We start from the raw sequence: 57,671 nt of genomic DNA, 5'->3' as shown, positions 1-57,671 counted from the left end.
GCGAGGTCGATCTCGCCGAGCAGCAGGACGAAGACGATGCCGACGGCCATGATGCCGGGGCCGACCGCGTACAGCGTGATCTGGTCGAGGTTGTACGAGGTGATGAAGTTGCCGGTGAGGGCCTGGAAGACGATGCCGATGACGATCAGGCCGACGACGACGGGCAGCGAGCCGATCTCACCCGAGCGGATCTTGCGCTTGAACTCGTCGACGTAGCCCTTGAAGCCCTGCTCGCGGACGAGGAGGCGGGGGTCGACGGCGGGGACCGCGGCGGCGGCCGGCGCCTCCGTGCGGGGCTCGGGCACGGTGTCCTCGGAGGTACGGGGGGTGGTGCTCACTTCGCTACCTCCGCGTTGCGGGCCTGCCGGCGGGTCACGGCGTTGTCCGTGGCACCGGTGATCGCGGCGATGATCTCTTCGTGCGTGGTGGTGGCCACCGGGAAGGTGCCGTTGTTGCGGCCCAGGCGGAGCACGGCCACGGTGTCGGCGACGGCCTTCACATCGGCCATGTTGTGGCTGATGAGGATGACGCCGAGGCCCTGCTCGCGCAGCCGCTCGACCAGGTCGAGGACCTGCGCGGTCTGCTCGACGCCGAGCGCGGCGGTGGGCTCGTCCAGGATCACGATCTTGGGGTTGCCGACCAGGGCGCGGGCGATGGCGACGACCTGCCGCTGGCCGCCGGAGAGGGCGGCGACGGGGATGCGGACGCTGGGGATGCGGATGGAGAGGGTGGAGAGCAGGTCCTTGGCCCGCTTCTCCATGGCGACCTCGTCGAGGACGCCGCCCTTCTTGATCTCGCGGCCGAGGAACAGGTTGGCGACGACGTCGAGGTTGTCGCAGAGCGCGAGGTCCTGGTAGACGGTCGCGACACCGAGGTTCTGGGAGTCGTGCGGCCGCTGGATCTCGACCCGCTCGCCCTCCCACTCGATGACGCCCTCGTCGATGGGGTGCACGCCGGCGATCGTCTTGACCAGCGTGGACTTTCCCGCTCCGTTGTCGCCGACGAGCGCGACGACCTCTCCTGCGTGGACTTCGAGATCGACACCGGAGAGGACCTGGACCGCTCCGAACCGCTTGAAGATCCCGCGCAACGCCAGCACGGGCGTCTGGGACACGTGAACCAACTCCTTCGCCGCCCGAGGGGGGCGACGGCATGTCGCGCCGTCGTGCGGCGCCGAAGTTTCGAGGGGGGCTGGGCTCGTCCGGCCCCCGGAGCGACAGCGGGGTCTGGGTCGGCCGGGGGCCGGACGGGCTTGAGGGGGGATCCGGTCGTCGTGCGCCGGCCTTGTTACCAGGGGTCTTCACCCTCTGTACGCGAGGCGGCGGCACCCGCTTCGGGGGTGCTCAGGAACGGATCCGTGCCGCCGGGCCCTCGTGGAGCCCGGCGGGATCGGGCGGGGTTACTTGATGCCCAGCTCGGTGCACTTGGCGGCGAGGTCCGCCGTGCAGAGGTCGGCGGCCTTGTAGATGCCGTCCTTGACGACCGTGGTCTGGATGTTGGTCTTGTCGACCACGACCGGGGTGAAGAGCGTGGAGGGCACGCCGTCGGTCGCGCCCTGGGCGCCGAGGTCCTTGCCCTTGAGCAGGTTCACCGCGAACTTGGCGGCCTCGGGGGCCAGCTGGAGCGGCGACTTGTAGATGGTGAAGGTCTGGGTGCCGGCGATGATGCGCTGGATGCCCGCGACCTCGGCGTCCTGGCCGCCCACCGGGATGCCCTTGACGCCGGCGTTCTCGAGGGAGGTGATGATGCCGCCGGCCATGCCGTCGTTGGCGGAGTAGACGGCGCCGATCTTGTCCTTGCCGACCGAGGAGATCGCGGCGGACATCTTCTCGCCCGCGACCTTCGGGTCCCACTCGCCGGAGGCCTCGTAGGCGATCTTGCCGACCTTGCCGTCGAGGGCGCTGTGGGCGCCCTTCTTGAACAGGCCCGCGTTCGGGTCCTTCTCGTCGCCGTTGATCATCACGACGTTGGCGGTGGCGGCCTTCGCGCCGAGCGCGGCGAGGAGGGCCTGGCCCTGGAGCTCGCCGACCTTGTTGTTGTCGTGGCTGACGTAGGCGTCGGCGCCCTGGACGGCACGGTCGTACGCGACGACCTTGACGCCCTTGGCCTTCGCGTCCTTGACCCAGCCCGCGGCCTTGGCGGCGTCCACCGGGTCGAGGGCGATGACCTTGACGCCGTCGGCGATCAGCTGGTCGAACTGCTGCTTCTGCTTGACGACGTCGGAGACCGCGTTGTTGTAGACGATCTCGCAGTCGCCGCAGGCGGCCTTGACGGCCTTCTCGAACTGGGGCTTGTCCAGGGCCTCGTAGCGCGAGGTCTTGTTCTCCGGCAGGAGCAGACCGATCTTGGTCGAGCTGCCCTTGTCGCCGCTGTCGCCGCCGCCGGCCTGGCCGCAGGCGGCGAGCGAGAGGGCCATCGAGACCGCGGCCGTGGCTATGACGGCACGACGCGTCACTGCGTTCATGTGGGGTTGCCTCCCTGACGAGGCCGCGACGTTGCGGCCGAGGTGGCACGAAGTCAACTCGGCTGCAACGCTGTCGTCAAGAAGTAAATTATTAACGAGATGACAACGACGGTGTTCGTTATCTAAGTGAAGGCAAGGCGGGATGCCGGAGCGGCCGCGGGCAGCGCACTCCCCAACAGGGGCGAATCGCCCATTTCGCTCAGCACGAGGGCCAGGGCGCCCAGCACCTCGGCGCGCCCGCCCAGGGCCCCCTGGGCCAGCGACAGCTGCCGGGCGGCGCTGGGGATCGCGTACCGCGAGACGGAGTCCCTGATGGGCGCCAGGACGAGCTCGCCTGCCTCGGCGATGTCGCCGCCGAGCACCACGCGGCTGGGGTTGAGGAGGTTGCAGAGGTTGGCGATGCCGCTGCCGATGTGCCGTCCGACGTCGGCGATCACCCGGCGGCAGCCGGGGTCGCCCTCCCGGGCCAGCTGGACGACCCGCTCCATGGTCAGATCGGGGCCGTGGCTCGGCTGGAGCAGCGGCAGGACGTAGCGGGCGGCGGTGAAGGTCTCCAGGCAGCCGCGGTTGCCACAGCGGCAGACCGGTCCCGACTCGTCCAGGGTGATGTGCCCGATCTCGCCGGCGGTGCCGCCCGGCCCCCGGTAGACCCGTCCGTCTATGACGAGTCCGGCGCCGACGCCGCTGGCCACCTTGATGTAGGCCAGGTCCTTGACGCCCCGGCCGCTCCCCCAGACCAGCTCGCCGAGGGCGCCGAGGTTGGCGTCGTTGTCGACGTGCACGGGGACGCCGAGCCGGCCCGAGAGCTCCTCGGCCGGGTTGATGCCGCTCCAGCCCGGCAGGATCGAGGTCGAGCCGAGCGTCCCGGAGGAGACGTCGATCGGGCCCGGCACACCGAGGCCGACGCCGATCACCTTGTCGTAGCCGATGCCGGTGGCCCTGACCAGCCGCTTGACCAGCTGTTCCGCCCGGTCGAAGCCCTCGGCGGCGGAGGCGTCCACGTCCAGCGGCTCGGCCTCCTCGGCGAGCACCTGGTGGGCGAGGTTGCCGACGGCGACCCGGAGGTGGGTGTGGCCGAAGTCTACGCCGATCACGATGCCGGCGTCGCCGGAGAGCGAGACGCTGCGGGCCCGTCGGCCTCCCGCGGAGGTGGGCGTGACCTCGACGGTGCCGCCGTCCTTCAGCTCCCGCACGATGTTGGAGACCGTGGCGGCGGAGAGGCCCGTCGACCGGGCGATCTCCGCCTGGGTGAGCGAGCCGGCCATCCGCACCGCCCGGACGACCCGTTCGAGATTGGCCCTGTGCAGAGACGTCTGCGACCCCGGAGTCTCCATCGACTCACTCACTCCCACCGTTTTCTCCAACATGTGAACTCTAAGGGGACTCTTTCGGCTCGGTCCCCGTCAAGAGCTTGAGTCTCGGACGGCGCGGGTCACACGACGCACGGGGCCCCCGGCGCGGGTGCGCCGGGGGCCCTGGAAAGCTGCGACGGCGGGGTTACTTCACGGCGCCGGCGGTCAGACCGGCCACCACCTGCCGCTGGAAGATGATGTACGCCGCGAGGACCGGGAGCATCGCCATCACGAGGCCGGCGAAGAGGCCGGACCAGTCGCCCTTGTAGCCCTGGCTGACGGCCAGCTGGACGAGGCCCTGCGAGAGCACCTTGTTCTCCGGCTCGGTGTTGAGCACGGTCGGCAGCAGGTACTGGTTCCACTGACCGAGGAAGTTGAAGATGCCGACGCTGATCAGGCCCGGCCTGGCCATCGGCAGCATCACCTGGAAGAACGTCCGGGTGTGCGAGGCGCCGTCCACGAAGGCCGCTTCCGCCACCGAGGTCGGCAGGGTGCGGAAGAAGGCCGTGAGGAAGAAGACGGTGAACGGCAGCGAGTACGCGATGTAGACCAGGATCAGGCCGTGCAGCGTGTTGAGCAGGGCCATGTTCTGCATCACGTAGAAGAGCGGCACGAGCGCCAGGATGATCGGGAAGCTCATCCCTCCGATGAAGAGGAAGTAGATGAAGCGGTTGCCCGGGAACTCGAAGCGGGCCAGGACGTAGGCCGCCATCGAGCCGAAGAGGAGCGTGCCGACGAGTGAGCCGCCGACCACCAGGAGGGTGTTCAGGAAGTAGTCGCTCATGTGCGCCTCGGTCCAGGCGCGCGACCAGTTCTCGAAGTGCAGCCTGTCGGGCAGCGCCCACGGCGAGGTGAAGATCGACTTGTCGTCCTTGAAGGAGGTCATGACCGCCCAGAGCAGCGGCATGACGACCATGATCGCCCAGATGATCAGGACGCCGTGCGAGAAGACGTTCAGGGTCGCGCCCTCGGCCTTGGCGGTCCTGCGCGGCGCGGGCGCCGCCGTCCTGGTGACCGCGGGCCCGGGGCCGGCCGGGGAGCCGGGGGTCCCGACGCCGGTGGTGGCAGTGTCGGTCGTCTTCATCAGAACTCCAGCCGCTCGCGCCGGCCCAGCTTCATCACGACGGCCGCGAAGGCGAGCGTGACGATGAGGAGCGCGACACCGATGGTCGTTGCGTAGGCGGCCTGACCGTCCCGGAACGCCTTCTGGTACACGTACAGCGGAAGGACGATGGTGGAGAAGTCGGGCCCGCCGCCGTTGGGGCCGACGGTCATGATCTGCACGACGGCGAAGGACTCCGCGCCGAGCGCGAGGATGCCCATGTAGATCCAGCCCGACTGCACGGTGTCCCAGAGCAGCGGCAGGGTGATCTTGAAGAAGGTGGTGAAGCGGTTGGCGCCGTCGAGCAGGGCCGCCTCGTAGAAGTCCCTCGGAATGGACGCCATGCCGGCCGAGAAGAGGACGACGAAGAATCCGACCGTGGACCAGACGAGGACCACCATCACGCAGATGAGGGCGAGGTCCGGATCGCCGAGCCAGTCCGGCTGGATGCTGCCGAGACCGACGCCCTTCAGTACGGAATTGATGGCTCCGCTGTTCGGGTTGTACGCGAACTGGAAGAGCAGCGCGACGATCGCGATCGACAGCACCTGCGGGAAGAAATAGACGATCTTGTAGAACGAGGAACCGCGCACACCCGCGATCGCCGCTCCCCTGCGGCGCCGGCCGCCGACATTGAGCATGAAGGCGAAGAAGAGCGCGAGCCCCACGGTCACCAGCGGCAGCACCACCGCGAAGGTCAGACTGTGCTGGAGCGATTTCCAGAAGATCTCGTCGTCCAGCATTCTGCTGTAGTTGTCGAATCCGACCATCCCGAATTCGGGACTCAGTCCGGTCCAGTCCGTGAACGAGTAGTAGATGGACTGGATGAACGGCCAGATGACGAACAGCGTATAGAGCGCGAGGGGCACCGCCAGGAACCCCACGATGAAACGGTACTTGCCGTGTTGCATTCCTACCGACCCCGATCTTCCCGCGGAGACGCCCCGCTGGTGCCACGCGCTGCTGGTGCCGCGCGCCAAGGGGCCGGGGCCCGCTCCCGGTCGGCGGGAAGGGGCCCCGGCACTGCGTGTCTCAGTGCTTGTAGTGCTTGATGCTCGAGTCCTTGGCCGCTTCATCGGCGAACTTCTGGATCTTCTTGATCGTCTCGGCCGGGGTCGCGCGGCCGGCCATCATCTCGCCGAGGCCGGCGACACCGATCTTCTCCTTCTGGAGGGCGACGTACCAGTCCTGGAGGCGCGGGTTGACGACGTTCTGGCCGGCCTTCTCCAGGGCGGCGACACCGGACTTGAGGCCCGGGGTCAGGTCGATGCCGTCGGTGCCGCCGTTGAAGGCGGTCAGGGACTTCACGGACTTGGTGAAGTTCTTGGAGGAGTCCTCGCTGAGCATGATGCGCAGCTGCTCCAGACCGCCCTCCAGGTTCTTCGCCTTCGCCGGGACGATGAAGGGCTCGCCGCCGGACGCCCAGATGGTGCCGAAGGGCATCTTGTCGGAGGAGTCGATGCCGGTCGGGGCCGAGACGGCCAGGTTGAAGTCGGCCGGCATGGTCTTCGCGGCCTCGTTCTCGACCCAGGAGCCGTTCGGGATGAACAGCGCCTTGCCCTCGGTCCAGGCGGTCTGCGACTGGATGTGGTCGAGGCCGGGGGTGCCCTTGAGGATGTAGCCCTTCTTGACGAGCTCGTAGTACGCCTCGAAACAGGCCTTGACCGCGGGGTGCTCCCAGGCCTTCGGCTCCAGGTTGTCGATGGCGTCGAGGACCTCGCGGCCGCCGACCTTGCCGATCATCGGGTACAGCGAGAACGGGACGTAGTACGGGTACTTTCCGGCGTACGTCCAGCCGGCGATGCCCTTCTTCTTGGCCTTCTCGCAGACGGCCAGCATCTCGTCCCAGGTCTCGGGGTACTTCGCGTCGAGGGAGTCGAGCAGCTTCTGCGAGTACCAGACGCCGTAGACCGTGTACGCGTAGTACATGATCCACACCGGGTCGCCGTCGAACTGGCCCATCTCGACGATGCCCGGCCGCAGGGTGTCGCGGACCTTCTTGCTCGGGTCGTCGATGGACGGCGCGTCCAGGAGCGGGGTGAGGTCCGCCAGCTGCTTCTGGCCGACGAGGACGCCCATGTCCATCTGCTCGGCGCCGGAGTTGTCGATGAGGTCCGGCGGGGTGCCGCCGTTGAAGCGCGGCTGCAGCGTGGTGGTGATCTTCTGGGTCGGGGTGAACTTGACCTTCGCCTTGGGGTAATTGGTCTCATAGACCTTGATCGCGTCCTTGGCGTACTGCTGTCCGAAACCGCCGTCGAAGAGGACGAACTCCAGCCCCGCCGACTCGTTCACCCCGAGCGGGTTCTTTTCGGACTTCGTGCCCTTCTCGACCTTTTCGTTGCCACCGTCACCGCTGCTCGCGCAGGCGGACAGGAAGCCCATCGTCGGTACGGAGATCAGACCGACAGCGGCGGAACGCTTGATCAGATCGCGACGGCCGAGGCCCTCACCGTTGTGTGCGGAGGTGGATCCCATGCTCAAGTCCTCGCCTTCATTCAGGACTCAGGCGGTGTACCGGTCGCCCGTTTCTCACTCGCCACAGGCGAAGGGCCCCGCCACCGCGGTCAATTGCAGCCGGGTCGTGCACGCGTCGGGCCGTCGGCGGATTGCTCCGACTGGCTGGACGCCGACAGGTATAGTCCACTTCCCTTCACGGGAGCAAGATCGAAACCAGCTTTCCACGGCCATCTTTCCCGAGTTGAGACCTCCGGGATAAGCACGCTGGATCTGCGGCGTTTCGTCCAAGCATTCATCGCACAACACCCTTGACACGGCATCAGGGTCACCCCATCCCCCGGGCCCGCGCCGGAGATGCGCGGCGGCGCGCGGGAGGGAAGGGGCGAAAAGGGACATACGTTCAGCATTGAAACAGCTGTGTCACAAACCAGTTGCCCGGTGAAGATCCCGTGAGAAGGATCCTGGATCATAGAGGTCCCCGCCGCGCCCTGCCCTCCGGCACGGGCGCGCGGTGGAACCTGCCTTGTTCCATACGGATCTGGAGATCTACGTGGCCAACTCTTCTGGCCTGAACCGCGCGGGCCTCGTGTCCCGTGTCACGGTCGCGGCGATAACCGCCGCCCTGGTCGGCACCACGACGGCCGCCTACGCCGCCGACGCGCCGGCCACCCCCAGCGCTGTGAAGCCCTCCTCCACCGCTTCGGCCACCGCCGACGCCGGTGCCGCGGCCGCCTCGGCCGACGCCGAGCTCCGCTTCCTGAACGGCGTCTCCGGCGACACCCTCTGGTGGTACGAGCCGAACGGCTCCGGCGGCTTCGAAGCGCGCAACTACGCCACCAACACCTGGGGCAGCGTCAAGAACGCCCAGCAGGCCGACAACGACGGCGACGGCATCGCCGACGACACCTGGATCTGGTACACCTCCGGCACCATGGCCTACGGCGCCGGCGAGTCGACCTCCTCCTCGTTCACCACCGTCGGCAGCGGCTGGAACATCTACAACAAGATCGTCTCGCCGGGTCAGCTCGGCGGCGGCGCGGCCGCGGACATCATCGCCCGCGACTCGTCCGGCACCCTGTGGCTGTACCTCGGCTACGGCAACGGCAAGCTCACCAGCCGTTACAAGGTCGGCACCGGCTGGAACGCCTACAACCAGATCGCCGGCGCCGGCGACCTGAGCGGTGACGGCAAGGCCGACATCGTCGCCCGCGACAGCGGCGGCGTCCTGTGGCTGTACAAGGGCACGGGCGACTACAAGGCCCCATTCACCGGTCGCACCAAGATCGGCAGCGGCTGGGGCGGGTACAACACCCTGCTCGGCATCGGCGACCTCGACTGGGACGGCCACAGCGACCTGCTCGCCCGTGACACGTCCGGCCGGCTGTACCGCTACAGCGGCACCGGTGTGGCGAGCGCGCCGTTCAAGCCGCGCGTCCTCATCGGCTCCAGCGGCTGGAACACCTACCGCCTCATGTTCTGATCCTCGCTCCCGTCGTGAGACGGGGCGTGCGTGACGAACGAAAGGCCCCGCTCCTCTTCCGAGGAGCGGGGCCTTTGCCGTCACCCGATGCGTCAGCCGCGGATCAGGTTGCGGAGCACGTACTGCATGATGCCGCCGTTGCGGTAGTAGTCCGCCTCACCGGGGGTGTCGATGCGGACGACCGCGTCGAACTCGACACCGGTGTCGGTGGTGACCTTGACCGTGCTCGGCGTGGTGCCCTCGTTCAGCTCCGTGACGCCGGTGATGGAGAAGGTCTCCTCGCCGGTCAGGCCGAGCGAGTCGGCCGACTGGCCGGCCGGGAACTGCAGCGGGAGGACGCCCATGCCGATGAGGTTCGAGCGGTGGATGCGCTCGTACGACTCGGTGATGACGGCCTTGACGCCGAGGAGCGCGGTGCCCTTGGCGGCCCAGTCGCGGGACGAGCCGGAGCCGTACTCCTTGCCGCCCAGGATGACCAGCGGGGTGCCGGCGGCCTGGTAGTTCTGCGAGGCGTCGTAGATGAACGACACCGGGCCGTCGGCCTGGGTGAAGTCGCGGGTGTAGCCGCCCTCGGTGCCCGGCGCGATCTGGTTGCGCAGGCGGATGTTGGCGAAGGTGCCGCGGATCATGACCTCGTGGTTGCCTCGGCGCGAGCCGTAGGAGTTGAAGTCACGACGCTCCACACCGTGCTCGGTGAGGTACTTGCCGGCCGGGGTGTCGGCCTTGATGGCGCCGGCCGGGGAGATGTGGTCGGTGGTGACCGAGTCGCCCAGCTTGGCCAGGACGCGGGCGCCGGTGATGTCGGTGACCGGGGTGGTCTCCATCGTCATGCCCTCGAAGTACGGGGGCTTCCGGACGTAGGTGGACTCGGCGTCCCACTCGAAGGTGGAGCCGGTCGGGATCGACAGGGCCTGCCACTGGGCGTCGCCTGCGAAGACGTCCTCGTACGACTTCGAGAACATGTCCTCGCCGATGGCGTTGGCGACGACGTCGTTGACCTCGGCCTCCGACGGCCAGATGTCGGCCAGGTAGACGGGCTTGCCGTCCTGGTCGACGCCGAGGGCGTCCTTGGTGATGTCCACCTTCATGGAGCCCGCGATGGCGTACGCGACGACCAGCGGCGGGGAGGCCAGGTAGTTCATCTTGACGTCGGGGTTGATGCGACCCTCGAAGTTGCGGTTGCCCGAGAGCACCGAGGTCACGGCCAGGTCGTGCTCGTTGACGGCCTTGGAGACCTCCTCCGGCAGCGGGCCGGAGTTGCCGATGCAGGTGGTGCAGCCGTAGCCGACGAGGTTGAAGCCGACCTTGTCGAGGTACGGGGTGAGGCCCGCCTTGTCGAAGTAGTCGGTGACGACCTTCGAGCCCGGGGCGAGGGTGGTCTTGACCCACGGCTTGCGGGTCAGGCCCTTCTCGACGGCCTTCTTCGCGACGAGCGCGGCGGCGACCATCACGTACGGGTTCGAGGTGTTGGTGCAGGAGGTGATCGCGGCGACGGTGACGGCGCCGTGGTCGATCGTGTAGGTGGTGCCGTCGGGGGCGGTCACCTGGACCGGGTTCGACGGGACGCCACCGTTCGGGTGGTTGGCCGGGGCGTCGGAGGCCGGGAAGGACTCCAGCTCGGCCTCGTCGGCGGTGTCGACGTAGTTGAGGACGTCGCGCTTGAACTGCTCGGCGGCGTTCGCGAGGACGATGCGGTCCTGCGGGCGCTTCGGGCCGGCGATGGACGGGACGACCGTGGAGAGGTCGAGCTCCAGCTTCTCGGAGAAGTCGGGCTCGGCGGCCGGGTCGAGCCAGAGGCCCTGCTCCTTGGCGTACGCCTCGACGAGCGCGACCTGCTGCTCGGAGCGGCCGGTGAGCTTGAGGTAGTTCAGGGTCTCGCCGTCGATCGGGAAGACCGCGGCGGTGGAGCCGAACTCCGGCGACATGTTGCCGATGGTGGCGCGGTTCGCGAGGGAGGTGGCGGCGACGCCCTCACCGTAGAACTCGACGAACTTGCCGACGACGCCGTGCTTGCGCAGCATCTCGGTGATGGTCAGCACCAGGTCGGTGGCGGTGGTGCCGGTGGGCAGCTCGCCGGTCAGCTTGAAGCCGACGACGCGCGGGATGAGCATGGAGACCGGCTGGCCGAGCATCGCGGCCTCGGCCTCGATGCCGCCGACGCCCCAGCCGAGCACACCGAGGCCGTTGACCATGGTGGTGTGCGAGTCGGTGCCGACGAGGGTGTCGGGGTACGCCTGGCCGTTGCGGACCATGACCGTGCGGGCCAGGTGCTCGATGTTCACCTGGTGGACGATGCCGGTGCCCGGCGGGACGACCTTGAAGTCGTCGAACGCGGTCTGGCCCCAGCGCAGGAACTGGTAGCGCTCCTTGTTGCGGCCGTACTCCAGCTCGACGTTCTGCGCGAAGGCGTCGTTGGTGCCGAACTTGTCGGCGATGACGGAGTGGTCGATGACCATCTCGGCCGGGGACAGCGGGTTGATCTTCGCCGGGTCGCCGCCGAGGGCCGCGACGGCCTCACGCATGGTGGCGAGGTCGACGACGCAGGGCACACCGGTGAAGTCCTGCATGATCACGCGGGCGGGCGTGAACTGGATCTCCTGGCTCGGCTGAGCCTGCGAGTCCCAGTTGCCGAGGGCCCGGATGTGGTCGGCGGTGATGTTCGCGCCGTCCTCGGTGCGGAGCAGGTTCTCCAGGAGCACCTTCAGGCTGTAAGGGAGGCGCGCGGAGCCCTCGACCTTGTCCAGCTTGAAGATCTCGTACGACTCGTCGCCCACGCGCAGCGTGCTGCGGGCGTCGAAGCTGTTCGCCGACACGACAGTCTCCTTCATCAATGTGCGCGTACTACCGTCATGCTGCCGCCACGACCCCTCGCCGATCCGCTAAGGTAAGGCTAAGTTAGGTAACCCTTACTGGGCGGGCGGCGCAGTGCGCCGTAAGCAGTTATCTCGATGTCGAGATAACTCTAGTGCATCCCGCCCTTTCGGTCATGCTCGGGCGCCCGTCGATCGCCGTCAGCCGAAGACGGAGATCCGGGCGCGATGATGGCGAGGGGCGGCGATCTCGTCGAGGAGGGCCACCGCGAGGTCCACACAGGAGAGTCCGGCCGTCGCGGAGTCGGGGCGCACGGCGTCTCCGCCGCCGGGCGTGTCGAGGTTCGCGAAGAGGCCCACCACCAGGAGCCGGGATACCCGGGCCACCGCGAGGCCGCACAGGAGGGCGTCGGCGGCCTTCACGAAGAAGGCGGGGCGAGGTCCGCGAAACCCCGCTCCGGACCGCTGAACGGACTCACCGCGCGCACCGCCGCGACATGTCCGCGCGCCGCGGCGGCGACGCACTCCGGGTCCCGCACGTCGCCCCGGACCAGCCGCACCCCGTCGGCCGCCAGACGGCCGTGCTTCGCGGGGTGCCGGACCACTGCGGCGGCGCCGTACCCCCGCGACCACGCCTCGGCGGTGACCGCGCCGCCGCCCGGGCGTGGGGCGCCGAGCACCTGCCGGCACTCCTCGCGGCACGCGAGGCCCACGAGGCCCGTACCGCGTCAGGAACATAAGGGACTTACTCGTACGGATGCGCAGAAATGGCCACTCCTGCCCCAAACGTCGAGGATCGAACCATGTTCAGCGGCGCGCACGTGGTTCTGTACACCCGGGACGCGGAGGCCGATCGGGCCTTCCTCAAGGACGTCGTCGGCTTCGAGCACGTGGACGCCGGGGGCGGCTGGCTCATCTTCAGGCTGCCGCCCGCCGAGATCGCGGTGCATCCCACGACGGACGAGCCGAAGCACGAGCTCTACCTCATGTGCGAGGACCTCACCGACACCCTGACGACCCTGGAGGACCGGGGCGCGGAGATCTCACGGGCCATCACCGACCAGGGCTGGGGCCTGCTCGCCGCCGTCCGGCTGCCGAGCGGCACCGAACTCCCCCTGTACGAACCGCGTCACCCGACCGTACACACCGGTTCACCCTGATGGCCCACCCGATGTCGATCACCATCTCATATCTGAGATAACGTGACGCCATGGCAGACGACTACCTCGTACGCATCGGCAAGCTCATCCGTGACGCCCGGCAGCACCGCGGCTGGACGCAGACGCAGCTCGCCGAAGCGCTGGCCACGAGCCAGAGCGCCGTCAACCGGATCGAGCGCGGCAACCAGAACATCAGCCTTGAGATGATCGCCCGGATCGGCGAAGCCCTCGACAGCGAGATCGTGTCCCTGGGCTACGCGGGCCCCATGCACCTCCGGGTCGTCGGCCGCCGCCGCCTCTCCGGCGCCATCGACGTCAAGACGAGCAAGAACGCCTGCGTCGCGCTGCTCTGCGCCTCCCTCCTCAACAAGGGCCGCACCGTCCTGCGTCGCGTCGCCCGCATCGAGGAGGTCTTCCGGCTCCTGGAGGTCCTCAACTCCATCGGCGTCCGCACCCGCTGGGTCAACGACGGCGTGGACCTGGAGATCGTGCCGCCGGCCGAGCTCGACATGGAGTCCATCGACGCCGAGGCCGCGATCCGCACCCGCTCGATCATCATGTTCCTCGGCCCGCTGCTGCACCGCATGGACCGCTTCAAGCTGCCGTACGCCGGCGGCTGCGACCTCGGTACGCGCACGATCGAGCCGCACATGATCGCGCTGCGCCGCTTCGGCCTGGAGGTCACGGCGACCGACAACCTGTACCACGCGCAGGTCGAGCGCTCCGTCTCCCCCGGCCGCCCGATCGTCCTGACCGAGCGCGGCGACACGGTGACCGAGAACGCCCTCCTGGCGGCCGCCCGCCACGACGGCGTGACCGTCATCCGCAACGCCTCCTCCAACTACATGGTCCAGGACCTGTGCTTCTTCCTGGAGGCCCTCGGCGTCCGGGTCGACGGCATCGGCACCACGACCCTGACCGTGCACGGCGTGCCGCAGATCGACGTGGACGTCGACTACTCCCCCTCCGAGGACCCGGTCGAGGCGATGAGCCTGGTCGCCGCGGCGGTGGTGACGGAGTCCGAACTGACCATCCGCCGGGTCCCGATCGAGTTCATGGAGATCGAGCTCGCGGTCCTGGAGGAGATGGGCCTCGACCACGACCGCTCGGCGGAGTACGCGGCGGACAACGGCCGCACCCGCCTCGTCGACCTGACGGTCCGCCCCTCCAAGCTGGAGGCGCCGATCGACAAGATCCACCCGATGCCGTTCCCGGGCCTGAACATCGACAACGTCCCCTTCTTCGCGGCGATCGCGGCGACGGCCCAGGGCAAGACCCTCATCCACGACTGGGTCTACGACAACCGCGCCATCTACCTCACCGACCTCAACCGCCTCGGCGGCCGCCTCCAGCTCCTCGACCCCCACCGCGTCCTGGTGGAGGGCCCGACCCGCTGGCGCGCCGCCGAGATGATGTGCCCGCCGGCCCTGCGCCCGGCCGTGGTCGTCCTCCTCGCGATGATGGCGGCGGAGGGCACGTCGGTCCTGCGCAACGTGTACGTCATCAACCGGGGTTACGAGGACCTCGCGGAGCGCCTCAACTCGATCGGCGCCCAGATCAAGATCTTCCGGGACATCTAGGACGTCCCGTACGGCGAATCCGGGCACGACGGGGCGGTGGCGTCCGGGGCGTGGCTACGATCCCGGCGTGGATCCCAACGCCGCCGTCCCGCCGCCGTCCCCACTGCCGCCCCGGCCGGTTTCGCGGCCGTGGTGGCGGCATCCCGTACTCGTCGTGGTCGTGGTGCTCGCGGGTCTCTTGTTCGTGCTGTCCCGCTTCGGAGACGGGGGCGGAGACAGAGGCGGAGGCGGAGGCGGCTCGTCGGAGCAGAAGGCGGTGCCGCCCAAGGCGAGCGTCACCGTCTCCGCGTCCGCCCGCCCCAAGCCTTCCGGACCCCCCTCGCTCGTGGGGAAGCGGCTCAAGGACGCGAAGGAACAGGCCTCCGCCGCCGGCTTCGACGTCGTGTCGCACGATGCCTCCGACCAGGACGCCCGGCAGTGGGACGTCGGTGGCTGGAAGGTGTGTTTTCAGGGTTCGGCGGGGCAGCGGAATGGTGGGCGGCCCGTGCTCGATCTCGGGGTGGTGCGTACCGAGGCGCCTTGCCCCGCCGCCGACGGCGAGAAGATCCCCTGGCCCGCCATGCCCGCCGTCACCGGTATGACCTTCGGGCGGGCCGGTGAGGCGCTCGGGCCGATCGGGTTCCGGAAGGTCGAGCCGGAGAGTGCGTACTCCGATGTGGAGCTGCCCGGTGTCGCGGATCCGTGGAAGGTCTGCTTCCAGGATCCCGAACCGGGCAAGACGGTCGAGAATCCGCAGTTCGGGACCGTTTATCTGAAACTTGCCCCGCCCGACGCGGTGTGTCCCGAGCGGCCTTACGCCGTGCTTCACCCTTCCTGACGGAGGCCTCCTCAGGCGCCCGGCATCATTCCGCCGCCCTTCAGGCGTTCGATGTCCGAGGGGCGGACCTGGATCGCGACCAGGGCGATCACGAAGGCGGCGACGGCGAAGATGGCGGCCACGATGAAGCCCGCGGTGACGCCCGTGGTGAGGACCTGGTCGGCCCAGGGCGGCGGGAGCTGGCCGGTCTTCGCGAACTGGGCCTTCTCCAGCGGGCCCGCCTGCGCCAGGAACGCCGGGACCTGCGTTTCGGCCTCGTTGCGGCTGGCCGTGCCGAAGACCGTGACGAGGATGGAGAGGCCGAGCGAACCGCCGACCTGTTGGGTGGCGTTGAGGAGGCCGGAGGCGGCACCGGCCTCCTGGGGCTTGACGTTGGACAGCGCCATCAGCGTCAGCGACACGAACATCATGCCCATGCCGACGCTGAAGACCAGCATCGGGCCGAGGATCGAGCCGGCGTAGGTGGAGTGGACGTCGGTCCGCGTCAGCCAGGAGAGTCCGGCGGCCAGGCAGAGGGAGCCGAGCACCATGAAGGGCTTCGGGCCGTACTTCGGCAGCAGCTGGGAGGTGATTCCCGCGACGACCGCGATGACCGCGCTGATGGGCAGGAAGGCGAGTCCGGCCTTCAGCGGGCTGAAGTCGAGGACCGTCTGCACGAAGAGGGTCAGGAAGAAGAACATACCGAAGATGGAGGCCGCGAGGCAGAGCATGATGCCGTACGTGCCCGCGCGGTTGCGGTCGGCGAACATGTGCAGCGGGGTGATCGGCTGGCGCGAGCGGCGCTCCACGAAGATGAAGGTGACCAGGAGGACGATCGCCGCCGCGAAGGAGGCGATCGTGTAGGGGTCGCGCCAGCCTTCCTGGGCGGCCCTGATGAAGCCGTACACCAGCGCCACCATGCCGAGCGTCGAGGTGAGCGCGCCGGTCAGGTCGAAGTTGCCCGGGTGCCGCTCCGACTCCTTGACGTGGCGGGGTGTCAGGAAGGCGATGACCAGGGCGATGGGGACGTTCACGAAGAACACCCAGCGCCAGTTCAGCCACTCCACGAGGAGGCCGCCCATGAGCAGGCCGATGGCGCCGCCGCCCGCCGAGACTCCCGCGAACACGCCGAACGCGCGGTTGCGTTCGGGGCCTTCGTCGAAGGTGGTGGTGATGAGGGAGAGCGAGGTCGGGGAGGCGATGGCGCCGCCGACGCCCTGGAGGGCACGGGCCGCGAGGAGTTGCCAGGACTCCTGCGCGAACCCGCCGAGGAGTGAGGCCAGTCCGAAGAGCAGCACGCCGAAGATGAAGACCCGGCGACGGCCGAGGATGTCGCCCGCACGTCCGCCGAGGAGGAGCAGGCCTCCGAAGGTGAGCGTGTAGGCGTTGACGACCCAGGACAGGCTGGTGGTCGAGAAGTCCAGCGCGCTCTGGATGTGCGGGAGCGCGATGTTCACGATGGTGATGTCGAGGACGACCATCAGCTGACAGGAGGCGATCACGAACAGGGCGATGCCCTTGCCGTCTCCGTCGCGCTTGCGAGGAGCGGTCGCCGTCGGGGTCGTCGGCTTCGGTGTACTGCTACTCATGGCGCATCGCGCCCTCACCTGACGGGGCCGTGGGCCGGTCAGTCCACCTTTCGACACTAAGCCTGGTCCAGTCGGGTGACCAGTTGATCAAGCAGGTGCCGGCTCGTCCAGGACCGCGAAGCCGTCGAGCTCGACGAGGGCCTGCTCGTCCCAGAGGCGTACGACTCCGATGACGGCCATCGCCGGGTAGTCGCGGCCCGCCAATCGACGCCAGATCCGGCCCAGTTCATGGGCGTGGTCGCGGTAGCCGGGGACGTCCGTGGTGTAGACGGTGACGCGGGCGAGGTCGGCGGGGGTGCCGCCGGCGTGCCGCAGGGCGGTGAGGAGGTTACCGAGGGCGGTGGTGAACTGCTCGGTGAGCTCCTCCCCCACGACCTTGCCCTCGGTGTCGAGGGCCGTCTGCCCGGCGAGGAAGACGAGCCGGGTGCCGGTGGCGGTGACGGCGTGGGAGAAGCCGGTGGGAGGGGAGAGCTCGGCGGGGTTGTGGCGGTGCAGGGTCATGGGGTCGGCTCCTCCGTCTTCTGTTCCTCGGTCTTCTGCTCCTCAGTCTTCTATTTCTCAGTCTTCTGTTTCTCAGCCTTCTGTTTCTCCGTGTTCTGTTCCTTCGTGTCCTTCGTCCGCTGCACCTTCGCGTACAGCTCCTTCGCGATGATCGTGCGCTGCACCTCCGTCGCCCCCTCGTAGATCCGGGGTGCGCGGACCTCCCGGTAGAGGTGTTCCAGGAGGTGGCCGCGCTGGAGGGCGAGGGCGCCGTGCAGCTGGACGGCCGCGTCGACGACGTACTGGGCGGTCTCGGTGGCGAGGAGCTTGGCCATGGCGGAGCGCCGGGGGACGTCCGGGTCGCCCTCGTCGTACGCCACGGCCGCCGCGTACACGAGGAGGCGGGCGGCCTCGGTGCGGGTGGCCATCTCGGCGACGCGGTGCGAGACGGCCTGGAGGTCGGCGAGGACGCCGCCGAAGGCGGGGCGGGCGGCGGTGTGGGCGAGGGCCGCGTCGAGGGCGGCCTGGGCCATGCCGACGGCGAAGGCGCCGACGCTGGGCCGGAAGAGGTTGAGGGTGTTCATGGCGACCCGGAAGCCCCCGTCGGGTTCGCCGAGGAGGTCCTCGGGGCCGACGGGGACGCCGTCGAAGGTGAGGGTGCCGAGGGCGTGCGGGGCGAGCATGTCGAGCGGCTCCCCGCCGAGGCCGGGCCGGTCGGCGGGGACGAGGAAGGCGGTGACGCCGCGGGCTCCGGCGCCGCGGGTGGTGCGGGCGAAGACGGTGGCGAAGTCGGCCTCGGGGGCGTTGGAGATCCAGCGCTTCTCGCCGTGCAGGCGCCAGCCGCCGCGCCCGTCGGGGACGGCGTCGAGGGCGAGGGCGGCGGCGTCGGAGCCGGCGTCCGGTTCGGAGAGCGCGAAGGCGGCGACGGCCCGTCCAGCCGTGGCCTCGGGGAGCCAGCGGGCGCGCTGGGCGGGGGTGCCGAAGGCGGCGACGGGGTGGGTGCCCAGGCCCTGGAGGGCGAGGGCGGTCTCGGCCTCCGTACAGGTCCGGGCGAGGGATTCACGCAGGAGGCAGAGGTCGAGGGCGCCGGCCTCGAAGAGGCGGGCGAGGAGGCCGAGCTCGCCGAGGGCGGCGACCAGGGGGCGGTTGACCCGCCCGGGTTCGCCCTGGTCGGCGAGGGGCTTGAGGCGTTCGGCGGCGAGCGCGCTGAGCTGCGCACACCAGGTGGTCTGTGCCGGATCGAGCGAGAATGCGGGCATGTGGGCCCTCTCTGACGCCCTCGGGCGCCCTAGTCCTGACGCCTTCCGACGCCCTCGTCCCTGCGCCGTGCGGCGCCTCCGTCCGTACGCCCTCCGGCGCCCGTGCCGCGGCGCCGTGCGGCGCCTTCGTCCCGGCGCCCATGAGCACCCTTGTCGCGAACCGTTGACTGCCGTCACCAACACGATACGCTCGTCGAGCGACGGACGACCCCACCACGACAGGGGGACGGACTCATGGAGCTGACACCTTCGGCCCACCTCGACACGTTCGCCCGGGACCGGCTGCCCCCGCCCGGCCTCTGGCCCCGTCTCGTCTTCGACCTCCCCGAGCTGGTCTACCCCGATCGGCTCAACTGCGGCACCGAACTCCTCGACCGCACGGTGGAACGGTTCGGCGCCGACCGGCCCGCCTTCCACGACGGCGAGGGCAACGTCTGGAGCTACGGGGAGCTCCGCGACCGGGTGGACCGCATCGCCCACGTCCTCACCACCGACCTGGGGGTCCTGCCCGGCAACCGGGTCCTCCTGCGCGGCACCACCACCCCCTGGCTGGCCGCCTGCTGGCTCGCCGTGATGAAGGCCGGCGGCGTCGCCGTCACCGTTCTGGCCCAGCAGCGCGCCCCCGAGCTGGCCGTGATGGCCGAGGTCGCCCGGTGCACCCACGCGCTCTGCGACGCCCATGCGCTCGACGAGCTCCTCGCGGCCCGGATACCCGGGCTCCGGATCACCCCCTTCGGCGGGGACGGACCGGACGACCTCCTCGCCCTCGCCGAACGCCACCCCGGCCCGTACGAGGCGGTGGCGACCGCCGCCGACGACGTGGCCCTGATCGCCTTCACCTCCGGCACGACCGGGCAGCCCAAGGGCTGCGTCCACTTCCACCGGGACGTCCTGGCCGTCGCCGACACCTTCTCCGCGCGCGTCCTGCGCCCCCTGCCCGACGACGTCTTCGCCGGCTCGCCGCCGCTCGCGTTCACCTTCGGCCTCGGCGGGCTCGTCGTCTTCCCCCTGCGGGCCGGGGCGAGCGCGGTCCTCCTCGAACAGGCCGGGCCCAAGCAGCTGCTCGCGGCGATCGAGCGGCACCGGGTGACGGTGCTGTTCACCGCCCCGACGGCCTACCGGGTCATGCTCGACGAGCTGACCCAGGGCACCGCCCCCGAGGTGGCCTCGCTGCGCCGCTGCGTCTCGGCCGGCGAGAACCTGCCGGAGGCGACCTGGAAGGCCTGGTACGCGCGGACCGGTCTGCGCCTGATCAACGGCATCGGCGCGACCGAGCTGCTGCACATCTTCATATCCGCCGCCGACGGCGACATCCGCCCCGGCACCACAGGGCGTCCGGTGCCCGGCTGGCAGGCCCGGATCGTCGACCGCGAGGGCAGAGCCGTCCCCGACGGCGAGGAGGGACTGCTCGCGGTGCGCGGCCCGGTCGGCTGCCGCTATCTGGCCGACCCGCGCCAGGAGGAGTACGTACGGGACGGCTGGAACGTCACGGGCGACACCTACGTCCGCGAACCCGACGGCTGGTTCCGCTACGTCTCACGGGCCGACGACATGATCATCTCGGCCGGGTACAACATCGCCGGACCCCAGGTCGAGGAGGTCCTCCTCGACCACCCCGACGTCGTGGAGACGGCCGTCGTGGGCCGCCCGGACGAGCTGCGCGGCCAGGTCGTCGTGGCGTACACCGTGGTACGGGACGGGGTGCCGCGCGACGCGAGCACCGCCGCCGCGCTGCGGGCCTTCGTCCGCGCCCGCATCGCCCCGTACAAGTCGCCCCGGGAGATCGTCTTCCTCGACGCCCTGCCCCGCACCGCGACGGGCAAGCTCCAGCGCTTCCTGCTGCGGGACCCCGCCTGATCTGCGTACGGCCTAAAGTGATCACGTGGCCGAGCAGCACACTCCCCGATCCCTGATCGTCTCCTTCTACGGCGCGTACGGTCGTGCGCCCGACGAGTCGCCGGTGCCGGTGGCCGCGCTCATCCGGCTGCTCGGCGTGCTCGGCGTCGACGCGCCCTCGGTGCGCTCCTCGGTGTCGCGGCTCAAGCGGCGCGGGCTGCTGCTGCCGGGCCGGACGGCGGACGGCGCCGCCGGGTACGCCCTCTCGGAGGACGCCCGCCGGCTCCTGGACGACGGCGACCGCCGGATCTACGCCCGTACGGAGCCGAAGCTGTCCGAGGGCTGGGTCCTCGCCGTCTTCTCGGTGCCGGAGGCCGAGCGGCACAAGCGGCACCTGCTGCGGTCCCGGCTCGCCCGGCTCGGTTTCGGCACGGCGGCGCCGGGCGTCTGGATCGCGCCGGCCCGGCTGTACGAGGAGACCCGGAACGCCCTGGAGCGCCTTGAGCTCTCCCCGTACGTGGACCTCTTCCGCGGCGACCACCTGGGGTACACGGCGACGGCCGAGGCGGTGGCCCGCTGGTGGGACCTGCCGGCGATCGCCGGGCTCCACGAGGAGTTCCTGGCCGCCCACGAACCGGTTCTGCGGGCCTGGCGGACGGCCCCGGCGGGCGCCGAGGACGCCTACCGGGACTACCTCCTCGCCCTGGACTCCTGGCGCCGACTCCCCTACGCGGACCCGGTGCTCCCGGCGGAGCTCCTGCCGGACGACTGGCCGGGCCGCCGCTCGGCGGAGGTCTTCACGGCCCTGCACGAACTGCTGCGGGACCGGGGCGCGGAGTACGTCCGGCCGTTCCTCTCAGAGGACACCCCCTAGGTCACCGCACGCGGCGGGCTTCGACCTCCTGGTCGAGCCGCCAGGTGCGGCCGCCGTCGGTGGACCGTTCGTTGCGCCAGTGGAAGGTGTCGGCGGTGATGTCGGCGAAGGTCCAGCGGACCAGGTCGCCGCCGACCGCGCGCTCCATGACGATCTCGTCGCCGATCCGGCGGGCGTACATCTGCACCACGTCGCCGCGGGCGGTGCCGTGGAAGGTGAACCGCCACAGCTGGAGGCGCGGATCCCAGATCCGTACGCACAGACCGCACTCCTGGTCGGCGGCGCGCCCCTCGGCGGGGAGCTCCTCGCGCCCGGGCCACTGCCAGACGTCCACGACCGCCCTGCCCTCCAGGGCGTAGCCGAACTCCCAGGCGCCGTCGACGTGGCGGGCCGGTGAGCCGTCGGCGGGGTGGTACGTGATCAGGGTCGCCCACTGTCCGGCCAGGCGTCCGAACTGCTCCATCTCGGTCGGGTACAGGGGGCTGGGGCCGTCGGCGAGCAGGGTCTTCATGCGTGGGCCTCCACGGTCGCGAGCGGGGTCAGGGCGTGGGTGAGGCAGTCGACGACGGGGGCGGCGTACGCACCGTCCGGGTCGAGTTCCGGGTCGTAGATCGCGACGTCGAGCCCGGCCACCCGGCCGGTGGCCGTCAGGGTCGAGACGAGCTCGGACAGCTGGGGGAAGTCCAGGCCGGGGCGGCCCGGGGAGTCCACCGCGGGCAGGACGCGCTCGTCGAGCACGTCGAGGTCGAGGTGGAGCCAGACGCGGTCGAGCCCGCGCTCCTCCAGGCGGCGGACGACCCGCTCGCCCAGTTCGGCCACGCCGATCCGCTGGATCTCCCGGGCGGTGAACCGGGTGACCGGGGGTGTGGCCGGGGGGTTCTCCTCGCCCTCCTCCCGGTCGCCGATCTGGACCACGTCCTCGTCGGCGACCAGCGGCCGGCCGATCTCGGGCCAGTGGGTGAGCAGCAGTTCGCCCCGGCCGGTGGCCAGGGCCAGGTCCATTCCGGCGGCCGAGCCGAGGAGCGCACCGGCGTCGTGGTTGCCGGGGTGCCGGAAGTCGCTGTGTCCGTCGAGGTGGACCAGTCCGCAGCGTCCGTGGCGCCGGGCGCCGAGCAGGCAGCCGAGCAGGATGCTGCAGTCGCCGCCCAGGACGACCGGGAACCGGGAGGCGGCGAGCGCGGCGTGGACCGCCTCGCCGAGCAGCAGCGTGTGCTCGCGGAGGGTGACCCCGTTGCGGATGCGGGTCGCCGGCTGCGCGTCGAACTCGTACGGCGGACGGTCGAGCTCCACCACCCGGGCCGGCCGCAGGCGTTCCCCGAGGCCCGCCGAGAGGAGTGCTCGCGGGGTCCGCCAGGTTCCTGGCTCGCGCCCCGGGGCGGGCGGTCGCAGGCCGAGGTTCCAGGGGGCCGTGATGAGCTCGACGGTGGCGGCGGCCATGGGCTTCTCCTATTCATCCGGTCCATCCGGTCCATCCGGTCCATCCGGTCCATCCGGGATGCTGTTCCAACCGGATAACATCCGTACACTGGTTGGATCGAAGAAGGCAAGAAGGCAAGCGTGAAAGGCGGTCAGGCGTGACGGCGACCATCCGGCCCCACACCTTCAGGCCCCGCGACCTGGTCGGCGGGCACGTCGTCATCGACCTCGTGAACACGGTGACGGCGCGCGACGCGGAGTCCGTCGACTGGCTCGACGGCTATCCGCGCCTGCTGGAATGGGCCGCCCTCACCGGCCACTTCGCCCCCGCCGACCTCACCGCCCTGCGACGGCTCGCCGAGTCCGAGCCCGACGGGGCCGAGCGGGCGCTGGCCCGCACCCGCGAGCTGCGCGAGGCCCTGCACGACCTGCTCACAGCACTGATCCGCCAGGACGCCCCGGCTCCGGCGGAGGCGGTCGAGCGGGTGGAGACCCACTGGAAGCACGCGGTCGCCCGTGCGCGCCTCACCTTCCACGGGACCGCGCCGGAGCTCCGGGCCGACGTCGGGACCTCGGGGCTCGACCACCTCCACCACGAACTCGCCCTGCGGGCCTTCGACCTGCTGCGGGAGCTGCCGCTGGAACGCACCCGCGTCTGCCCCGGCATGCGGTGCGGCTGGGTGTTCCTCGACAGCTCCCGGGGCGGCCGCCGCCGCTGGTGCTCCATGGCCACCTGCGGCAACTCCGCCAAGGGCCGGACCCACTACCGGCGCAAGCAGGCGGACGACGCGGGTCCGGGCCCGCAGTAGAGAAACGGCGGCCGCTCCCTCAGCCGCGCGCGTACGCGCGGGCGGTGGCCGCCGCCTTCTCCGCGGCCTCGGCGATCACGGAAGCGGCCCGGGCCGCGCGTTCGGTCGCGTGCCAGTCCTGGATGAGCTGGACGGCGGGGCCGGGGGGAAACACGCCGAGCTGCCCGGCCAGGGCGAGGTCGTCGCGGACCGCCTCGTGCCGGACGACCTTGCCGTCCCGCAGGTGCAGGAGGTGGACCTGCTCGGAGTCGATCTCGGCCCCGGTGGGCGGGATCGCCTGGAGGAGCATGCCGTCCCGGTAGTGGACGAAGGGGCCGGTGTGCCGGCCCCGCATGTGCAGCCGTATCCACACCCGGTCGCCGTCGCGGACCAGGTCGGTGACGGGGAAGCTCAGGTCGGTGAAGGCGGCGCGCAGCCAGGCGCCCGAGGCCAGCGCGCCCGCCGGCCCGGGGAGCGAGCAGGCGGCGGGCGAGACGACCGCCTCGCGGTTGGTGAAGTCCTTGTGCACGACCTCCGCGGCCAGCGCCGCGTCTCCGGTCGCCAGGACCGTGAAGAGTCCGCGGGCCGCGTCCTCGGGTGACATTCCCATCGGTTCGGTTCCTCTCGCGCAGGGGGCGGTGCTCCGCCCTGACCGATATTCAGGTTACACACCACCTATTGAATAGGTCGAGCACTTCCTCGACTAGGCTGACCCCATGCCGACCACACGCAAGTACGTCTCGCCCCGGCGGGAGCAGGCCGCCGCCCAGACGCGCGCGGAGATCCTCCGGTCGGCGACCCGGCTGTTCGCCGAACGCGGCTACGGGCGGGTGACCGTCGCGGACATCGCGGCCGGGGCGGGCGTCTCGGCGAAGGCCGTCTTCGCGAGCGCCGGGAGCAAGAGCGACATCCTCAACGAGATCGTCGACACGGCCGTACGGGCCTCCGGCTACGAGCAGGCGATCGACGCCGTACTCGCCGAACGGGACCCGGAGGCGGCCCTCGGGGCCCTGGCCCGCGGCACCCGGGCGGGGAACGAGGGCATGTTCGCCGTGCACGAGGCGATCCACAAGGCGCTGCCCTCGCACGAGGACGGCGAGGCGCTGTGGGAGCGCGCCACCGCCGACTACCGCGCCGCCCTCCGCACCGCCGCGCACCATCTGCACACCCTGGCGCCGGCCCCCCGCCCCGAGGAGGAGACGGCGGACCTCCTGTGGTTCTGGTTCGGACCGGGCGGCTGGCGCACCCTGGTCGCCGAGAACGGCTGGCCCTGGGACCGCGCCGAAGCCTTCCTCCTCCGCACCGCGCTCGCCACCCTGCGGACGCCCTGAGGTTCCTGAAGAGGGATCAGTTCCGTACGGCGAGCGCCCGCAGCAGGCAGGCCAGGCCCGCCGTGCCGAGGACCGCGCGGACCAGGTTCCACGCCACCCACGGGGTCTCGAAGGCGGCGCGGGCGGCGGTCGGGTCCTGGGTCGCCGCGAGGGCGTCGTTGAGGGGGACGTTCGCCGCCGAGGTGACCACGAGGACCGCCAGGCCGAGGACGAACGCGGCGAGCGTCCAGACCCGCGCCCGGCCGGCGCGGTGCTGCCAGGCGGCCACCGCCGTGAGGACCGGCACCCCGAAGAACGGGGTGAAGAACACCGGGTTCTGGATCACGTCGTTGATGTTCCGCATCACCTCGACGTAGACCCGGTCGTCGCTGCGCGCCAGCGCCGGCATCACCGAGCAGACGTACGCGAACCACACCCCCGCGAGCAGTCCGCTCGCCGCCGTCGCCGTGCCGAGGACCGCCCCGGCACCCTTTCCACCCCTGTTTTCCGTCATGCCCTCATTCAAGGGCGGGGGCTGTGCGCGGACCATGGTTCCGCGTCGCACCCGCATGCGCGAGCGTCCACGTACGGGAGTTACTCCCGGCGGCCGGTGGGCGGGCGGCGGCTGCCCGCGCGGTACGGGGCGGGCCAGGGGGCGGCCGGGCCCTGGTACTCCTGCTCGGCCGCCGCGTGCAGGGTCCAGTGCGGGTCGTAGAGGTGCGGGCGTGCGAGGGCGCAGAGGTCGGCGCGGCCCGCCAGGAGCAGGGAGTTGACGTCGTCCCAGGAGGAGATCGCGCCGACCGCGATCACCGGGACGCCGAGTTCGTTGCGGATGCGGTCGGCGTACGGGGTCTGGTAGGAGCGGCCGTAGGCGGGCTCCTCGTCGGGGACGACCTGGCCGGTGGAGACGTCGATGGCGTCGGCGCCGTGGTCCGTGAAGGCGCGGGCGATCCCGACGGCGTCCTCGGCGGTCGTGCCGCCCTCGGCCCAGTCGGTGGCGGAGATCCGGACGGTCATGGGGCGGTCGGCCGGCCAGGCCTCCCGTACCGCGTCGAAGACTTCGAGGGGGTAGCGCAGTCGGGCCGTGAGGTCGCCGCCGTAGACGTCGGTGCGGTGGTTGGTGAGCGGGGAGAGGAAGGAGGAGAGGAGGTAGCCGTGGGCGCAGTGGAGTTCGAGGAGGTCGAAGCCGCTGCGGGCGGCGCGGCGGGCGGCGGCGGCGAACTGCTCGCGTACGGCGGTGAGTCCGGCGCGGTCGAGGGCGGCCGGGGTCTGGTTGACGCCGGTCCGGTACGGGAGGGGCGAGGCGGCGACGAGGGGCCAGTTGCCCTCGGGGAGCGGCTGGTCGATGCCCTCCCACATGCGGCGGGTGGAGCCCTTGCGGCCGGAGTGGCCGAGCTGGACGCCGAGCGCGGTGCCGGGCGACTGTGCGTGGACGAAGTCGGCGATGCGACTCCAGGCGGCGGCCTGTTCGTCGGTCCAGAGGCCGGTGCAGCCGGGGGTGATGCGGCCCTCGGGGCTCACGCAGACCATCTCGGTCATGACGAGTCCGGCGCCGCCGAGGGCCCTGGAGCCGAGGTGGACGAGGTGGAAGTCGCCGGGGACGCCGTCCTCGGCGACGTACAGGTCCATGGGCGAGACGACGACCCTGTTGCGGAGGGTCAGTCCGCCCAGCTCGAAGGGCGTGAACATGGGCGGGGTGCCGGGCGGGCAGCCGAAGTCCTCCTCGACGGCGGCGGTGAAGGCCGGGTCGCGCAGCTTCAGGTTGGCGTGGGTGACGCGGCGGCTGCGGGTGAGCAGGTCGAAGGCGAAGCGGCGGGGCGGCCGGTCGACGTGCCCGGCGAGCTCCTCGAACCAGCGCAGGCTGGCGCCGGCCGCGCGCTGGGTGGACTCGACGACGGGACGGCGCTCGGTCTCGTACGCGGCCAGGGCCTCGTCGAGGTCCGAGTGGGCGGCGACGGCCGCGGCGAGGGCGACGGCGTCCTCGACGGCCAGTTTGGTGCCGGAGCCGATGGAGAAGTGCGCGGTGTGGGCGGCGTCGCCGATGAGGACGGTGTTGCCGTACGACCAGTGCTGGTTGGCGACGGTACGGAAGGCGGTCCAGGCGGAGTTGTTCGAGCGGAGCTCCCGGCCGCCGAGCGCCTCGGCGAAGACCTTGGCGCAGCGGGCGGCGGACTCGGCCTCGTCGAGCTCGTGGAAGCCGGCGGCCCGCCAGACCTCCTCGCGCATCTCGACGATGACGGTGGAGGAGTCGGTGGAGTACGGGTAGGCGTGGAGCTGCATCACGCCGTACTCGGTCTCGGCGATCTCGAAGCGGAAGGCCTCGAAGGGGAAGTCGGCGGCCAGCCAGATGTAGCGGCAGCGGTGGCTGGTGATCCGGGGGCGGAAGTGCTCGGCGTGCGTCTCGCGGGTGTGGCTGTGGACGCCGTCGGCGGCGATCACCAGGTCGTGGTCGGCGGCGAGGACGGCGGCGGGCGGGGCCTCGGTGCGGAACCGGAGCCGTACGCCGAGCTCAGCGCAGCGGGCGTGCAGGATCTCCAGGAGCCGGCGGCGGCCGAGGGCGGCGAAGCCGTGGCCGGTGGAGGTGGTGCGGTGGCCGCGGTGGACGACGTCGATGTCGTCCCAGCGGACGAGCTCGCGGCGGAGCGCCTCGTACACGACGGGGTCGGCGTCCCGGATGCCGCCGAGGGTCTCGTCGGAGAGGACGACGCCGAAACCGAAGGTGTCGGAGGGGGCGTTCCGCTCCCAGACGGTGACCTCGCGGGACGGGTCCTGGCGGAGGAGGAGCGCGGCGGCGTAGAGCCCGCCGGGACCGCCGCCTATGACGGCGACGCTGCGGGGGCCCCTTCCGCCGCCGGCCCCGGGGGCCTCGCCCGGCACCGTCAGCACCCCCGCCATTTCGGGGCGCGTTTCTCCGTGAAGGCGGCGTGGAACTCGGCGTAGTCCTCGCCGTTCATCAGGAGTGCCTGGGTGGCCGCGTCCAGTTCGACCGCGGCGGCGAGCGGCATGTCGAGCTCGGCGGTCAGCAGGGCCTTGGTCTGGGCGAGGGCCAGGGCCGGGCCGTCCGCGAGGCGGCGGGCGAGGGCGGCGGCCCGCTCCCCCGCCGCACCCTCCTCGGTGAGCTCGCTGAGGAGGCCGATGCGCTCGGCCTCGGCCGCGTGGACGGGCTCCCCCAGCATGAGGAGGCGGGTGGCGTGGCCGAGTCCGACGACCCGGGGCAGCAGATAGGCGGCGCCCATGTCTCCGCCGGAGAGGCCGACCCGGGTGAAGAGGAAGGAGAAGCGGGTGGTGGGGTCGGCGATCCGGAAGTCGGCGGCGAGGGCGAGGACGGCCCCGGCGCCGGCGGCGACGCCGTGGAGGGCGGCGACGACGGGGAAGGGGCACTCGCGAAGGGCCCGGACGACCTGGCCGGTCATCCGGTTGAAGTCGAGGAGCCGGGCGGTGTCGAGGGCGAGGGTGGCGCCGATGATCTCGTCGACGTCGCCGCCCGAGCAGAAGCCGCGGCCCTCGCCGCCGAGGACGAGGGCGCGGACGGCGCGCTCGCGGGAGAGCTCGGCGAGGAGGTCGCGCAGATCGGCGTAGGCGCCGAAGGTGAGGGCGTTGAGTTTCGCGGGGCGGGCCAGGGTGACGGTGGCGACGCCCTGGTCGATGTCCAGGCGCAGGTGCTGCCAGCGTGACGTGCGGGGCGCGGAGCCGGTAAAGGGGCTCATTCGAGGGGCCTCCTTCCTCCGCACGGAGGGTATCACCGTAGTGTGACTGTCGTCACGAGTACGCGATAAGGGTGGCCCCAAGGTCCCGGAAGGCCGATGACCGAAGTCCCTACCGGGAAGGCGGGGGTGCCCTGGGAAGCGGATTTTGCACCCCGTAAGGTTGAAACCAGGACGTCTCGGGATGCCCCCACCCCACTCACCCGCCCGCCCGCCCTCGGTGAAGGGAGCCTGCCCCCCATGCCCGAAGCCACCGGATCCGCGGCCGTAAGCTCCGGAATCGACACCACCGGACCCGCCACCTCCTGGCGCATCCGCCTGCCCCACACCACGGCCGCCGTGCCGATCGCCCGCGCCCTGGTCCGTACCGCGCTCACCGACATCGACCCCGGGGCCGCCGGCCGCCCCGACAGCGAGACGGCGGAGCTGCTCACCGCCGAGCTCGTCGCCAACGCCGTCGAGCACACCACCGGCGCGGGCCCCATCGAGCTGGTCGTCGAGCTGCTCTCGGCGCCCGGCGGCTGCCAGATCGAGGTGCACGACTCCCAGCCCGCCCGCCCCGGTGAGCTGGTCTGCCCGGACCCGGAGGTGGGGGTCGACCCCTGGCAGGAGCACGGCCGCGGCCTTTTCCTGATCCGGGCGCTCAGCAGCGACTGCGGTCACCGCCCCACCGCGCACGGCAAGGCGGTCTGGTTCACGCTCCCGGGGATACCGGCCCAGCGGCGCCACCCGTAAAGCCTGCAGAACCATAGAGCCCATAGAGCCCATAGAGCTCACAGAGCCTGCAGAGCCCACAGAGCCCGTAGAGCTACTTCCCCGCCGGATCGGCCAGCGTCGCGACCAGGACCGCCTTGATGGTGTGCATCCGGTTCTCGGCCTCGTCGAAGACGACCGAGTGCGCCGACTCGAAGACCTCGTCCGAGACCTCCAGCTCGGTCAGGCCGTGCCGGGCGTGGATGTCCCGCCCGACGGCCGTGCCCAGGTCGTGGAAGGCGGGCAGGCAGTGCAGGAACTTGACGTCCGGGTTCCCGGTGGCGCGCAGCACCTCCATCGTCACGGAGTACGGGGCGAGAGCGGCGATCCGCTCGTCCCAGACCTCCTTGGGCTCGCCCATGGAGACCCAGACGTCGGTGACGACGAAGTCGGCGCCCGCGACGCCCTCGGACACGTCCTCGGTGAGGGTGATCGTGGCGCCGCTGGTCTCGGCGAGCTTGCGGGCCGCGGCGACGACGTCCTCGGCCGGCCAGTACGCCTCGGGGGCGACGATCCGGACGTCCATGCCGAGCAGGGCACCGGTGACCAGGTAGGAGTTGCCCATGTTGAAGCGGGCGTCGCCGAGGTAGGCGAAGGCGATCCCGTCGATCGGCTTGTCCACGTGCTCGGTCATGGTGAGCACGTCGGCCAGCATCTGGGTGGGGTGCCAGTCGTCGGTGAGCCCGTTGAAGACGGGCACGCCCGCGAAGGCGGCGAGCTCCTCGACGTTCGCCTGGCTGTCGCCCCGGTACTCGATGCCGTCGAACATCCGGCCGAGGACGCGGGCGGTGTCCTTGACCGACTCCTTGTGCCCGATCTGGGAGCCCGAGGGGTCGAGGTAGGTGGTGGAGGCGCCCTGGTCGGCGGCGGCGACCTCGAAGGCGCAGCGGGTGCGGGTCGAGGTCTTCTCGAAGATCAGGGCGATGTTCCGGCCGCGCAGCCGCTGCACCTCGGTGCCCGCCTTCTTGGCGGCCTTGAGCTCGGCGGCGAGCGCGATCAGGCCGCGGAACTCCTCGGCGGTGAAGTCCAGCTCCTTGAGGAAGTGGCGGCCGGTGAGGTCAGTGGCCATGGGACGTGCTCCTGTGGGTACGGGTCGGGAGGACGACGGTCGGGACTATGGAAGTGTATACACACTTCAACATTTCTATACAGCCCCCTCCCCCCTCCCGTCCGTGGTCTTCAGACGGCGTCCCGCTCCACCGGACAGCTCATGCAGCGCGGACCGCCCCTCCCCCGGCCCAGCTCGCTGCCGGGGATCTCGATCACCTCGATGCCCTGCTTGCGCAGATGCGTGTTCGTCGTGACGTTCCGCTCGTACGCGACGACCACCCCCGGCTCCACCGCCAGCACGTTGCACCCGTCGTCCCACTGCTCGCGCTCCGCCGCGTGCACGTCCTGGGTCGCCGTGAGCACCCGGATGTCCTGAAGCCCGAGGGCCGCCGCGATGGCGCTGTGCATCTGCTCCGGCGGATGGTCGGTGACCCGCAGGGACTGCCCCGCGTCACCCGGTTCGATCGTGTACGAGCGGAGCATGCCGAGCCCCGCGTACTGCGTGAACACGTCCTGGTCCACCATCGTCATCACCGTGTCCAGGTGCATGAACGCCCGCCGCTTCGGCATGTCGAGCGCGATGATCGTGCGCGCCGAACCCGCCGCGAACATTCCACGGGCCAGCATCTCCACCGCCTGCGGCGTGGTCCGCTCGCTCATCCCGATCAGCACGGCGCCGTTGCCGATGACGAGGACGTCACCGCCCTCGATCGTCGACGGATAGTCCGCCTGCCCCTCCGACCAGTGGTGGAAGGACCCCGCCTCCGGACCCGTGAACAGCGGATGGTGCTTGTAGATCGCCTCGAAGTGCACCGTCTCGCGCTGCCGGGCCGGCCAGCGCATCGCGTTGATGGAGACGCCGTCGTAGATCCAGGCCGAGGTGTCCCGGGTGAAGAGGTGGTTCGGCAGCGGACCGAGGACGAAGTCGTCCAGGTCCAGGGCGTGGAAGCGGACCGAGGTCGGCTCCCGGTGCGCCGCCAGGAACTCCCGCTTCGTCATGCCGCCGACCAGCGCCTCGCCGAGCACGGCGGCGTCCAGCGAGTCGAAGGCCGCGCGGAGGTGATCGGCCGCCAGCGGCCCGTACTCCTTCTCGTCGAAGACCCGGTCGAGGACCATCGCGCGAGCCGCCGGCACCTCCAGGGCCTCGCGCAGCAGGTCCCCGAAGAGGTGCACCTCCACCCCCCGGTCGCGCAGCACGTCGGCGAAACCGTCGTGCTCCTGCCGGGCCCGCCGGACCCACAGCACGTCGTCGAAGAGGAGGGCGTCCTTGTTGGACGGGGTGAGGCGCTTCAGCTCCAGATCGGGCCGGTGCAGGATGACGCGGCGCAGCCGCCCGGTCTCGGAATCGACATGGAATCCCATACGCCCATCCTGACGGAGCCGGGCGGCCCTGGCCCGCCTTTCGACACGGGTCACCTGCCCCACTGGGCCACGCCGATCAGGACGATCGCGACCACCAGACCTCCGATCAGCAGCGCGGCGCGGCGCAGGAAACGGCGGGTGTAGCCGCTGCCGGGGTCGTCCGGGTGGGCGAGCGGGGGCCCCGCCGGGCGGTGCACGGTGCGCGGCATGCCGTACGCCTCCTTCAGGAGCGTCAGCCAGACCGCGTCCGGCAGGCCCGGCCGCTCCCCGTCCACGATCAGCCAGAACGCCTCCCGGGCGGACGGCTCCGGGCGCGTCCGGAGCCGCGAGAGCAGCTCGGCGACCGTGCCGACCGGGGCGTCGCCGCGGCCGAGCAAGGGGCGGACCGCCCAGCGGTGCAGCTCGGCGGCGTTGGCCGCGCGCAGCCCCTCCGCCGGCTCCTCGGGGTCGTTCCGCGCGGCGGGCGGGGCGACGGCCCACAGCTCTCTGTGGATGACCACATCGCAGAGCTCCCGGCGCAGCGGATGCCCCCAGGACGGCAGGCGCCGGGCGACCTCCCGCAGGAGGACGGTGACGACGGCGTACGCCTGGGGGCGGCGCAGCGCGTCGAGCAGCTCGCGGCTGCCGCCCCGCGAGACGAGCTCCCGCGCCTCCTCGACGCTGCGCACGGTCGGCAGCTTGTGCACGAGCGAGGTCTCGACCTCCCGCTCACGCGACCGCCGCCGCCTGGCCCCCTTGCCGGGCCCGGTCCACTGCGGCTCGACGAGCGGCAGCACGGGCCGGGGGAAGGCACCGGCGCCGTGCGGCTCGTCGGCGGGACGGGGGGCGGGCGGGGGCTCGGCCGGCGACCGGGGTACGGAAGGGGGCGGAGGTACGGGCGCCGGTGGGGGTTCCGGGGGATACGCGGGCGCGGTCCGGGGCGCCGGACCGGGATCGGACGGCGGCTCGGGCACGTGATCGTCCGAGGTGTCCGGCGGGTCGGTGGGCCACGACGTCCCCCACCGGTCACCGGCCTCCGGCCGACGCCCCGGCGACTCCGGGCGCTCCGTACCGGCGCGGGCCGGACCGTCGACCGCCGCCGCGTCGACCGGGCCGGCCCCGTCGGCCCGGCCCGACGGGGCCGGTGCCGGAACCGGACCGGGGGCGGCGGACCACGGGCCCCGGGAGCTCGGGTACTGCGAACCGCGCGGGTCGGCCTGCCCGTCACCCGCCGGGTCGAGGTAGGCGGCACGCGGGGCGTTCGAGTACCGGGGGGCCGGGGCGGCCGAATGTCCGAAGTCCGACGTGCCCGGGTGCCGGCCGTCCGGCGCGGCCGGGTGCCGGGAGTCCGGCGCGCCCTGGCGCCGGCGCGGTGATGGGTCCGCCGGGCGTGTCGTCTTGTCCAGGGTGGTCAGGGCTCGGGCGGCGGTTTCCAGGAGGGGGGTGCGGCGGGCGGTGGCGGCCGCGTGGAGGGCGCTGCCGACGGCGTACTCGCTTCCCTCCCCCTCCGCCACCCCCCGCAGGTGGTGGCGGACGAGCCGGGTCGCGAGCTCCTCCGCCCGGTCGCCGCACCGTTCGCGCGGGTCGACGCGGCGGCGTTCGGTGTTGCGGCTCGCCGCGCCGGACCAGCGGCCGACGAACGCGAAGCGGAGCGCGGGCAGTTCGACGGTGTCGTGGGTGGCGAAGGTCCAGCGGCGGTCGACGACCGCCTCGAACATGCTGTGCAGCCCCCACAGCACGGCGCAGGCGGTGTCGCCGCGTTCGTCCAGGACGGTGAACCGGTCGTCGGGGTGGCGCAGCAACTCGGCGACGGTTCCGGTGAGTTCCTCCGCCACGTACGGCAGCGTCTCGTCGAGCGCCCCCTGTCCGCGGCCCGTCGCCGGTATGAGGACCTCCTCCCGTACCACCGGAAGGCGTCCGCCGCGCGCCTCGGCGAGGTCCACGGCGGCCGCGCCCTCCCAGTTCCAGGCGTGCAGGCCGAGGCAGACGGCGGGGTCGAGGAGGGCGGGCGAGCCGACGAGGGCGTGGCAGAGCACGGACGTCCCGCCGTCGGCGTCCGTGAACGGCAGGCGCCGGATCAGCATCACGCCCGCCCGCTGCTGGAGCCGGATCAGGGCCGGCCGGGTCTCCTCCCCGCTGGCCCGCAGGACGGGTCCGGAGATCCGGAAGAGGTTCTCGGCCTCGTCGCGGGGCCCGGACCAGGCGACGGGTCCGAAGCCGGTGTTGCCGGTGAGGTTCTCGCTGTCCCAGCGGAAGACGATCTGGTCGACCTCGTTCTCCGACCGTGTCATCGGACGATCCCCTCCGTAGGTTCCGCCCCGGGCAGCAGCCCGCACCGGGCGAAGAGCGACAGCAGCGGCGCGAGGACCCGGCGCGGCCGGGCCCCGTGCGGAAATCGGTCGCCGCGCGCCTGCCCGCCGGTCGCGGCGACGAAGTGCAGGGTGCAGTCGGCGCAGTCGTCGAAGGGCTTGAGCCAGGCGGCGCTGGCGTGGTGGGCGAGGAAGGCGTACGCGTCGCGGCTCTCCTCCCGGAGCGCGGCGGGGTCGTGACGGCCGGGCAGCGCCCGGCCGAGCCAGCGGTCGACGACCGGTTCGAAGCGGACGAGGTCGCTCTTGTTGACGGCGAGCGCGGCGGGCGCGGCGACGAGTCCGCCGCGCTGCCGGGGGATGCGGTTGAGGACGGTGGCGAAGGCCTCGTCGCCGAGGTCGCGCCGCCGCAGCCCGCTCTGTTCGCGTACCGGGTCGAGGCCGGGCAGCCGGAGGGCGCGCAGCGGGTCCAGGACGAAGACGAACGCGTCGACGCCCATGAGGAAGCGGCCGACCTCCCCGTCCTGCGCGAGGTCCTCGCCCGCGAGGTCGAAGAAGACGACGGGCCGGGGCGTGGCGCCGCCCGCCTGGACGAGCAGGCCGTCGGCGAAGCGCGCGAAGGTCTGCTGTCCGGTACGGCCCAGCTGCCGCCCCTGATGGAGGCTCTGGACGCGTTCGTGCAGATAGGTGCGGTGCACCTCCGGGTTGAGGGGCCGGCATTTGAGTCCGTACGGTTCGAGGCCGCCGAGTTCGACCTCGCCGAGCATGGCGGCGAGGAGGTGGGTCTTGCCGACGGAGGAGCTGCCGACGAGGGCGATCGAGAGCGGTTCGCCGTTGGTGAGGTAGGGGACGGGGAGTTCGTGTTCCTCCTCGCCGTCCACGGTGTGCGGGCACAGGTGGTAGGCCTTGCGCAGGGCGTCGGCGACGTGGCCGGAGCGGCGTTCGGCGCTGAGGTCGAGCGGGATCCGGTTGCCCTTGGCGTCGATGGTGACGAGCAACCGTTCGTCGTACTCGACGGGGAGCAGGCAGTGCGGGCACTTGCGGCTCCGCACGGACGGGAGCGGTTCCGCCACCGGTTCGGGCGCGACCGGCCGGAGGGATTCGCCCCCGCCGCCGAAGATCCGGTCGAAGAGGGAGGGACGCGACGGTCGCGGGTCCTGCGACGGCGCTTCCTCGGCCTCCCGGTGGGGTTCGGCGCCCCCGGAGGCCGCGCGTTTCCTGGCGATCTGGGTGTCGTACTCGGTACGCCGGCGGTCGAGCGGGTCGGCCGCCCCGACGCCGGTGGCGAGCGGGTCGGGGACGTGAAGCAGCCGCAGCAGCTCGGCCGGGTGGGGCCGGTCCGCCGCGCGCGCGGCGAAGAGGCCGCTCTGCCCGAGGGCGGCGAGACGGCGGTAGTCGGCCAGGTCCGCCGGGGGCCCTTCGCCCCGGTCGGGGCGTCCGGCGAGCAGGTGGTAGGCGAGTTCGGCGACGGACCACAGGTCGTCGCGCGGGTCGGCGGTGCCCCGGCCCGCGCGCTGTTCGGGCGAGGCCCAGGGGGCGCCGCCGAAGGGCTCGCGGGGCTCCCCCGTGCGCTGCGCCGCGTAGGGCTCGCAGAGCCGGACCCGGGCGCCGTCCCACCGTACGGTGTCGGGTCCGATGGCCCGGTGCACGAGCTCGGCCCCGCCCAGGAGCCGTACGGCCATGGCGAGTTGGCCGGTGATGCGCTCCTGGTCCTCGGCGCCGAGGCGTCCCGCCCACTCGGACAGCGGACGTGCGGTCGGCGACGGCGGCCGGTACAGCACGAAGGGCTCGGCGGCGGTCAGGTCGAAGCCGACGACACGGGCGAAGACCGCGCTGAACTTCGCGGTGCCGTACCGCCGTTCGAGGGCGACGGCCGCCGTCACCTCCCGTTCCAGGAGGGCGTACGCGTCGGAGTCGCCCTGCGCGGACGAGGCCAGCCGGTACTGGAGGACGGGCGAGCCCGTCCCCAGGGTCGCCCGGCGCGCGAGGACGCCGGGGCGGCCGGGCGGGCGGCGGTCCTCGCCGTACCGGACGGCGAAGCGGACCGGCACCTCCCAGGGGGTGAGGAACTCCAGCTCCTGGTAGTACGGATGGGTCGGCGGGCGTGGCTCGCTCAGGTGGTCGGGGTGGTCCGGACCGATCGGATGGTTCGGGTCGGTCGGGGGGTTGGGGTCGCTCGGACGGCGCGCGTCTGTCGGGTGGTTCGGGTCGCTCGGACGGTGCCCGCCGGTCGGGTGGTGCGCGTCGGTCGGAGGGTTCGCGTCTGTCGGGTGGTTCGGGTCGCTCGGGTGGTTCTGGTCGGTCGGGTGGTTCTGGTCGGTCACGTTTCTCCCGCCTCCTCGGCGCGGACGGTGTGCACGACGTCCGTGCGCAGCGGTACGAGACGGAGGATGCCGGCGTGCCGTCCCGCGCCGGTCCACACCACGTCCTCGGCGGTGCCCCGCCAGATGTCGTCCCCGGCGGCCCCGCGCCGCATCGCCTCGGGCACGAACCGGACCTGCCGGGCGGCGAGCGGATCGTGGGAGAGCAGCCGCAGATGCTCGGGGCCGCACAGCGCGACCGTACGGTCGGGGTCGTCCTCGGCCAGGAGCAGCCGGGCCACCGCGTCGGCGGCCACCCCGGTGAGGCGGGCCGCGTCCGGCCGGTCGGAACGGTCGGTGAGGGCCGCGAGGGAGGTGAGCGCGTCGGGGTCGGGCAGGCCCTCGTACCGGGGCGGCGGCGAGGCGGCCACGTCCCGCTCCAGACGCAGCCGGGTCTCGTCCAGGAGCTCCGTGAGCCGCTGCTCGTGACCGGCCCGCGCGAGGGCGCCGGGGTCGCGCTCGATGCCCGCCCAGCACCGGTCGAGGATCAGGACGGTGCCGGCGACCAGGTCGCCGACGAGGGTGTCGACGAGCGCGGGGCCCCCGTCCCCGTACCGCCGCTCCAGCCACCCGGGCGCGGGGAGGGGCAGGGGCGGCCCGTCCCCGGAGTCGGGGAACGGCGGCGGCTCCTGGGCGGCGGGGTCCGTCCCTGCCGTGGGTTCCCCGACGGGGTCGGACCACAGCTCGTCCTCCGCTCCGTCCCCCCAGTCGTCCGCGTCGTCCCTCCAGTCCTCCCAGCTCCAGGACGCCGCACCGGTCTCCCGGGCCGGTGGCGGCGGATCGGCCTCCGGGCGGTCGGCCGTCCGCGCCGCGTGCGGCCGGCCGTGCGCGTCGGCGGTCTCCGCGAGGCCCCGGAGCAGCCCGGCCACGGCTCCCGCCCCGGCCGAGCAGTGGTGGCGCACCTCGGCGAAGAGCCAGTCGTGCACGGCGGTCGTGACCACCAGGTCCTGGATCTCCCGCAGGATCCGCCAGGCCTCCTCCGGGTCGGCGCGTGCCCACCAGTCGTCCACGGCCCGGCTCCAGTCGCGCAGCGCGAGCAGGACGACGGCCGCCACGGACACGGTCGCCGCCACCGCACCCGCCCAGACGGGCAGGCCGAGGAACTGGCCGAGGCCCGCCCCGAGGAGACCGCCGAGCAGTCCGCCGAAGAGCCGGGGCGCCGCGCCCGTGGCACCACCGCCGTCGATCCGGCCGTCGGGCGAGCGGTTGGGCCTGCGTCGCAGCATCAGATGGGCGAGCCCGGCGGCGAGGGCGCCGACGGCCGGACCGAGGACCCAGCCGAGCAGCGGCCAGAGCCCGGCGAGCAGCGCCAGGAGGCCGGTGACGGCGAAGGCCGCGGGGCGCGAACCGCCGGCCGTGAAGGGGTACCGGCCGCCGAGCCGCCGCAGCCGCTCGGGACCGCAGATCGCGTCGAGCCGGGCGAGCCGGGCCGCACTGCCCACGGGCGCGGTGCGCGCCGACAGCGCGGAGAGGCGGGCCGCCACGGACCGCAGCGGCAGCCCCTTGCCGATCAGGTCGTGGGTGAGGTCGCGCAGCGCCGGGACGATCCCGGCCCGCGAGATCTCCCGCGGCAGCTCCGGCAGTTCGACCCCCCGGTCGCGCAGCACCCCCCGGTGCTCGGCGGTGAGCCGGGTGCCGCCCACCGCGCCGAACGCGTCCGCGACGGCGGTACGGAACCGGTTCAGCTCCTCCGTCACCCGCTCGACGTCCGCCGGCAGGTCGACGGTCCGGCCCGCGCCGGTGAGGAGACCGGCCGGGCCCCGGACCCGCTGGTAGCCGTCGACGGCCTCGCCGACCGCCTCCTCGCAGGCGGCGAGCCGGGCCCCCGCCCGGCCGTGGGCCGGCAGCCACCGGTGACCGGACAGGGAGCGCGGGACGCCCTCGCCGAGGAGGAGCGCGAGCGCGCCCGGCACCTGGTCGGCGGAGACGTTCCCGGCCGGGACGTCGGGTCCGGCAAGGCCCTCCACCGCCTGCCGCCAGGCCCGCGCCCGGGCCTCGTCGGTGAGGTCGTGCTCCAGGACCCGCACGGCGGGCACGGCGACGCCGTGCACCACCTCGCCGAGCGCGCGCAGGACGGCGTCGAAGACCTCGGGCGTGGACAGGACGTCGACGAGCGGGCGCAGGACGGCCTCGCCCGGGACGCCGTCCTCCGTGGAGTCGAAGACCCACAGGACGCCGGCGGCGGGCGGGCGCAGGGTGAGGGAACGGCTCAGGGTCCGTTCGCCCCGGGTGCCGACGGCCAGGCAGACGACGTGCGCGGGCCCGTAGGAGGAGAGGCGTTCGTAGAGCAGTTGGTGGGCGACGAGCCGGTCGGCCTCGTCGACGACGAGGAAGCGCCGCTCGCCGCCGGGCTGCGGGACGTCCAGGGCCGCGCGGACGGCGGCGTCGGAGTCGTACGCCTCCCCCACGGGTGTGCGCAGGTCGAGGCAGACGGCGTGGCCCGGCAGCGGCCGTTCGGGCAGGACGGGAAGGGCGCGTGGGCTCACTCCGCCTCACCGGCCCGGTCGCGGCGGTGCGGCTCGCCGTCGGCGGGCCCGAACTCCGGGCCGTGGCCGGCCTCGTACCCCTCGTACTCCCCGTACTCCTCGTAGTCGGGCCCGAAGTCCGGCTCGGGCTCCAGTTCCCAGTCGTCCTCGTAGACGGACGGCGCGGAGGGGGCGGAGGGCGCGGGCCGGTTCGCGTACGCGGAACGGGGGTCGCGCCGGACCCCGTCCTCACGCCCGGCCCCGTCGTCGTACGAGGGGCGGGGCTCGTGCCCGGGGCCGGCCTCGTAAGCGGCCCCGTCGTCGTACGCGGGTCGAGGCCCGTGCCCGGGCCGGGACTCGTGGGCGGCGCCCTCGTCGTAGGCGGGCCGGGGCTTGTGTCCGGGTCGGGGCTCGCGCCCGGCACCCTCGTCGTACGCGGGTCGGGGCTCGTGGGCGGCGCCCTCGTCGTACCGGGGCCGAGGCTCGTGCCCGGGGCGGGGCTCGTGCCCGGGGCGGGAGTCGTACCCGGGGCGGGACTCGTAGGCGGGTCGGGACTCGTAGGCGGGTCGGGACTCGTAGGCGGTGCCGGTCTCGTACCCGGGCCTCGGCCCGTACCCGGCTCCGTCCTCGTACCCCCTGCGCGGGCGGGGCTCCTGGCGGGCCCGGGGGACGTGCCCCGGGCGCTGTCCGGCCGGGCGGCCCTGGCCACGGACCTGTCGTGGGCCGTGGCGGTCGTAGAGGGTGCGGAGGTTCGGGCGGGTGGCGTGGGCCGCGCTCGGGAAGCGCATGTCGAGGGCGCCCGGGTAGGTGACCTCCCAGAAGTGGCGGAGCGGGGCGAGCCATTCGCTGTCCGCCTCGCCGTACTCGGCGGCGAGCTCGTCGATCAGGACGAGCTGGCGCGGGGCGACGTGCTCCACGAAGTGGGTGAAGAGCTGCGACGGGGGCGCCGGGACGTGGGCGAGGCCCTTGGGCAGGGCGCGCATGAGCCGTTCGCAGAACTGCTCGATGATCTGCCCCTCGTCGAGCAGCGCCCACCGCTCGTACGCGCGCAGCAGCCCCGCCCAGCTGGAGAGCGAACCGTCGAAGCCCTCCAGGCGCAGCGACATGGTCGCGGACTCGCCCTCCTGGAGGCGGATCCGGACGAGGCGGGGGGAGTCGGCGGGGCCCTCGGCGGCGATGTGGCCGTTCCACAGGGCGCAGAGCAGCCGGTGGAGGATGCGCTGTCGGTCCTGTTCGGTGGAGACGAGCCAGTCGTCCTGGTAGCCGAGCCGCTGGCGCCAGTGCAGGAAGTCGCCCTCGCCGCCGGAGTCGCGGGCCTCGGACCAGAGGCTGAGGACGTTGCGGACCTCGGAGATGTCGGTGAGGTTCATGCCGCTGCGGAAGAAGACGACGGTGATGGAGTCGGTGTCGACGGCCCGGCACTCGGGGAACACCCGGGAGGGCAGGTTGAGTTCCTGGGCGAGGAAGTCGGCGGCCCGGCCGTCGGACTCGCTCGCCGGGTGCACGATGAGGATCTTGAGCGGGCCGCTGCCGTCCGGGATGAAGCCGACCGGGAGGAGTCCGGCGAGCCGGGAGCGGAACTGGTCGAGCCAGCGCGGGTCGACCTTGGCCTCGGCGGTCTCGTCGCCCGCGGCGGCCCGCAGCAGCAGCTCCATGGAGGGCAGCAGGGGGCGGGCGAAGACGTCCTCGTTGGCCTCGCCGAAGAGGCGCTTGACCCGCCGCTCGACGACCTGCTTGATCTCCTTCACGGCCGCCCCCGAGGAGCGGCGGACCGCGTCGAGGGCGCGCCGCCAGTCGTCGGGCCCGACGAGCCGGTCGAGGAGGGTCGCGGCGTCGGTGGTCTCGGGGAGGCCCTCGCTCTGGGCGAGGCGGTCGACGACGTCGTCGTAGAAGGCGCGCAGGGTGTTCTGCGGGGGCAGCAGGTAGGCGATGCCCGCGCGGTCGTCCCGGTACAGCTCGCGGCGGCTGTCGGCGAAGGACTTCGCCTCGTCCTGCTCGTGGGCGCGGAGCACCTTGGTGAGTTCGGCGATCTCGGCGGTGACGCGGTTGAGGGAGCGCCGCCACTGGTTCTCGCCGGCCTGCCAGCCGCGGTGCCAGAGGACCCGGGCCCGCCACTGGTACCAGGCCTGCTGCGCGGCGAGCGTGTCCTGGACGTCGGGGTCGGTCCACCGGGCCGGTACGACTCCGCCGACGCTGCGCCTGATGTGGGGGATGTTGGGGGCGGCGGTCTGGACGTTCGGGGGCCGTTCGGGGTCGTTGCGCCGGTTGTCGAGCATGCCGGTGAAGCCTTCCCTGGCCACCCGGTCGGGGTGTCCCGGCAGGCCGGCGAGGACGGTCTCCAGCTGGAACGGGCCGATGAGGCCGAGGAGTTCGCGGGCGCCCGCGCCCGGCTTGAAGTCCTCGGTGAGGCGGGGGATCTCGCGGGCGAGGTGGACGTCGAGGCGCTGGAGGGAGTCCTCCATGTCGTTGAGCCGCTGCCGGAGTTCCTGGGTGATGTCCCGGCTGCCCCGGGGCAGTTGCTCGGGCAGCGGCACGTCCGGCGCCTCGCGGCTCCACAGGCGGCCGATGCCGGAGCGGGTGAAGAGGTCCCGGACCATGTCCTGGCCGTCCCGGGCGGGCCGCCGGGCGCGTTCGGACATGCCGCGGACGGCCTGGGCGAGAAGCCGGGCGGCGACGATCTCGGCGAGGTCGTCGATGGGCACGGTGAGGGAGGCGGCGAGGCTGGTGGACATGCCGCGGTAGCCGATGCCGGTACGGGCCGGGGTCGAGCGCTCCACGGCCTTGTTGATGAAGCTGGCGGCGAAGGACTGGTAGTCGTCCTCCGCGCGGTTCACCGAGTTGCTGTCCTCGCCGAGTTCGGTGCCGATCAGCGACATCACCATGGCGGTGATGGAGCGGCGGAGGTCCTCGGCGCCGATGACGGCCGGCTTGGAGAAGAGGAAGGCGGTCTGCATGGTGGCGGGGCGCAGGGCGACGACCCCGTCGCCGGGGTAGGTGACGCTGAGCCGGCCGTGTTCCTCGACGTCGCCGACGGTGTCGAGGGCGTTGGGCACGTTCTGGTCGTCGACGAGCCGGGAGAGGTCCACGAGGGCGCGGGCGGCGTTGAGTTCGGCCTCGCGGCCGCCGCCCGCCTCGGGCGGGAAGGCGGAGGGCATGACGACGAGGGGGTAGATCTTCACGCCGGGCACGTGGGCGTTGCGGAACTCGTGCCCGATGAGGTGGATGAAGTCGTAGAAGATGCCGGCGCCGGTGCCGCCGGCGACGGAGAAGGCGACGAAGACGTCGCAGCCCCGGATGCGGCCGCCGCCGACCCGCTTGAGGTCGCCGGCCGCCTGCCCGATGGCGCCGATCGCCTCGCGGAGCTGCCGCAGGACGGGGTCGAGGCCGGAGCGGAGGGTCGCGAAGAGGGCGGAGCGCCCGACGGTCGGCAGTTGTCCGGCGCCGTGGTTGAGGGGGGCGACGCGCGGCTGGCGGGCCTGCGGCGGCAGCCAGGACCGGGTCTCCTCGTGGAGGGAGACCCGCAGCATGCGGGCCACTTCGGGCGAGGAGTCGAAGTCGGTGGGCAGCAGGTCGCGGACGATGCGGGAGGTACGGGCGAAGGCGGCGCCCTCGGCGCCCTTGGCCCGGAACTGGGGGTAGCCGAGGAGTTCGCCCTCGCTGAAGTCGGCGTAGACGAACTGGAGGCAGTCGGGCAGCTGGAAGGGCAGCCGGCGGCCGCCGTCGACGAGGTCGGTGCCGTCGGGTCCGCACAGCTCCCGGCGCAGCTGTCGTTCGAGTTCGCTGCCGATCTTTCCGCCGGTGCCGCCGAGTCCGACGAAGAGCATGGGCTGGTAGATCTTCATGTCGTCTCTCCTCGGTGCCCGTTCAGAAGTTGCCGTCGTAGGGGTCGGACCCGCCGGACCCGCCGGATCCAGCGGACCCGCCTGGCTCGGAGGTCCCGGGGGTCCCGGAGGTGCCGGGGGCGAAACCGGTGCCGGATCCCGTGCCGGGGCCGGTGCGGGGGCCGGGGCCGGTGTCCCCGCCGCGTCCGGTGCCGGGGCCGGGGCGCCGAGGGGGCCGGTTCCTCCGCGGCGAGGGCACGCGCCCGCCCCGTACGACGAGTTCGTGCTCGCCCAGGCCGATCGGCTCACCGGGCCTGACCGGCACCTGCCGGCCGCCCCGGGGGCGCAGCAGCAGTTCGCCGGAGCCGGTGCGGCGCAGCACGTGGGCGGTGGAGGCGGCGGCGCCGCGGACGGTGCGGAGCATCGGCGAACCCCCGTACGGCTCGTCGACGGTGAAGGCGAAGGAGCCGTTCTCGCTCTGTCCCTTGCGGACGGTCAGTTCGAACAGGGACCGGCCGTCGTCGAGCAGTTCGAGCTTGGTCCCGGTGAGGTCGCGGCGGCGCCGCCGGACGACGAGCCGGATGCCGACGAGGACGGCGAGGACGAGGACGAGGACGGCGCCGCCGGTGACGGCCTTCCACCAGCGGTCCCACCAGGTGGGCGGCGCCACCACGAGGACGTCCAGGAAGGCCGTGTCGAGGACGGCGTCGCCGTCGCCGGTGTCCACGACCGCGATCTTTCCGGCCAGTTCGCCGAGGGCCGTGCCGGCCGCGAGGGTCACCGTGAAGGGGACGCGGGTGCTCCGGCCCGCGACCGCGGTGACCTGCGTCGGGGCGACGGTGAGCTCGGCGCCGGGCGTCTGGTCCTGGAGGGCCAGCCGCAGGGCGTGCGGCGCGGAGTCGTTGTTGGTGACGTCGAGGGTGCCGCGGACGGTGCCGCCCGGGTGCACGGTGACGCGGTCGACGGCGAGCCCCGCGGTCAGCACCGGCACGTCCGGGCCGCGCCGGGCGTGCACCGGGCGCCGGTCGGAGGTGATGCCGGGCGCCGCCATGCGCGTGACGAGCTCCAGGTCGCCGGTGGCCCCGGCGGGCAGGGTGAACGTGCCGGTGAACCGGACGTCCCCGGCCTTCGCGTCGGGTGCCCGCCCGTCGTCGGCGAGCTGGAAGGCGAAGGGCCGGAAGCCCGCGCCGGTGACCTCGGCCGAGGCCGTGAGACCGGCCAGCTGCCGCGGATCGGTGATGACGACCCCGCGCCGGGTCTGCATCCGCACCTGCACGGTGACCTTCTCCCCCGCGCGCGGGGACGCCGGATCGAGGGTGACGTCGGAGCGGAGGCGGCCCTGCCAGATGGCCCGGACGGCGACCTCCCGGTCGCGGTGGCCCTCCGGCGCCTCGATGTGCACCCGCCAGCGGCCGGGCAGCGGGTCCTTCACGCGCAGCGCCTCGACCGGCCCGTCCTGGCCGCTCACCTCGAAGGTCGAGCCGTCGGACTCGCCCCGTACGGGCACCTTGCGGCCCGCCGGGTCGTAGTAGGTGACCCGCACCTTCGGGTCGTGCTTGGCGACCGTGAGGGAGCCGTCGGTGGCGATCGGCGGGATGGTCACGGTCAGGTCGGCGGGCGGCTTCCCGACGGTGCCCTGGGCGATCCGGGCGCAGCGGGCGGCTGCGAAGGTCTCCTGGAGCGCCTTGTCGATCTCGGCGGACGTGCCGACGACCCGCATGCGGGGGACGGAGCCGGGGATGTCGGAGCAGGCGCCCCGGTAGCCGCCCTCGGCCATCGCGGTGAGGGCGGAGCGGTCGATCTCGCTGCCGAAGCCGAGCGGCCAGATCTGGACGCCGGCCGCCCGGGCGCGGGCGAGCTCCTCGGTGAGCCGCCGCGCGCCGTTGGACTGGCGGGTGTCGCGGTCGGTGCCGTACTCGGGGCTGTCGGCGACGTCCAGCCTGCCGTCGGTGAGCAGGAAGACGACCTTGGGCGTCCCCTTCGCCGCGGCGGGCCGGCCCTCCGTGAGGCGGGTGACCGCCTGCCGGACGGCGGCCGGGAAGTCGGTGCCGGGGCCCATGCGGGCGGCGTCCCGGCGGCCCAGCTCCTGGACGCACTCGCTGAGGTGCTCGCGGCCCGCCGCGTCGGCGACGGTGAGCGGGCAGACGTCGCGCACGGGCGACTGGCCGGGCTTCTCCGAGCTGCCGAAACCGATGACGGTGGCCCGGGAGCGCTCCGATATCTCGCCCTGGCTGAGCAGCGCGGCCGCCTCGGTCTCGCGCGCCAGGTCCTTCTCGGCGAGGCTCGCCGACTGGTCGACGACGACGGCGAAGTCGAGCGGATCGGGCCCCTCTGCAGGTTCGGCAGCCGTACGGGATGTGCCTGGGGCCCCGGGCGCGCCCGTGGCGGTGGGCGCCGCGAGCGGGCCGGAGAGCGCGAGGAGCACCCCGGCGAGGAGCAGGGCGCTCCCCTTGTTGGTCCACTGCATGTTCTCTCTCACCACAGTTCGCTGAAGAGGGCCAGGAGGGCGCCGAGCACGAGCGCGAACACGCCCAGGCGCAGCCACCGGTACTTCGCCGCGAGCACGAGCCCGTGCACGCCGGCCTGTTCGAGGAGCCAGTCGGTGGCGTCCGCCCCGGACGCGCCGAGCCGTTCCCGCAGCGCGGGGGCGGACGGGCCGGAGGTCAGCTCGCGCAGGAGCGTGCGGTCCGCGCCGATCCGGGTGCGCGGCAGGACCACCGAGACGAGCATCAGGACGCCGGCCGTCCACAGCGCGCCCGCCGCGAGCAGGAACGCGAGCCCGGTGCCGGCCGTGGGCAGCGGGGCGCGGTCCCCGGAGAACACGACGGCGAGGAAGGCGAGGGCGCCGGAGAGCAGGATCGCGGCCTTGGTGTCGGCCCGGCCGATGTCCTCCCGGACGGTGGCGAGGAGCCGCTCGGCCATGAACCGCATCTCCTCGGGCGGTACGGGGGCGGGCGCGGGGGCCCGGTCGGGGGCGGGCGACCGGTCGGAGGCAGGAGCCCGGTCGGGGGCGGGTGCGGGGACGGAGGCGGGGTCCGGGGTGTTCATTCGTCGTCCCAGTCGTCGAACTCGGAGCTGGGCCTGGCGGGCCTGGTGGGCCGGCTGGGCCTGGCTCCCCGGCCCGGCCGGTCGCGGCCCTCGCGGTCGTACGGGTCGTCGCGGTCGTACCGGTCGTTCCGCTCGTACGCGTCCGGCTCGTACCGGTCGCGGCCGTCGTCGAACCCGTCGTCGTGGCGGCCCCGGGAGCGCCCCCGCTCGCGCTCCCGCTCCCGTTCCCGTTCGGAGCCCGACTCGACGCGGGTCGGTTCGTAGACCCGGGGGTCGTGCGGGGCCTCGCCGTGCTCCTCGTCCCAGGGTCCGCGCCGGGCGGCCCCGCGGTCCTCGTCCCAGTCCGGGTCGCTCGGCTCCGGGGCGGCCTCCTCCAGGGCGCGCGGCCGCCGCGGGGAGTCGCCCGAGGGGTTGAGGACCCGGTCGGTGATGCCTCCGAGGACGGTGCCGGTCTGGGACCGCAGGTACATGAGCACCTGGTACATCTGCTCGCCGATGTCGTGCCGTTCGAGGACGCCGGTGTCCAGGAGCCGGCTGAAGACCCTCAGGTAGTCGTCCTGGCCCTCGCGCCGCTCCCGCTGGAGCTGGGTGCGGATCTCCCACTGCTTGTCGGGGTGCATCGCCATGTGGTGAGCGATCTGGGCGAGGTCGCCGCGCCGGAAGAGGGCCTCCATCTCGCGGGCGCGCTCGGCGACCAGGGCGCGGTCCGCCGCCTCCCTGCGCCGCTCCGCCTCGGCGACGCGCTCGTCGGCCTCCATCGTGACGCCGACCCGGTCGCGCCGGGAGACCTCGGCCTTGACGGAGTCGTCGAGGTCGATGAAGACGAGGACCCGGGTGCGAAGGCCGATGTCCCGGCCGAAGCTGAGGCGCCCGGTGGCGAGTTCCTCGCGCACGGCCTCGTCGGCGCGCTGCGCCTCGGTGATCCGGAACCGCCGGGACAGCCGGCGCAGGCCGTCGAGCAGTTCGTCGTGGAGCAGCTCGGCGACGTCCTCGACCTGCTCCTGGACGACGAGGTGCGGGTCGGTCACCACCCACTGGACCTTGGCGACGGCGTCGAAGAAGACGCCGTCGCCGGCGGCCGGCAGCTGGAGCCGGAACTCGGTGACGTTGCGGCCGAGCCGTACCTCGAAGACGGTGTACGGGGAGCCGAACATGGGCTTGTTGACGTCCTCGGTGCGGTCCGGCCAGACCACCCGGTGGCCGCCGTTGCGGTAGAGGAGCACGGCGGCGACCCGGCCGCTGCGGCGGCGGTACGGGGGCGCGTACTCGCCGATGAGGGGGCCGCGCGGCCGTCCGGGGGCCGCGGGTCCGCCGGTGGCCGGCGCGTGCCGCCGCCCCTGGCCGCGCGCCTGCTCCGGCTCGTCGTCCGCGCGGTCCGGGTCGAGGTCCGGGTCCTCGTCCCCGTCACGGCCTCCGGAGTGCTGTCCGCCGTTCTGGTCCTCGTGACCCGGCCGCTCGTACCGCTGCCGTTCCCGCTCCCGCCGGTCCCGTTCCTCGTACCGCTCGCGTCCGTCGCGTCCCTGGTACCGCTGCCGTTCCCGGCCGTCCCGTTCGTCGTACCGCTCGCGCTCGTCGCGGTCCCGCTCGTACCGGTGCGCCCGCTCGTCCGGCCGCGCGTTCCTGTTCTGCTCGGGCCCGGTCATCGGTTCGCTCCTTCCGTCACGGCGTCCCACATCCGGCGCGCCGCGCTCCTGTCCAGGGGCCGGTCACGGTCCCGGACCAGTTCGTTCAGCAGTCCCCTGAGCCGGTCCCGGTCGCGGCGGTCCACCGCGAGGCGCGGCAGGAAGGCGCGGACGTGCCCGAGCGCCTCGGGGTCCTTCGCGGCCCTTCGGAGCAGGCCGCCGAGGGCTTCGAGGGCCGCCTCTCCGGAGCGGGCCGTGGCGAGCGTGTGCCGCAGCAGCCGGGCGAGTTCGGGCGCGAGTTCGGGCCGGGTCGCGAGCAGCGCGACGAGCAGGGGGCGGGCCGCGTGCTCGTCGAGTTCGGGCACCTCGCGCAGTCCCCACAGGTGGGTGGTGCGGGTGGCCAGCGTGCGGATGACGGCGAGGTGGACCAGGTTGGCGAGGTTGAGCCGGCCGTCGTCGAGCCACTGCCGGAGCCGCCGCAGGACGGGCTCGGGCTCTCCTGAGGCGAGCAGCCGGGCCACGCTGAAGGAGGCGGGCACGAGGACGTCGACGTCGGTCGCCTCGCGGGTCCTGACGACCCGGGCCAGGGCGTCGAGCGAGCCGGGGACGCTCCCGGCGGCCAGGACGTAGCCGTGCGCGAGCAGCGCCGTACGGACGAGGGTGTCCTCGCCCGAACCGGCCCAGTCCTTGAGCACGGCGGCGACCGCCGGCCGGACGCGCGGGTCGCGGGCGGCCTCGGCGAGCGCGGTGGCGGCGGCCATCCGGGCCCTCGGCTCGTCCGTCACCGCCAGCGGCACCACCAGCTCGCGGAAGCCGTGGATCCAGTCCCAGGAGCAGAGCACTCCGGCGGCGACGGAGGCCCGCACCCACACCTCGGGGCGCGCGTCGTCGCACAGGGCGCGCAGCCACCGGGCCACCGGGCCGCGGACGTTGTGGTAGCCGTGCCAGATCTCACCGAGGACGGCGCCGGCGAGCGCCTCGCCCTGGAAGCGGACGGCCCGCACCGGCACCTTGGCGGGGCCGAGGTCGAGCTCGCCGTCCTCCAGGACGGCCCGGGCCTGCACGGGCCGGTGCTCGGCGTGGGTGCCGAACAGGCGCCGCCCGGGGGCGTGGTCGGGGTCGAGCGTGACGGCGAGCTCCCAGGCGAGGAGTTCGGCGGCCTCGGCGGCGAGGCTGTAGGCGGAGCCGTCGAAGACGGCGACGGCGATGCGGAACGCGCCGGCGTTCAGGACGGGCAGCGCCTCCGGGAGCACGCCGGGGCGGTCGGCGCCGGCGAACCACTCGCGGGCCTGGGAGCGGACGAAGCTCGCGCATTCGGCGACGAGTTGCTCGTCGGTCATCTCGCCGCGCCAGTGCCGGGCGAGGTGTTCGGCGAGCCGGGCGGCCTCGCGGGGCCGCAGCTCCTCCAGGCCGAGGGCCCGGACGACGTCGGGGCGCCGGGCACGCGCGCGTGCGGCGCCGAGGGCCCCGTCGGGCTCGGCGCGCAGGAGGTGCCAGAGGTGGCGGTGGAGGACCTCGTCGGCGGGCGGGGGCGCGCAGTACATCCCGTACCGGCCGCGCAGGAGCCGGTCGGCGAGCTCCCCGTTCTCGACGAGGACGACCCCGTACGCGTCCCGGCCGCGCAGCAGTTCGCCGAAGCGGTCGAGGTGCAGCTCGGAGAGGCGGGTGGCGGGGCGGCGGGCGGCGGGCTCGCCCCGGCCGGAACGGGCGGGGTGCGGCTCGCTCTCGGTGCGGACGTCCTCGGTGAGCAGCTCCAGGAGGTGGCCGCCGCTCTCCTGGAGGACGTCCTCGGTGATCTCGTCGACGCCGTGGCGGGGGTCGAGGCGGAAGACCTTGCCGCCGGTGAGCTCGTCGAGGAGGGCGAGCGCGGTGGCCTTGCGGCCGCTGCCGGGTTCGCCGCAGAGGACGAGGACCCGGTGGTCGCGGAGCCGGTCCCGCATCCGGGCGTAGCCGGCGGTCGCGCAGTACACCCGGCCGAGGTGGTCGAGCGTCTCGGGCGGGACGGGGCCCTGGACGAAGAGCGAGCGGTCGGAGCCGTAGAGGGCGAAGATCTGGTTGCCCTCGAAGACGGTGCCGTCGCCGTGGATGGTGGTCAGCCGGTCGGCCGCGCCGCCCGCCCAGGTGCGGACGGCCCGGAGCGCGGTGGCGGCGCCGCCGGTGTCGCTCTCGCCGCCGAGGGGTCCCCGGTCGGCGGTGGCGAAGACGCTCGGCTCGCGCGACTGTTCACCGGCGGAATCACCGCGCTCGCGGTCCCGGTCACGGTCGCGGTCCCGGTCGCCGCGCTCGCGGTCCCGGTCACGGTCGCGATCGCGGTCCCGGTCGCTCCGATCACGCCGGTCACCGCGGTCACCGCGGTCACCGCGGTCACCGCGGTCGCTTCGGTCACCGCCTCGTTCGCCGCGGTCACCGCCCCGGTCCTGTGCGTCGCCCCGGCCGCCTCCGTCGCCCCGGTCGTGGCCGGAGTCGGGGGTGTCGCTCCCGGCCGCCGGCTCGTCCTGGTCGCTCACCGCGGTTCACCCGCCCCCGCGGCAGGGCCCTTGCGGATGCCGGTGAAGTCCCCGTGGATGGTGTTGCCGTGGACGTCGAGCAGGTCTCCCCCGACGTGGTACGTACGGTTGCCGCCCTCGGTCCGGGGCGTTGGGCCGTCCCCCCGCGACGGCCCAACGCCGGTCCGTGAACCCCCCTCCGCGCCGGGCAGCGGCGGGGCGGTGCTGCGCGGTACGTGGAACCACGCGGTCTCGTCGGTCTCCTTGGACCGGATGCGGGCCGACCGGTAGTGCGTCGGCTCGACGTACCGCCCGCCCTCGGCGACCACGTTCCCGTACAGCCAGTCGGAGACGACGATCAGGAGGTCGACCTCGGGGCTCTCCGCCATGATCCGCTTGGCGGGGGCGCTGTCGCAGAGCCGGGCGGCGAGGTCCACCGCCCGCCCGACGAGCCCGTGCCCGTCCTGGGCGACGAGCCCCGCGTTCATGCCGATCCGCAGCCGCAGGCGGCGGCTGCGGCCCGTGTTGTGGGCGCGCAGGCTCTCGTAGAGGGTGTCGATCCACCGTCCGACCATGAGGGTCGGCGGCACGTCGGGGCGCAGGGCGGCGAGGATGCCGTCCCCCCGGTCCTCCTGGTGGAAGGTGCCGGGTTCGACGCCGACGGAGCCGTACGCCTCGTCGAAGGCGGCGTACATCGCGGCCCGGTGCAGCTCCTTCTCGGCCATGCCCAGGGTCCCGGAGCCGCAGATGTCGCCGAAGACGACGAACCGGTGGATCCCGCCCGCTACCCCGTTCACTTCCGCACTGCTCACTCTCGGACTCCCTGTGTGTGGTGCCGTGGTGGTGCGTGTGTCGCATGTCCAGACTGGCCGCGCGGCGCGGCCGGCGATGTAGCCGTTTACACACCCGGCGGAGATGCGGCCGCCGGGTTTCCGCCGGGGCGTGCGCGCCCCTGCGCGAGCAGCACCAGGACCGGCATGTCGAGGACGACGACGGTGCGGTTCGCGGTGCGGACGACGTCCTGTTCCCTGAGCAGGCGCAGGGCCTTGGCGACCGCCTCCCGGGTGGCTCCGATGGCCGCCGCCAGGTCGTGCTGGGGCAGCGGAAGGTCGAGTACGGTGCCGCCGTCGGCCCGGCGTCCGGCGCGCTCGGCCAGTTCGACGAGGCGGGCGGCCAGGCGCTGGAGGACGGTCTCGGAGGCGAGCGCGCGGCGTTCGACGTCGGCGCTGCGCAGCCGGGTGGCGAGCTGACGCATGATCAGCGCGGTGGCGTGCGGCCGGGCGGCGAGGAAGCGCCGGAACCGGTCGCCGGAGACGGCCACCGCCTCGACCGTGCCGAGTGCGGTGACGCTGGCGCTGCGCGGACCCCGGTCGACGGCGGCGAGGTCGCCGACGACCTCGCCCGCGCCGCGCAGGGCGAGGATGAGCCGCGATCCGCGCTCGGTGCCGACGGAGACGACGGACCAGCCGGAGAGGAGCGCGAGGACGTAGGCGCTGGTGTCGCGTTCGCGGATCATCACCTCCCCGGGTTCGTAGACGCGCCGGGCGCCCTCGGCGAGCAGCGACCGCCGGTCGGCCGCGGGGAGGGCGTGGAGGAAGGAGCGGTCCTGGCCGAAGAGACTCATCGCCGCTCACCCCCGTACCGTCCGCGGGTCCTCCGGGGAAGACCGTCCACCGGTGGCCGACCGGCGCTTTCGTGTGTGTGTTCCCACCTCATGTGGCCTGCTGAGCCACACTATTGACGCTGTGTCACGTCATGGGGTGAAGAACGCTAGAGGGTGCGGAAGAAACGCGTCAACGGGCACGGGGGGCGCAGGGGAGCGCCGCCGTCGGCGCCCCTGCGCCCCCCGTGGAAGCCCGCCGGAATCGTGCCTTCGACGCGACCGCCTAGGCTCCGGGGCTGCCTGGTGCCCCCGAGGACCGTGCCCGTCTGCAGGCCGGTGGTCGGTTTGTGCCCACCCTCCCCCAAGCTCTCGGCTTCGCTCGAGCAGGGGGGACCCCCTTGCCCTTGCGGAACGCCTGCCCACAAACCGACGAACGCCTGCCCACAAACCGACGAACGCCCCCTCAGAGTCTCGGGTCGACCGGTTCCGACTCCAGGGCGAGGACCGCGAAGACGGCCTCGTGGACGCGCCAGAGCGGTTCGCCCGCGGCGAGGCGGTCGAGGGCCTCCAGGCCGAGCGCGTACTCGCGCAGCGCGAGCGAACGCTTGTGACCGAGGAAGCGCTGCCGCAGCCGCTCCAGGTTCTCCGGGCGGGTGTACTCCGGACCGTAGATGATCCGCAGGTACTCCCGGCCGCGCACCTTCACGCCCGGCTGCCCGAGGCGGCCGTTCGCGTCCCGCACCAGCGCCGCCAGCGGTTTGACGACCATGCCCTCGCCGCCCGCCGCGGTCAGCTCCAGCCACCAGTCGGTGCCCGCGCGGACCGAGGCCTCGTCGCCGGTGTCGACGACGAGCCGGCGGGTGACCTGGAGCAGCCCGGTCGGGTCGTGCTCGACGAGCCGGTCGAGCCAGGCGAGCTGCTCGTCGTGCGGCACGGCCGCGAGCGAGCGCCCGCGCGCCGCGAGCAGCTGGAAGGGCGCGAACCGCACGCCGTCGAGGCCCTCGGTCGGCCAGCAGTACCTGCGGTACGCCTCGGTGAAGGCCTCCGCGTCCGCCGCCCGTTCGCGCTGCTTCGCGAGCAGCCCGTCGACCCCCTCGACCCCGCGCGCCACCGCCTGTTCCAGGGCGGCGACCGCGCCCGGGAAGACGGCGCCGGAGGCGGCGCCGACCGCCGCGTACTGCGCGCGGAGCAGCCCGGCCGACTTGAGCGACCACGGCATCAGCTCGCCGTCGAGCAGCAGCCAGTCGGTGTCGAGCTCGTCCCAGAGCCCGGCGGCGCCGATCGCGGTCCGCAGCCGGCCGAGGACCTCCTCGGTGACGTCCCTGTCGTCGAAGAAGGGCCGTCCGGTACGGGTGTGCAGCGCACCGGTCACCCCGGTGACGCCGAAGCGCTCGCGGGCCGCCTCCTCGTCGCGGCAGACCAGGGCCACGGCCCGGGAGCCCATGTGCTTCTCCTCGCACACGACCTTCTCGACGCCGTCCGCCCGGTACTGGGCGAAGGCCTCGGCCGGGTGCTCCAGGTAGCCCTCCTCCTTCGAGGTGGCGGTCGGCGCCATCGTCGGCGGCAGGTAGGCGAGCAGTCGCGGGTCGACGGCGAACCGGCTCATGACCTCCAGGGCCGCCGCCGCGTTCTCCTCGCGCACGGCGACGTTCCCGCCGTGGCGGGTCTCCACGGTCCGCCGCCCGTGCACGTCGGCCAGGTCCAGGGGGCGCCCCTGGTGCCCGCCGGGCGCCTCGGTGGCGAGCGGCCGCGCCGGCTCGTACCAGACGCGCTCGGCCGGTACGTCGACGAGTTCGCGCTCCGGCCAGCGCAGCGCGGTCATCTTCCCGCCGAAGACGGCCCCGGTGTCGAGGCAGATGGTGTTGTTGATCCAGGAGGTGGTCGGCACGGGCGTGTGCCCGTACACGACGGTGGCCCGGCCCCGGTACTCCTCCGCCCACGGGTAGCGCACCGGCAGCCCGAACTCGTCGGTCTCGCCCGTCGTGTCCCCGTACAGCGCGTGCGAGCGGACCCGCCCGGAGGTCCGGCCGTGGTACTTCTCCGGCAGACCGGCGTGGCAGACGACGAGGTTTCCGCCGTCGAGCACGTAGTGGCTCACGAGACCGTCGATGAACTCCGCCACCTCCGCCCGGAACTCCTCGCTCTCGCGCCCCAACTGCTCGATGGTCTCGGCAAGTCCGTGCGTCTCCTGCACCTTCCGGCCCTTGAGCCACCGGCCGAGCTTGTTCTCGTGGTTGCCGGGGACGCACAGGGCGTCGCCCGCGGCGACCATTCCCATGACCCGGCGCAGGACGCCCGGCGAGTCGGGGCCCCGGTCGACGAGGTCGCCGACGAAGACGGCCGTCCGCCCCTCGGGGTGGTGCCCGTCGACGTAGCCGAGCTTCGCGAGCAGGGTCTCCAGCTCGGAACGGCAGCCGTGGATGTCGCCGATGACGTCGAAGGGACCGGTGAGGTGCCGCAGATCGTTGAAGCGGCGCTCCAGGACGACCTCGGCGGCCTCGACCTCCGCCACGGAGCGCAGCACGTGCACCTTGCGGAAGCCCTCGCGCTCCAGACCGCGCAGCGAACGGCGCAGCTCCCGCCGGTGGCGCTGGATGACGTGCGCGGGCATGTCCGCCCGGTCGGGCCGGGCGGCGTTCCGGGTGCGGCACACCTCCTCGGGCAGGTCGAGGACGATCGCGATCGGCAGCACGTCGTGGGTCCTGGCCAGCTGGACGAGCTGGCGCCGGGCCTCCTGCTGCACGTTGGTGGCGTCGACGACCGTCAGCCGGCCCGCCGCCAGGCGCTTGCCCGCGATGTAGTGCAGGACGTCGAAGGCGTCCCGGCTCGCGGACTGGTCGTTCTCGTCGTCGGCGACGAGCCCCCGGCAGAAGTCGGAGGAGACGACCTCGGTCGGCTTGAAGTGGCGCCGGGCGAAGGTGGACTTGCCGGAACCGGTGGCACCGACGAGCACCACGAGGGACAGATCGGTGACGGGCAGGGTACGGGTCTCGGTGGTCATCGCGGTCCCTCCTTCTCGGTGTCGGTACGGCTCTCGGTACGGCTGAAGACGGCCATCTGGGTCGGCGGCCCGACCTCCGGGTCGTCCGGTCCCACGGGGGCGAACTCGACCCCATACCCGTACTGCCCGGCGACGCCGGCCGCCCAGGCCCGGAACTCCTCGCGGGTCCATTCGAAGCGGTGGTCGCCGTGCCGGACGTGCCCGGCCGGGAGCGACTCCCAGCGCACGTTGTACTCGACGTTCGGCGTGGTCACGACGACCGTACGGGGCCGGGCCGAGCCGAACACCGCGAACTCCAGGGCCGGCAGCCTCGGCAGGTCCAGGTGCTCGATGACCTCGCTGAGCACGACCGCGTCGTACCCGGCCAGCCGCTTGTCGGTGTACGCGAGGGAGCCCTGCGTCAGCTTCACGCGGGCGGCCTGCCGCTCCCCCATCCTGTCGAGGCGCAGCCGGCGCGCGGCGATGCCCAGGGCCCGCGCGGACACGTCGACACCGACGATCTCGGTGAAGCGCGGGTCCTTGAGCAGGGCCTGCACCAACTGCCCCTGCCCGCAGCCGAGGTCGAGCACGCGAGCCGCCCCGGCGCCGTGCAGCGCGGCGAGGATCGCCTCCCGCCGCTGCTCGGCGAGCGGCACCGGACGCTCCTCCGTGTCGGTGGTCTCGTCGACGGCGTTGTCGACGTCCTCGACGTCCAGGCCCTCGGCCTCGGCGAGCCTGACCAGTTCGAGCCGCTCCGTCGCCTCACGGGCCAGGCTCCAGCGGCGCGAGAGGTAGCGGGCGGTGATCAGCTTCCGCTCGGGGTGGCCGGCCAGCCAGCCGTCACCGGCGCGCAGCAGCTTGTCGACCTCGTCGGGCGCGACCCAGTAGTGCTTGGCGTCGTCGAGCACGGGCAGCAGGACGTACAGGTGGTTGAGGGCGTCCGCGAGCCGCAGCTCGCCCTCCAGGACCAGACGCACGTACCGCGAGTCGCCCCACTCGGGGAACTCCCCGTCCAGGGCCACCGGTTCGGCGTCCACCGTGTCCCAGCCCAGCGGCCCGAACAGCGCCCGCACCAGCTCCGCGCCGCCCCGGGCGGGGAGCGCGGGGACCTCGACGCGCAGCGGCAGCGGCGCGGCGGCCCGCTCGGGCATCGCCTTGCACTCGCCGTGCAGCGCGGTCTTGAAGACCTTGGCGAGCGCGACCGCGAGCAGCGAGGACGCCGCGTAGGGCCGGTCGTTCACGTACTGCGCGAGCGCCGAGTCCGGGGCGCCGCCCCGGCCCTTGCCCTTGCCGCGGCGCACCAGCGCCACGGGGTCCACCTCCAGGAGGAGTGCCGCGGTGCACCGCTCGGCGCTCGCCTCGGGGTAGAGGACGTGCGCCGTGCCGTGCGAGGTCGAGAACGCCTGCGCCCGCTCGGGATGCTTGTGCAGCAGGAAGCCGAGATCGGTCGCGGGTCGCTCCGGGTTGCCGGTCGTACTGATCGTCAGGAACACACCTTCGAGTATGGTTCGCCCCTCCCCTCCCCACCAGGCATTTTCCGTGCCGCCGGGGCCGGGGCGCGGCCTCAGCCGGTGCTGTCTCCTCCTTCCGTCGCCAGGGTGTCGGCGAGCGCGCCGATGGTGGCCGGGCCGACGCGGCAGCAGCCGCCGACGAGCCGGGCACCCGCTTCCGCCCAGCCGACGGCCCACGCCGGGTCGAAGGCCATGTCCCCCTGCCAGCCCCGCGCCCGGGCGTCCCACCGCTCCCCGCTGTTCGGGTAGACCACGGCCGGCTTCCCGGTCACGGCCACGGCGAGCTCCACCGCGTCCCCCGCCTCGGCCGGGTCGCAGCAGTTCACCCCGACCGCCACGACCTGCTCGTTCCCCGCGGCGACCGCGAAGGCCTCCGCCAGGTCCTGCCCGGCCCGGGTCCGCCCGCCCTCGACGGTGTACGAGAGCCACACCGGCACCCCGCACCCCTCGGCCGCCCGCAGCAGCGCCTCGGCCTCCTCCGCGTCCGGGACGGTCTCCAGGGCGAGGACGTCCGGCGCCGCCCCGGCGAGCACCTCGATCCGGGGCCGGTGGAACCGCTCGAGCGCGCCCACGGACAGCCCGTACCGTCCCCGGTACTCACTGCCGTCCGCGAGCATCGCCCCGTACGGTCCGACGGACGCGGCGACCCACACCTCCTCCCCCGCTCCCTCCGCCGCCGTCCGGGCGAGCTCCACGCTCCGGGCGAGCAGCCGCGCCGCCTCCTCCCGGCCCGTGCCTCGCCGGGCGAAGCCCTCGAAGGTGGCCTGGTAGCTGGAGGTGATCAGCACCCGCGCCCCGGCCCGCACGTATGCCGTGTGGGCCGCCTCGATCTGCTCGGGCCCGTCGGCGAGGAGCCGCGCGGACCAGAGCGCGTCCGAGAGGTCGCAGCCCTGCGCCTCCAGCTGGTTGGACAGCCCGCCGTCGAGGACGAGGACCCCCGCCCCGAGGGCTTCGGCGAGCGTGGTGACCGGTCTCATCGGATCGCCCCCGCTCATCCCAGCTGCGACTGGACCCGGGCGGAGATCAGCTCCAGGTGGTCCAGGTCCTCCAGGTCCAGGACCTGGAGGTAGACCCGGGAGGAGCCGATCGCCGCGTACCGTCCGAGCTTGTCGACGACCTCCGCGGGCGAGCCCGCGAGCCCGTTCGCCTTGAGCTCGTCGACGTCCCGGCCGATGGCGGCGGCCCGGCGGGCCACCTCGGCGTCGTCCTTGCCGACACAGACCACCAGCGCGTTCGAGTACACCAGGTCGCCGGCCGGCCGCCCGGCCGCCTCGGCGGCTGCCCTGACCCGGCCGAACTGCCGCTCGCTGTCCTCGACGGACGCGAACGGGATGTTGAACTCGTCCGCGTACCGCGCGGCGAGCCGCGGCGTACGGCTAGCGCCGTGCCCGCCGATCAGCACCGGGACCCTGGACTGGGCCGGCTTGGGCAGCGCGGGCGAGTCGGTCAGCTGGTAGTGCTCCCCGTGGAAGCTGAAGGTCTTCCCGACCTCGGTCTCCCACAGGCCGGTGACGATCGCCAGCTGCTCTTCGAGGCGGCCGAACCTCTCCTTCGGGAAGGGGATGCCGTAGGCCTTGTGCTCCTCCTCGAACCAGCCTGCTCCCAGACCCAGTTCGACCCGGCCGCCGGACATCCGGTCCACCTGGGCCACCTGGATGGCGAGGACCCCGGGGAGCCGGAAGGTGCCGGCCGTCATCAGCGTGCCGAGCCGGATCTGCTTCGTCTCCCGGGCCAGGCCGGCCAGGGTGATCCAGGCGTCCGTCGGTCCGGGCAGCCCGTCCCCGCTCCCCATCCTGACGTAATGATCAGAGCGGAAGAAGGCGTCGAATCCGAGCTCCTCGGTGGCCCGGGCCACCGTGAGGAGGGTG

At 72.9% G+C, this 57,671-nt stretch carries 44 protein-coding genes (2 of these 44 running past the window's edge); 9 read left to right on the top strand and 35 right to left on the bottom strand.

Annotated features, from left to right (window positions below):
* From SVTN_RS29130 to ngcE, 7 genes are all read right to left on the bottom strand, one after another.
* A protein-coding gene (locus SVTN_RS29130; protein ID WP_041131763.1) for a sugar ABC transporter permease crosses the window boundary here: on the bottom strand, window positions 1-338 show its 5' end (the start). The gene continues 952 nt to the left of window position 1, outside the view; the window shows 338 of its 1,290 coding nt (coding positions 1-338); its start codon is at window positions 336-338; the stop codon falls past the left edge of the window.
* Window positions 335-1,123: an ATP-binding cassette domain-containing protein gene (locus SVTN_RS29125; protein WP_167352215.1), complete on the bottom strand. Its 789-nt coding sequence runs from the start codon at window positions 1,121-1,123 to the stop codon at window positions 335-337. The genes SVTN_RS29130 and SVTN_RS29125 overlap by 4 nt, the downstream gene beginning before the upstream one ends.
* Before the next feature lie 276 nt (window positions 1,124-1,399).
* Complete coding sequence (locus tag SVTN_RS29120; protein ID WP_041131761.1) at window positions 1,400-2,464, bottom strand: sugar ABC transporter substrate-binding protein; 1,065 nt, start codon at window positions 2,462-2,464, stop codon at window positions 1,400-1,402.
* Window positions 2,465-2,586: 122 nt separating this feature from the next.
* Window positions 2,587-3,798 (bottom strand): ROK family transcriptional regulator, encoded by a 1,212-nt coding sequence (locus SVTN_RS29115; RefSeq protein WP_041131760.1) that lies wholly within the window; start codon window positions 3,796-3,798, stop codon window positions 2,587-2,589.
* A gap of 163 nt (window positions 3,799-3,961) precedes the next feature.
* A complete protein-coding gene (locus SVTN_RS29110) occupies window positions 3,962-4,900 on the bottom strand; it encodes a carbohydrate ABC transporter permease (RefSeq protein WP_041131759.1) in 939 nt (312 codons plus the stop codon).
* Window positions 4,900-5,829 (bottom strand): carbohydrate ABC transporter permease, encoded by a 930-nt coding sequence (locus SVTN_RS29105; protein WP_041131758.1) that lies wholly within the window; start codon window positions 5,827-5,829, stop codon window positions 4,900-4,902. The genes SVTN_RS29110 and SVTN_RS29105 overlap by 1 nt, the downstream gene beginning before the upstream one ends.
* 121 nt (window positions 5,830-5,950) lie before the next feature.
* Window positions 5,951-7,393, bottom strand: coding sequence for an N-acetylglucosamine/diacetylchitobiose ABC transporter substrate-binding protein (gene ngcE / locus SVTN_RS29100; protein WP_041131757.1), 1,443 nt, complete (start codon window positions 7,391-7,393; stop codon window positions 5,951-5,953).
* A 505-nt stretch (window positions 7,394-7,898) separates the two neighbouring features.
* Here ngcE and SVTN_RS29095 point away from each other — a divergent pair.
* Window positions 7,899-8,855 (top strand): FG-GAP repeat domain-containing protein, encoded by a 957-nt coding sequence (locus SVTN_RS29095; protein WP_245727671.1) that lies wholly within the window; start codon window positions 7,899-7,901, stop codon window positions 8,853-8,855.
* A 92-nt stretch (window positions 8,856-8,947) separates the two neighbouring features.
* On the opposite strand, the gene acnA is transcribed toward SVTN_RS29095, so the two are convergent.
* The 3 genes from acnA to SVTN_RS45145 form a co-directional block, all read right to left on the bottom strand.
* Complete coding sequence (gene acnA / locus SVTN_RS29090; RefSeq protein WP_174518298.1) at window positions 8,948-11,683, bottom strand: aconitate hydratase AcnA; 2,736 nt, start codon at window positions 11,681-11,683, stop codon at window positions 8,948-8,950.
* Between the two features lie 183 nt (window positions 11,684-11,866).
* The gene (locus SVTN_RS45150) at window positions 11,867-12,088 is read right to left on the bottom strand and encodes a hypothetical protein (protein WP_052499353.1); all 222 of its coding nucleotides are present in this window, start codon (window positions 12,086-12,088) and stop codon (window positions 11,867-11,869) included.
* Entirely contained in the window at window positions 12,085-12,345 is a 261-nt protein-coding gene (locus SVTN_RS45145; RefSeq protein WP_052499352.1) for an NAD(P)H-binding protein, read from the bottom strand. The genes SVTN_RS45150 and SVTN_RS45145 overlap by 4 nt, the downstream gene beginning before the upstream one ends.
* Window positions 12,346-12,468: 123 nt before the next feature.
* On the opposite strand from SVTN_RS45145, the gene SVTN_RS29080 reads away from it, so the two are divergent.
* The 3 genes from SVTN_RS29080 to SVTN_RS29070 all read left to right on the top strand — a co-directional run bounded on the left by SVTN_RS29080 (window position 12,469) and on the right by SVTN_RS29070 (window position 15,222).
* A complete protein-coding gene (locus tag SVTN_RS29080) occupies window positions 12,469-12,825 on the top strand; it encodes a VOC family protein (protein WP_041131755.1) in 357 nt (118 codons plus the stop codon).
* A 50-nt stretch (window positions 12,826-12,875) separates the two neighbouring features.
* Window positions 12,876-14,405: a helix-turn-helix domain-containing protein gene (locus SVTN_RS29075; RefSeq protein ID WP_041131754.1), complete on the top strand. Its 1,530-nt coding sequence runs from the start codon at window positions 12,876-12,878 to the stop codon at window positions 14,403-14,405.
* 154 nt (window positions 14,406-14,559) lie between these two features.
* The gene (locus tag SVTN_RS29070; RefSeq protein ID WP_041131753.1) at window positions 14,560-15,222 is read left to right on the top strand and encodes a PASTA domain-containing protein; all 663 of its coding nucleotides are present in this window, start codon (window positions 14,560-14,562) and stop codon (window positions 15,220-15,222) included.
* A gap of 11 nt (window positions 15,223-15,233) precedes the next feature.
* On the opposite strand, the gene SVTN_RS29065 is transcribed toward SVTN_RS29070, so the two are convergent.
* The 3 genes from SVTN_RS29065 to SVTN_RS29055 all read right to left on the bottom strand — a co-directional run bounded on the left by SVTN_RS29065 (window position 15,234) and on the right by SVTN_RS29055 (window position 18,529).
* Window positions 15,234-16,790: an MFS transporter gene (locus SVTN_RS29065; protein WP_041131752.1), complete on the bottom strand. Its 1,557-nt coding sequence runs from the start codon at window positions 16,788-16,790 to the stop codon at window positions 15,234-15,236.
* Window positions 16,791-16,877: 87 nt separating this feature from the next.
* On the bottom strand, window positions 16,878-17,291 hold the full coding sequence (locus SVTN_RS29060) for a RidA family protein (RefSeq protein WP_041131751.1): 414 nt from the start codon (window positions 17,289-17,291) through the stop codon (window positions 16,878-16,880).
* A 50-nt stretch (window positions 17,292-17,341) separates the two neighbouring features.
* A complete protein-coding gene (locus tag SVTN_RS29055) occupies window positions 17,342-18,529 on the bottom strand; it encodes an acyl-CoA dehydrogenase family protein (protein ID WP_041131750.1) in 1,188 nt (395 codons plus the stop codon).
* A gap of 234 nt (window positions 18,530-18,763) precedes the next feature.
* Between SVTN_RS29055 and SVTN_RS29050 the strand changes: the two genes are divergently transcribed.
* Window positions 18,764-20,386, top strand: a complete 1,623-nt coding sequence (locus SVTN_RS29050; protein ID WP_041131749.1) for an AMP-binding protein — start codon at window positions 18,764-18,766, stop codon at window positions 20,384-20,386.
* A gap of 25 nt (window positions 20,387-20,411) precedes the next feature.
* Window positions 20,412-21,239 carry a PaaX family transcriptional regulator gene (locus SVTN_RS29045; RefSeq protein WP_041131748.1) on the top strand — a complete coding sequence of 276 codons (828 nt, stop codon included), beginning with the start codon at window positions 20,412-20,414 and terminating at the stop codon, window positions 21,237-21,239.
* A 1-nt stretch (window position 21,240) separates the two neighbouring features.
* Here the strand turns inward: SVTN_RS29045 and SVTN_RS29040 are convergent, their stop codons facing one another.
* Both SVTN_RS29040 and SVTN_RS29035 read right to left on the bottom strand, forming a co-directional pair.
* Window positions 21,241-21,750 (bottom strand): hypothetical protein, encoded by a 510-nt coding sequence (locus SVTN_RS29040; protein WP_052499351.1) that lies wholly within the window; start codon window positions 21,748-21,750, stop codon window positions 21,241-21,243.
* A complete protein-coding gene (locus SVTN_RS29035; protein ID WP_041131747.1) occupies window positions 21,747-22,676 on the bottom strand; it encodes an arginase family protein in 930 nt (309 codons plus the stop codon). The genes SVTN_RS29040 and SVTN_RS29035 overlap by 4 nt, the downstream gene beginning before the upstream one ends.
* Window positions 22,677-22,813: 137 nt before the next feature.
* Between SVTN_RS29035 and SVTN_RS29030 the strand changes: the two genes are divergently transcribed.
* Window positions 22,814-23,464 (top strand): CGNR zinc finger domain-containing protein, encoded by a 651-nt coding sequence (locus tag SVTN_RS29030; RefSeq protein ID WP_041131746.1) that lies wholly within the window; start codon window positions 22,814-22,816, stop codon window positions 23,462-23,464.
* Between the two features lie 19 nt (window positions 23,465-23,483).
* Here SVTN_RS29030 and SVTN_RS29025 read toward each other — a convergent pair whose 3' ends face one another.
* The gene (locus SVTN_RS29025) at window positions 23,484-24,053 is read right to left on the bottom strand and encodes an ester cyclase (RefSeq protein ID WP_041131745.1); all 570 of its coding nucleotides are present in this window, start codon (window positions 24,051-24,053) and stop codon (window positions 23,484-23,486) included.
* A 106-nt stretch (window positions 24,054-24,159) separates the two neighbouring features.
* Between SVTN_RS29025 and SVTN_RS29020 the strand changes: the two genes are divergently transcribed.
* On the top strand, window positions 24,160-24,774 hold the full coding sequence (locus SVTN_RS29020; protein WP_041131744.1) for a TetR/AcrR family transcriptional regulator: 615 nt from the start codon (window positions 24,160-24,162) through the stop codon (window positions 24,772-24,774).
* A 16-nt stretch (window positions 24,775-24,790) separates the two neighbouring features.
* Here SVTN_RS29020 and SVTN_RS29015 read toward each other — a convergent pair whose 3' ends face one another.
* The 3 genes from SVTN_RS29015 to SVTN_RS29005 all read right to left on the bottom strand — a co-directional run bounded on the left by SVTN_RS29015 (window position 24,791) and on the right by SVTN_RS29005 (window position 28,460).
* On the bottom strand, window positions 24,791-25,267 hold the full coding sequence (locus tag SVTN_RS29015) for an anthrone oxygenase family protein (protein ID WP_041131743.1): 477 nt from the start codon (window positions 25,265-25,267) through the stop codon (window positions 24,791-24,793).
* 80 nt (window positions 25,268-25,347) lie between these two features.
* Complete coding sequence (locus SVTN_RS29010) at window positions 25,348-27,648, bottom strand: bifunctional salicylyl-CoA 5-hydroxylase/oxidoreductase (protein ID WP_041131742.1); 2,301 nt, start codon at window positions 27,646-27,648, stop codon at window positions 25,348-25,350.
* The gene (locus tag SVTN_RS29005; RefSeq protein ID WP_041131741.1) at window positions 27,633-28,460 is read right to left on the bottom strand and encodes an enoyl-CoA hydratase family protein; all 828 of its coding nucleotides are present in this window, start codon (window positions 28,458-28,460) and stop codon (window positions 27,633-27,635) included. The genes SVTN_RS29010 and SVTN_RS29005 overlap by 16 nt, the downstream gene beginning before the upstream one ends.
* Before the next feature lie 237 nt (window positions 28,461-28,697).
* Here SVTN_RS29005 and SVTN_RS29000 point away from each other — a divergent pair, with 237 nt between their 5' ends.
* Window positions 28,698-29,192: an ATP-binding protein gene (locus SVTN_RS29000; RefSeq protein WP_052499350.1), complete on the top strand. Its 495-nt coding sequence runs from the start codon at window positions 28,698-28,700 to the stop codon at window positions 29,190-29,192.
* Between the two features lie 73 nt (window positions 29,193-29,265).
* Here SVTN_RS29000 and argF read toward each other — a convergent pair whose 3' ends face one another.
* From argF to SVTN_RS28920, 16 genes are all read right to left on the bottom strand, one after another.
* Window positions 29,266-30,279 carry an ornithine carbamoyltransferase gene (gene argF / locus SVTN_RS28995; RefSeq protein WP_041131740.1) on the bottom strand — a complete coding sequence of 338 codons (1,014 nt, stop codon included), beginning with the start codon at window positions 30,277-30,279 and terminating at the stop codon, window positions 29,266-29,268.
* Between the two features lie 110 nt (window positions 30,280-30,389).
* The gene (locus SVTN_RS28990; RefSeq protein ID WP_041131739.1) at window positions 30,390-31,622 is read right to left on the bottom strand and encodes an arginine deiminase; all 1,233 of its coding nucleotides are present in this window, start codon (window positions 31,620-31,622) and stop codon (window positions 30,390-30,392) included.
* 50 nt (window positions 31,623-31,672) lie between these two features.
* Window positions 31,673-33,892 carry a hypothetical protein gene (locus tag SVTN_RS28985; protein WP_041131738.1) on the bottom strand — a complete coding sequence of 740 codons (2,220 nt, stop codon included), beginning with the start codon at window positions 33,890-33,892 and terminating at the stop codon, window positions 31,673-31,675.
* A complete protein-coding gene (locus SVTN_RS28980) occupies window positions 33,889-36,231 on the bottom strand; it encodes a hypothetical protein (protein ID WP_245727669.1) in 2,343 nt (780 codons plus the stop codon). The genes SVTN_RS28985 and SVTN_RS28980 overlap by 4 nt, the downstream gene beginning before the upstream one ends.
* Complete coding sequence (locus SVTN_RS28975) at window positions 36,228-38,753, bottom strand: hypothetical protein (RefSeq protein WP_041131737.1); 2,526 nt, start codon at window positions 38,751-38,753, stop codon at window positions 36,228-36,230. The genes SVTN_RS28980 and SVTN_RS28975 overlap by 4 nt, the downstream gene beginning before the upstream one ends.
* On the bottom strand, window positions 38,750-42,574 hold the full coding sequence (locus tag SVTN_RS28970) for a tubulin-like doman-containing protein (protein WP_245727667.1): 3,825 nt from the start codon (window positions 42,572-42,574) through the stop codon (window positions 38,750-38,752). Before SVTN_RS28970 ends, SVTN_RS28975 begins: the two co-directional genes overlap by 4 nt.
* A 22-nt stretch (window positions 42,575-42,596) precedes the next feature.
* Window positions 42,597-45,020, bottom strand: a complete 2,424-nt coding sequence (locus SVTN_RS28965) for a vWA domain-containing protein (protein WP_041131736.1) — start codon at window positions 45,018-45,020, stop codon at window positions 42,597-42,599.
* A gap of 8 nt (window positions 45,021-45,028) precedes the next feature.
* Window positions 45,029-45,601 (bottom strand): Pycsar system effector family protein, encoded by a 573-nt coding sequence (locus tag SVTN_RS28960; RefSeq protein WP_041131735.1) that lies wholly within the window; start codon window positions 45,599-45,601, stop codon window positions 45,029-45,031.
* Window positions 45,598-47,244, bottom strand: a complete 1,647-nt coding sequence (locus SVTN_RS28955) for a hypothetical protein (protein ID WP_041131734.1) — start codon at window positions 47,242-47,244, stop codon at window positions 45,598-45,600. The genes SVTN_RS28960 and SVTN_RS28955 overlap by 4 nt, the downstream gene beginning before the upstream one ends.
* Entirely contained in the window at window positions 47,241-49,730 is a 2,490-nt protein-coding gene (locus SVTN_RS44400; RefSeq protein WP_041131733.1) for a hypothetical protein, read from the bottom strand. The genes SVTN_RS28955 and SVTN_RS44400 overlap by 4 nt, the downstream gene beginning before the upstream one ends.
* On the bottom strand, window positions 49,727-50,521 hold the full coding sequence (locus SVTN_RS28945) for a nucleotidyl cyclase domain-containing protein (protein WP_245727665.1): 795 nt from the start codon (window positions 50,519-50,521) through the stop codon (window positions 49,727-49,729). Before SVTN_RS28945 ends, SVTN_RS44400 begins: the two co-directional genes overlap by 4 nt.
* 86 nt (window positions 50,522-50,607) lie before the next feature.
* Window positions 50,608-51,333 carry a Crp/Fnr family transcriptional regulator gene (locus SVTN_RS28940; protein ID WP_041131732.1) on the bottom strand — a complete coding sequence of 242 codons (726 nt, stop codon included), beginning with the start codon at window positions 51,331-51,333 and terminating at the stop codon, window positions 50,608-50,610.
* A gap of 442 nt (window positions 51,334-51,775) precedes the next feature.
* Entirely contained in the window at window positions 51,776-54,313 is a 2,538-nt protein-coding gene (locus SVTN_RS28935; RefSeq protein WP_041131731.1) for a polynucleotide kinase-phosphatase, read from the bottom strand.
* Window positions 54,310-55,785 carry a 3' terminal RNA ribose 2'-O-methyltransferase Hen1 gene (locus tag SVTN_RS28930; RefSeq protein ID WP_052499347.1) on the bottom strand — a complete coding sequence of 492 codons (1,476 nt, stop codon included), beginning with the start codon at window positions 55,783-55,785 and terminating at the stop codon, window positions 54,310-54,312. Before SVTN_RS28930 ends, SVTN_RS28935 begins: the two co-directional genes overlap by 4 nt.
* 71 nt (window positions 55,786-55,856) lie before the next feature.
* The gene (gene mmuM, locus SVTN_RS28925) at window positions 55,857-56,780 is read right to left on the bottom strand and encodes a homocysteine S-methyltransferase (RefSeq protein WP_041131730.1); all 924 of its coding nucleotides are present in this window, start codon (window positions 56,778-56,780) and stop codon (window positions 55,857-55,859) included.
* 14 nt (window positions 56,781-56,794) lie between these two features.
* Window positions 56,795-57,671, bottom strand: the 3' portion of a protein-coding gene (locus SVTN_RS28920) for an LLM class F420-dependent oxidoreductase (protein WP_041131729.1). 47 nt of this gene lie beyond the right edge of the window; only the last 877 of its 924 coding nucleotides appear in the window; the start codon falls outside the window, past its right edge; the stop codon is at window positions 56,795-56,797.

Source organism: Streptomyces vietnamensis (genome assembly GCF_000830005.1).
In the GTDB taxonomy this organism is placed as follows: domain Bacteria; phylum Actinomycetota; class Actinomycetes; order Streptomycetales; family Streptomycetaceae; genus Streptomyces; species Streptomyces vietnamensis.
The sequence above is the reverse complement of the archived record's forward strand: the minus strand, read 5'-3'. Positions and strand labels throughout refer to the sequence as shown.

Bases quoted from the DNA above. Each gene is read 5' to 3' on its own strand.
- SVTN_RS29120 (WP_041131761.1), bottom strand. From the start codon at position 2,464: ATGAACGCAGTGACGCGTCGTGCCGTCATAGCCACGGCCGCGGTCTCG.
- SVTN_RS29115 (WP_041131760.1), bottom strand. From the start codon at position 3,798: ATGGAGACTCCGGGGTCGCAGACGTCTCTGCACAGGGCCAATCTCGAA.
- SVTN_RS29110 (WP_041131759.1), bottom strand. From the start codon at position 4,900: ATGAAGACGACCGACACTGCCACCACCGGCGTCGGGACCCCCGGCTCC.
- SVTN_RS29105 (WP_041131758.1), bottom strand. From the start codon at position 5,829: ATGCAACACGGCAAGTACCGTTTCATCGTGGGGTTCCTGGCGGTGCCC.
- ngcE (WP_041131757.1), bottom strand. From the start codon at position 7,393: ATGGGATCCACCTCCGCACACAACGGTGAGGGCCTCGGCCGTCGCGAT.
- acnA (WP_174518298.1), bottom strand. From the start codon at position 11,683: ATGAAGGAGACTGTCGTGTCGGCGAACAGCTTCGACGCCCGCAGCACG.
- SVTN_RS29080 (WP_041131755.1), top strand. From the start codon at position 12,469: ATGTTCAGCGGCGCGCACGTGGTTCTGTACACCCGGGACGCGGAGGCC.
- SVTN_RS29075 (WP_041131754.1), top strand. From the start codon at position 12,876: ATGGCAGACGACTACCTCGTACGCATCGGCAAGCTCATCCGTGACGCC.
- SVTN_RS29065 (WP_041131752.1), bottom strand. From the start codon at position 16,790: ATGAGTAGCAGTACACCGAAGCCGACGACCCCGACGGCGACCGCTCCT.
- SVTN_RS29060 (WP_041131751.1), bottom strand. From the start codon at position 17,291: ATGACCCTGCACCGCCACAACCCCGCCGAGCTCTCCCCTCCCACCGGC.
- SVTN_RS29055 (WP_041131750.1), bottom strand. From the start codon at position 18,529: ATGCCCGCATTCTCGCTCGATCCGGCACAGACCACCTGGTGTGCGCAG.
- SVTN_RS29050 (WP_041131749.1), top strand. From the start codon at position 18,764: ATGGAGCTGACACCTTCGGCCCACCTCGACACGTTCGCCCGGGACCGG.
- SVTN_RS29040 (WP_052499351.1), bottom strand. From the start codon at position 21,750: ATGAAGACCCTGCTCGCCGACGGCCCCAGCCCCCTGTACCCGACCGAG.
- SVTN_RS29035 (WP_041131747.1), bottom strand. From the start codon at position 22,676: ATGGCCGCCGCCACCGTCGAGCTCATCACGGCCCCCTGGAACCTCGGC.
- SVTN_RS29025 (WP_041131745.1), bottom strand. From the start codon at position 24,053: ATGGGAATGTCACCCGAGGACGCGGCCCGCGGACTCTTCACGGTCCTG.
- SVTN_RS29020 (WP_041131744.1), top strand. From the start codon at position 24,160: ATGCCGACCACACGCAAGTACGTCTCGCCCCGGCGGGAGCAGGCCGCC.
- SVTN_RS29015 (WP_041131743.1), bottom strand. From the start codon at position 25,267: ATGACGGAAAACAGGGGTGGAAAGGGTGCCGGGGCGGTCCTCGGCACG.
- SVTN_RS29010 (WP_041131742.1), bottom strand. From the start codon at position 27,648: ATGGCGGGGGTGCTGACGGTGCCGGGCGAGGCCCCCGGGGCCGGCGGC.
- SVTN_RS29005 (WP_041131741.1), bottom strand. From the start codon at position 28,460: ATGAGCCCCTTTACCGGCTCCGCGCCCCGCACGTCACGCTGGCAGCAC.
- SVTN_RS29000 (WP_052499350.1), top strand. From the start codon at position 28,698: ATGCCCGAAGCCACCGGATCCGCGGCCGTAAGCTCCGGAATCGACACC.
- argF (WP_041131740.1), bottom strand. From the start codon at position 30,279: ATGGCCACTGACCTCACCGGCCGCCACTTCCTCAAGGAGCTGGACTTC.
- SVTN_RS28990 (WP_041131739.1), bottom strand. From the start codon at position 31,622: ATGGGATTCCATGTCGATTCCGAGACCGGGCGGCTGCGCCGCGTCATC.
- SVTN_RS28985 (WP_041131738.1), bottom strand. From the start codon at position 33,892: ATGACACGGTCGGAGAACGAGGTCGACCAGATCGTCTTCCGCTGGGAC.
- SVTN_RS28970 (WP_245727667.1), bottom strand. From the start codon at position 42,574: ATGAAGATCTACCAGCCCATGCTCTTCGTCGGACTCGGCGGCACCGGC.
- SVTN_RS28965 (WP_041131736.1), bottom strand. From the start codon at position 45,020: ATGCAGTGGACCAACAAGGGGAGCGCCCTGCTCCTCGCCGGGGTGCTC.
- SVTN_RS28960 (WP_041131735.1), bottom strand. From the start codon at position 45,601: ATGAACACCCCGGACCCCGCCTCCGTCCCCGCACCCGCCCCCGACCGG.
- SVTN_RS28955 (WP_041131734.1), bottom strand. From the start codon at position 47,244: ATGACCGGGCCCGAGCAGAACAGGAACGCGCGGCCGGACGAGCGGGCG.
- SVTN_RS28940 (WP_041131732.1), bottom strand. From the start codon at position 51,333: ATGAGTCTCTTCGGCCAGGACCGCTCCTTCCTCCACGCCCTCCCCGCG.
- SVTN_RS28935 (WP_041131731.1), bottom strand. From the start codon at position 54,313: ATGACCACCGAGACCCGTACCCTGCCCGTCACCGATCTGTCCCTCGTG.
- mmuM (WP_041131730.1), bottom strand. From the start codon at position 56,780: ATGAGACCGGTCACCACGCTCGCCGAAGCCCTCGGGGCGGGGGTCCTC.